The 56,349-nt window shown below is 71.2% G+C and carries 51 protein-coding genes and 1 pseudogene (1 of these 52 only partly in view); 23 read left to right on the top strand and 29 right to left on the bottom strand.

Features of this window, described 5'->3' with window-relative positions; all coding sequences use genetic code 11:
- From J2Z30_RS20870 to J2Z30_RS20840, 7 genes are all read right to left on the bottom strand, one after another.
- Positions 1–625 carry the 5' portion of an aldo/keto reductase gene (locus J2Z30_RS20870; protein ID WP_044566960.1) on the bottom strand. 185 nt of this gene lie to the left of the window's left edge, so only the first 625 of its 810 coding nucleotides appear in the window; its start codon is at positions 623–625; the stop codon falls past the left edge of the window.
- Positions 626–662: 37 nt separating this feature from the next.
- Positions 663–1,709, bottom strand: coding sequence for a M24 family metallopeptidase (locus tag J2Z30_RS49745; protein WP_044566962.1), 1,047 nt, complete (start codon positions 1,707–1,709; stop codon positions 663–665).
- A 34-nt stretch (positions 1,710–1,743) separates the two neighbouring features.
- The gene (locus J2Z30_RS20860; protein WP_044566964.1) at positions 1,744–3,072 is read right to left on the bottom strand and encodes an MFS transporter; all 1,329 of its coding nucleotides are present in this window, start codon (positions 3,070–3,072) and stop codon (positions 1,744–1,746) included.
- A 208-nt stretch (positions 3,073–3,280) separates the two neighbouring features.
- Complete coding sequence (locus tag J2Z30_RS20855; RefSeq protein WP_209468768.1) at positions 3,281–4,510, bottom strand: aminotransferase class I/II-fold pyridoxal phosphate-dependent enzyme; 1,230 nt, start codon at positions 4,508–4,510, stop codon at positions 3,281–3,283.
- Between the two features lie 69 nt (positions 4,511–4,579).
- A complete protein-coding gene (locus tag J2Z30_RS20850) occupies positions 4,580–5,551 on the bottom strand; it encodes a 5-oxoprolinase subunit C family protein (protein WP_044566967.1) in 972 nt (323 codons plus the stop codon).
- Positions 5,544–6,254: a 5-oxoprolinase subunit B family protein gene (locus tag J2Z30_RS20845; RefSeq protein ID WP_044580723.1), complete on the bottom strand. Its 711-nt coding sequence runs from the start codon at positions 6,252–6,254 to the stop codon at positions 5,544–5,546. Before J2Z30_RS20845 ends, J2Z30_RS20850 begins: the two co-directional genes overlap by 8 nt.
- Positions 6,255–6,265: 11 nt before the next feature.
- Entirely contained in the window at positions 6,266–7,045 is a 780-nt protein-coding gene (locus J2Z30_RS20840) for a LamB/YcsF family protein (protein WP_044566970.1), read from the bottom strand.
- A gap of 513 nt (positions 7,046–7,558) precedes the next feature.
- On the opposite strand from J2Z30_RS20840, the gene J2Z30_RS20835 reads away from it, so the two are divergent.
- Complete coding sequence (locus J2Z30_RS20835) at positions 7,559–8,758, top strand: S8 family peptidase (RefSeq protein ID WP_044566972.1); 1,200 nt, start codon at positions 7,559–7,561, stop codon at positions 8,756–8,758.
- A 245-nt stretch (positions 8,759–9,003) separates the two neighbouring features.
- Entirely contained in the window at positions 9,004–10,428 is a 1,425-nt protein-coding gene (locus J2Z30_RS20830) for a PLP-dependent cysteine synthase family protein (RefSeq protein ID WP_044566973.1), read from the top strand.
- A gap of 243 nt (positions 10,429–10,671) precedes the next feature.
- Here the strand turns inward: J2Z30_RS20830 and J2Z30_RS20825 are convergent, their stop codons facing one another.
- Entirely contained in the window at positions 10,672–11,082 is a 411-nt protein-coding gene (locus J2Z30_RS20825; RefSeq protein ID WP_044566975.1) for a DUF4395 domain-containing protein, read from the bottom strand.
- A 209-nt stretch (positions 11,083–11,291) separates the two neighbouring features.
- Between J2Z30_RS20825 and J2Z30_RS20820 the strand changes: the two genes are divergently transcribed.
- Complete coding sequence (locus J2Z30_RS20820; protein WP_044566977.1) at positions 11,292–11,726, top strand: TlpA family protein disulfide reductase; 435 nt, start codon at positions 11,292–11,294, stop codon at positions 11,724–11,726.
- A 118-nt stretch (positions 11,727–11,844) separates the two neighbouring features.
- On the opposite strand, the gene J2Z30_RS20815 is transcribed toward J2Z30_RS20820, so the two are convergent.
- The 11 genes from J2Z30_RS20815 to J2Z30_RS20765 all read right to left on the bottom strand — a co-directional run bounded on the left by J2Z30_RS20815 (position 11,845) and on the right by J2Z30_RS20765 (position 25,318).
- Positions 11,845–13,206 (bottom strand): NtaA/DmoA family FMN-dependent monooxygenase, encoded by a 1,362-nt coding sequence (locus J2Z30_RS20815; RefSeq protein ID WP_044566978.1) that lies wholly within the window; start codon positions 13,204–13,206, stop codon positions 11,845–11,847.
- Positions 13,203–14,321, bottom strand: coding sequence for an LLM class flavin-dependent oxidoreductase (locus J2Z30_RS20810; protein ID WP_209468767.1), 1,119 nt, complete (start codon positions 14,319–14,321; stop codon positions 13,203–13,205). Before J2Z30_RS20810 ends, J2Z30_RS20815 begins: the two co-directional genes overlap by 4 nt.
- Positions 14,314–15,351, bottom strand: a complete 1,038-nt coding sequence (locus J2Z30_RS20805; RefSeq protein WP_044566981.1) for an aldo/keto reductase — start codon at positions 15,349–15,351, stop codon at positions 14,314–14,316. Before J2Z30_RS20805 ends, J2Z30_RS20810 begins: the two co-directional genes overlap by 8 nt.
- Positions 15,352–15,412: 61 nt before the next feature.
- Positions 15,413–16,684, bottom strand: a complete 1,272-nt coding sequence (locus tag J2Z30_RS20800) for an acyl-CoA dehydrogenase family protein (RefSeq protein WP_078956408.1) — start codon at positions 16,682–16,684, stop codon at positions 15,413–15,415.
- A complete protein-coding gene (locus J2Z30_RS20795) occupies positions 16,681–17,613 on the bottom strand; it encodes an LLM class oxidoreductase (protein ID WP_044566983.1) in 933 nt (310 codons plus the stop codon). Before J2Z30_RS20795 ends, J2Z30_RS20800 begins: the two co-directional genes overlap by 4 nt.
- 21 nt (positions 17,614–17,634) lie before the next feature.
- Positions 17,635–18,879, bottom strand: a complete 1,245-nt coding sequence (locus J2Z30_RS20790; RefSeq protein ID WP_044566984.1) for an LLM class flavin-dependent oxidoreductase — start codon at positions 18,877–18,879, stop codon at positions 17,635–17,637.
- The gene (locus tag J2Z30_RS20785; protein WP_044566985.1) at positions 18,876–20,081 is read right to left on the bottom strand and encodes an acyl-CoA dehydrogenase family protein; all 1,206 of its coding nucleotides are present in this window, start codon (positions 20,079–20,081) and stop codon (positions 18,876–18,878) included. The genes J2Z30_RS20790 and J2Z30_RS20785 overlap by 4 nt, the downstream gene beginning before the upstream one ends.
- Positions 20,082–20,097: 16 nt before the next feature.
- A complete protein-coding gene (locus J2Z30_RS20780) occupies positions 20,098–21,756 on the bottom strand; it encodes a dipeptide ABC transporter ATP-binding protein (protein ID WP_044566986.1) in 1,659 nt (552 codons plus the stop codon).
- Positions 21,753–22,652, bottom strand: a complete 900-nt coding sequence (locus J2Z30_RS20775) for an ABC transporter permease (RefSeq protein ID WP_052701130.1) — start codon at positions 22,650–22,652, stop codon at positions 21,753–21,755. Before J2Z30_RS20775 ends, J2Z30_RS20780 begins: the two co-directional genes overlap by 4 nt.
- The gene (locus tag J2Z30_RS20770; protein ID WP_044566987.1) at positions 22,649–23,689 is read right to left on the bottom strand and encodes an ABC transporter permease; all 1,041 of its coding nucleotides are present in this window, start codon (positions 23,687–23,689) and stop codon (positions 22,649–22,651) included. Before J2Z30_RS20770 ends, J2Z30_RS20775 begins: the two co-directional genes overlap by 4 nt.
- 3 nt (positions 23,690–23,692) lie before the next feature.
- Positions 23,693–25,318, bottom strand: a complete 1,626-nt coding sequence (locus J2Z30_RS20765) for an ABC transporter substrate-binding protein (protein ID WP_044566989.1) — start codon at positions 25,316–25,318, stop codon at positions 23,693–23,695.
- 684 nt (positions 25,319–26,002) lie between these two features.
- On the opposite strand from J2Z30_RS20765, the gene J2Z30_RS20760 reads away from it, so the two are divergent.
- Positions 26,003–27,076: an LLM class flavin-dependent oxidoreductase gene (locus J2Z30_RS20760; RefSeq protein ID WP_044566990.1), complete on the top strand. Its 1,074-nt coding sequence runs from the start codon at positions 26,003–26,005 to the stop codon at positions 27,074–27,076.
- 129 nt (positions 27,077–27,205) lie between these two features.
- Here J2Z30_RS20760 and J2Z30_RS20755 read toward each other — a convergent pair.
- From J2Z30_RS20755 to J2Z30_RS20735, 6 genes and pseudogenes are all read right to left on the bottom strand, one after another.
- Positions 27,206–27,931: pseudogene (locus J2Z30_RS20755) on the bottom strand (LLM class flavin-dependent oxidoreductase).
- 106 nt (positions 27,932–28,037) lie between these two features.
- Complete coding sequence (locus J2Z30_RS20750) at positions 28,038–29,414, bottom strand: NtaA/DmoA family FMN-dependent monooxygenase (RefSeq protein WP_044566991.1); 1,377 nt, start codon at positions 29,412–29,414, stop codon at positions 28,038–28,040.
- A 19-nt stretch (positions 29,415–29,433) separates the two neighbouring features.
- A complete protein-coding gene (locus J2Z30_RS20745; RefSeq protein WP_044566993.1) occupies positions 29,434–30,642 on the bottom strand; it encodes an LLM class flavin-dependent oxidoreductase in 1,209 nt (402 codons plus the stop codon).
- Positions 30,643–30,720: 78 nt separating this feature from the next.
- Positions 30,721–30,828 (bottom strand): putative leader peptide, encoded by a 108-nt coding sequence (locus J2Z30_RS51715; protein WP_372453288.1) that lies wholly within the window; start codon positions 30,826–30,828, stop codon positions 30,721–30,723.
- Positions 30,829–31,469: 641 nt separating this feature from the next.
- Entirely contained in the window at positions 31,470–32,021 is a 552-nt protein-coding gene (locus tag J2Z30_RS20740) for a GNAT family N-acetyltransferase (protein WP_044566994.1), read from the bottom strand.
- Positions 32,018–32,398: a hypothetical protein gene (locus J2Z30_RS20735; RefSeq protein ID WP_044566996.1), complete on the bottom strand. Its 381-nt coding sequence runs from the start codon at positions 32,396–32,398 to the stop codon at positions 32,018–32,020. The genes J2Z30_RS20740 and J2Z30_RS20735 overlap by 4 nt, the downstream gene beginning before the upstream one ends.
- Positions 32,399–33,235: 837 nt before the next feature.
- On the opposite strand from J2Z30_RS20735, the gene J2Z30_RS20730 reads away from it, so the two are divergent.
- The 8 genes from J2Z30_RS20730 to J2Z30_RS20695 all read left to right on the top strand — a co-directional run bounded on the left by J2Z30_RS20730 (position 33,236) and on the right by J2Z30_RS20695 (position 41,992).
- Positions 33,236–34,339, top strand: a complete 1,104-nt coding sequence (locus J2Z30_RS20730; protein ID WP_044566997.1) for a methionine ABC transporter ATP-binding protein — start codon at positions 33,236–33,238, stop codon at positions 34,337–34,339.
- Positions 34,336–34,995, top strand: a complete 660-nt coding sequence (locus J2Z30_RS20725; protein WP_044566999.1) for a methionine ABC transporter permease — start codon at positions 34,336–34,338, stop codon at positions 34,993–34,995. Before J2Z30_RS20730 ends, J2Z30_RS20725 begins: the two co-directional genes overlap by 4 nt.
- Positions 34,996–35,074: 79 nt before the next feature.
- Positions 35,075–35,980, top strand: coding sequence for a MetQ/NlpA family ABC transporter substrate-binding protein (locus J2Z30_RS20720; protein WP_052701131.1), 906 nt, complete (start codon positions 35,075–35,077; stop codon positions 35,978–35,980).
- A complete protein-coding gene (locus tag J2Z30_RS20715) occupies positions 35,977–37,341 on the top strand; it encodes an LLM class flavin-dependent oxidoreductase (protein WP_044567001.1) in 1,365 nt (454 codons plus the stop codon). The genes J2Z30_RS20720 and J2Z30_RS20715 overlap by 4 nt, the downstream gene beginning before the upstream one ends.
- Positions 37,338–38,684, top strand: coding sequence for an NtaA/DmoA family FMN-dependent monooxygenase (locus J2Z30_RS20710; RefSeq protein ID WP_044567002.1), 1,347 nt, complete (start codon positions 37,338–37,340; stop codon positions 38,682–38,684). The genes J2Z30_RS20715 and J2Z30_RS20710 overlap by 4 nt, the downstream gene beginning before the upstream one ends.
- Complete coding sequence (locus J2Z30_RS20705) at positions 38,681–39,775, top strand: acyl-CoA dehydrogenase family protein (RefSeq protein WP_078956411.1); 1,095 nt, start codon at positions 38,681–38,683, stop codon at positions 39,773–39,775. The genes J2Z30_RS20710 and J2Z30_RS20705 overlap by 4 nt, the downstream gene beginning before the upstream one ends.
- 136 nt (positions 39,776–39,911) lie before the next feature.
- Positions 39,912–40,835, top strand: a complete 924-nt coding sequence (locus J2Z30_RS20700) for an LLM class F420-dependent oxidoreductase (RefSeq protein WP_044567003.1) — start codon at positions 39,912–39,914, stop codon at positions 40,833–40,835.
- Between the two features lie 110 nt (positions 40,836–40,945).
- The gene (locus tag J2Z30_RS20695) at positions 40,946–41,992 is read left to right on the top strand and encodes an aldo/keto reductase (RefSeq protein WP_044567004.1); all 1,047 of its coding nucleotides are present in this window, start codon (positions 40,946–40,948) and stop codon (positions 41,990–41,992) included.
- Between the two features lie 87 nt (positions 41,993–42,079).
- Here the strand turns inward: J2Z30_RS20695 and J2Z30_RS20690 are convergent, their stop codons facing one another.
- From J2Z30_RS20690 to J2Z30_RS20675, 4 genes are all read right to left on the bottom strand, one after another.
- Positions 42,080–42,874: an ABC transporter ATP-binding protein gene (locus J2Z30_RS20690; protein WP_044567006.1), complete on the bottom strand. Its 795-nt coding sequence runs from the start codon at positions 42,872–42,874 to the stop codon at positions 42,080–42,082.
- Positions 42,850–43,716 carry an ABC transporter permease gene (locus J2Z30_RS20685; protein ID WP_044567007.1) on the bottom strand — a complete coding sequence of 289 codons (867 nt, stop codon included), beginning with the start codon at positions 43,714–43,716 and terminating at the stop codon, positions 42,850–42,852. Before J2Z30_RS20685 ends, J2Z30_RS20690 begins: the two co-directional genes overlap by 25 nt.
- A complete protein-coding gene (locus J2Z30_RS20680) occupies positions 43,713–44,774 on the bottom strand; it encodes an ABC transporter substrate-binding protein (protein ID WP_044567009.1) in 1,062 nt (353 codons plus the stop codon). Before J2Z30_RS20680 ends, J2Z30_RS20685 begins: the two co-directional genes overlap by 4 nt.
- Positions 44,775–45,071: 297 nt before the next feature.
- On the bottom strand, positions 45,072–45,971 hold the full coding sequence (locus J2Z30_RS20675; RefSeq protein ID WP_044567011.1) for a LysR family transcriptional regulator: 900 nt from the start codon (positions 45,969–45,971) through the stop codon (positions 45,072–45,074).
- Positions 45,972–46,068: 97 nt separating this feature from the next.
- On the opposite strand from J2Z30_RS20675, the gene J2Z30_RS20670 reads away from it, so the two are divergent.
- The 11 genes from J2Z30_RS20670 (at position 46,069) to ssuE (ending at position 56,214) form a co-directional block, all read left to right on the top strand.
- The gene (locus tag J2Z30_RS20670) at positions 46,069–46,230 is read left to right on the top strand and encodes a hypothetical protein (RefSeq protein ID WP_209468765.1); all 162 of its coding nucleotides are present in this window, start codon (positions 46,069–46,071) and stop codon (positions 46,228–46,230) included.
- Positions 46,231–46,421: 191 nt separating this feature from the next.
- Positions 46,422–47,156 (top strand): alpha/beta hydrolase, encoded by a 735-nt coding sequence (locus tag J2Z30_RS20665; protein WP_044567014.1) that lies wholly within the window; start codon positions 46,422–46,424, stop codon positions 47,154–47,156.
- Positions 47,153–48,004 (top strand): sulfurtransferase, encoded by an 852-nt coding sequence (locus J2Z30_RS20660; protein WP_063790838.1) that lies wholly within the window; start codon positions 47,153–47,155, stop codon positions 48,002–48,004. Before J2Z30_RS20665 ends, J2Z30_RS20660 begins: the two co-directional genes overlap by 4 nt.
- A 51-nt stretch (positions 48,005–48,055) precedes the next feature.
- Complete coding sequence (locus J2Z30_RS20655) at positions 48,056–48,979, top strand: ABC transporter permease (protein WP_044567016.1); 924 nt, start codon at positions 48,056–48,058, stop codon at positions 48,977–48,979.
- Positions 48,976–49,722 carry an ABC transporter ATP-binding protein gene (locus J2Z30_RS20650; protein ID WP_044567019.1) on the top strand — a complete coding sequence of 249 codons (747 nt, stop codon included), beginning with the start codon at positions 48,976–48,978 and terminating at the stop codon, positions 49,720–49,722. Before J2Z30_RS20655 ends, J2Z30_RS20650 begins: the two co-directional genes overlap by 4 nt.
- Positions 49,719–50,729: an ABC transporter substrate-binding protein gene (locus J2Z30_RS20645; RefSeq protein WP_044567021.1), complete on the top strand. Its 1,011-nt coding sequence runs from the start codon at positions 49,719–49,721 to the stop codon at positions 50,727–50,729. The genes J2Z30_RS20650 and J2Z30_RS20645 overlap by 4 nt, the downstream gene beginning before the upstream one ends.
- An 8-nt stretch (positions 50,730–50,737) precedes the next feature.
- Positions 50,738–51,838 carry an LLM class flavin-dependent oxidoreductase gene (locus J2Z30_RS20640; RefSeq protein WP_044567023.1) on the top strand — a complete coding sequence of 367 codons (1,101 nt, stop codon included), beginning with the start codon at positions 50,738–50,740 and terminating at the stop codon, positions 51,836–51,838.
- A gap of 33 nt (positions 51,839–51,871) precedes the next feature.
- Positions 51,872–52,930, top strand: a complete 1,059-nt coding sequence (locus J2Z30_RS20635) for an ABC transporter substrate-binding protein (protein ID WP_044567026.1) — start codon at positions 51,872–51,874, stop codon at positions 52,928–52,930.
- On the top strand, positions 52,927–54,102 hold the full coding sequence (locus J2Z30_RS20630) for an acyl-CoA dehydrogenase family protein (protein ID WP_245388254.1): 1,176 nt from the start codon (positions 52,927–52,929) through the stop codon (positions 54,100–54,102). The genes J2Z30_RS20635 and J2Z30_RS20630 overlap by 4 nt, the downstream gene beginning before the upstream one ends.
- Positions 54,099–55,538: an FAD-binding oxidoreductase gene (locus tag J2Z30_RS20625; RefSeq protein WP_078956412.1), complete on the top strand. Its 1,440-nt coding sequence runs from the start codon at positions 54,099–54,101 to the stop codon at positions 55,536–55,538. Before J2Z30_RS20630 ends, J2Z30_RS20625 begins: the two co-directional genes overlap by 4 nt.
- A gap of 118 nt (positions 55,539–55,656) precedes the next feature.
- Positions 55,657–56,214 (top strand): NADPH-dependent FMN reductase, encoded by a 558-nt coding sequence (gene ssuE, locus J2Z30_RS20620; RefSeq protein WP_044567027.1) that lies wholly within the window; start codon positions 55,657–55,659, stop codon positions 56,212–56,214.
- Positions 56,215–56,349: the final 135 nt, after the last annotated feature.

The raw sequence follows: 56,349 nt of genomic DNA, 5'->3' as shown, positions 1-56,349 counted from the left end.
CGACATCGGCCAGCACCGGGTGGTCCAGATCGGTGCCGCGCAGCGGGCTGTGCGCGCTGAGCAGCACATCGCGTCGGCGCATCGCCTCGGCGAATTCCGGGTCGTGGTTCCCGGGCCCCCACCGCACCTGGTTGACGGCCGGGTACTCCCCCGTCGCCTCGTGCAGCGCGTCGATGAGCTCGACCGGGTAATTGCTCACGCCGATGGCCCGTACGAGGCCCTCGTCGCGGGCGCGGATGAACTCGCGCCAGCTGGTGACGCCCGGGTACCCGCCGGGCGGCCAGTGGATCAGCCACAGGTCGAGGTAGTCGCAGCCCAGCGCGGCCAGGCTCTCCTCCAGTGTCAGCCGTTCCCTGCCGACCTGGTCGGGCGGCATCTTGGTGGTCACGAACAGCTCGGACCTGGGCAGGCTCGTCGTCGCGAGGGCCGTTCCGACGGCGGCCTCGTTGCGGTAGCGCGTGGCGGTGTCGACCAGTCGGTAGCCGACCGAGAAGGCGGTCAGCACCGCCTCGGTGGCCTGGTCGCCGCGCAGCGGATGGGTGCCGAAGCCGAGCAGCGGCATGGTGCGGCCGCCCGCGTCGGCCGTGGGCACCCGGCCCGCTCCCGACGGCAGGGATGTGTCCATGAACGTTCTCCTCATGCGGTCGTGGCCGGTGGCCGGGTCAGTGGAGTTCGACGAGCCGCAGCGGCGTCCGCGCCTGCGGCTCCGCGCCCGAGTCGGTCAGCACGACGGTCTCCGCCAGCTCGACCGCGCCACGGCCCGGCACCGTGACCTCCGTCCGTACGCCGAGCACCATGCCGGGCTCGGCGGTCACCTCGCTGTCCCGCGGCAGTGGCAGCGACGCCCCGCCGCCGCGCAGCGCGACGATCCGGCAGGCCGCGGCGTGCTCACCCGCCTCGCGGTCGAACGCCTCGCGGCCGTCGCGGAGCGGAGCACCCGGCCGCAGCGCCGCCAGCAGCGAGGCCGTCGCGGCGGCACACGCGGCGCCCGCGGCGCGCAGCGGGCCGTCGGGCTCGCCGAGTACGGCGGTCGCGGCGGCGTATCCGGCGACCCCTTCCAGCAGCGGGTGCAGGACGAAACGGACCGGTGTCCCGGCCGTCAGCCGGGCGGTGCCGGGGTCGTGGCCGCGGACGGTCACCAGGTCCGAGCCGGCGGCCCGGCCGGTCATGCCGTACGGGTCGTACCACCCCAGCAGGCCACCGGCGCGGCGGATCGAGCGGTCGACGTTGCCCGACAGCTCCCGTACGTCCATGCCGACGTGCAGATGGTCCATGACCGCCGTATAGCCGACGGCGGCGAGGTCGGCGGCCGCGGCGACCGCGGCGAGCTCACCGGGCTCACCGGGCTCACCGCTCGCCAGTTCGGTGAAGACCAGGTCGGCGGCGGGTCGCAGCCGTACTCCCGCTTGGCTGACCTGTCCGAACACCTCCCACGGCAGATCGGCTTCCGCGCCGACCACGCCGCCCGCCACGCCGCCCGCGCGCAGTACGGCCGTGATCGCGGTGGGGAGATCACCGGCCGCGCTCGTCACCGTGCCCTCGGTGGTGAGCAGGACGGCGGTCCCGTCGGCGAGGCCGGGCGTCCGTCCCAGCGCATACCGGCGCCCTCCGGGCGAGGTCAGCACCAGGGCCGCGAAGCCCGCCTTGTCCAGCTGTTCGCTGAGCCGGTCCAGTCCGGTTCCGGCCTGGTGGGTGGCAGCAGTCGGCACGGGACCACCGTCCTTTCGGATGTGCGGGTGAGGGTCAGCGCTTGAGCGGTTCGAAGGCCGTCTCGTGGATGCGCAGCGCGGCGACCCCGGCGACGGCGGAGGTGAGGACGAGGTAGATCGCCGGGATCCAGGTGCTGCCGGTCGCGGCGATGAGGCCCGCGACGAGCAGTGGGGCGGCGCCGCCGAAGATCGCGGTACCGAGGTTGTAGCCGACGCCGTACGCCACGGTACGTACGCGGGTGGGGAACAGTTCGGCGAGCGTCACCTGCATCACGCCGTTGGTGCCGGCGAAACACAGGGACATGAGCACCGCGCCGACCGTCGCCGTGGCGAAGGATCCCCGCGTCAGCAGCCAGTAACAAGGGAAGCCGATGACGACCATGGTGAACGCCGAGGTGCTGAGCATCCTCTTGCGGCCCACCCGGTCGGACAGCCGTCCGGCGTAGAGCACGGCGAACGTGCCGACGGCCAGCATGATGGCCGTGACGAGCAGGCCCTCCAGGGCCGAGAAGTGCATCTCGTCCTTCATGAACGACGGCATGTAGATGAACAGGATGAAGTAACCGGAGCTGTTGAGCAGCGGCAGCACGATCGTCGTCCCCATCGCGCGGCGGGTCTCGCGGGAGGCGAGGGCTTCCCGGAGCGGACTGCCGGTCACCCGGCCCTCTTCCTCGGCCTCGGCGAACTCGGGCGACTCGTCGGCCATGCGCCGGATGATCAGGCCCACCACGCCGAGCGGCAGGGCGAGGAGGAACGGCAGCCGCCAGCCCCACGTCTCCATGGACGAGGAGCTGAGCACCGCGGTGAGCAGGGCGGCGAACAGGGTGCCGAGCAGCATCGCGATGAACGTGGCGGCGTTGGCGTAGCTGACCACCCGCCCCCGGCGCCCCTCCCCGGCGTGTTCGGCGAGGAACGAGTTGCCGTTGCCTGGCTCGCCGCCCATCGCGAAGCCCTGGATGAAACGCAGCAGCACCAGGGCGATCGGTGCCCAGACGCCCGCGACGGCGTAGCTCGGCAGGAAGCCGACCAGGGCGGTGGACAGGCTCATCATGGTGATGAGCACCAGCAGTACCCGCTTGCGGCCTATCCGGTCGCCCCACGACCCTGCCACCGCGGCGCCCAGTGGGCGGAAGAAGAAGGGAATGGCGAAGGCGAGGAATGTCAGCAGGACACTCGTGGTGGGGGCGTCGCTGGGGAAGAACACGACCGCGAGAGTCCCGGCCACGAAGCCGTAGACCGCGTTGTCGTAGAGTTCGATGAAGACGCCGACGAGGCCACCGATGATCGATGCTTTCGTCGCTTTCGGCGTGTTGTCCGTGGCGACCCTCTGCACACGCGGCGGGGCTTGGGAAACCTTGTTCACGAGGACTACCTTTCTCAAGGGTGACGCCGTCGTCACCGGAAGGCTGACACCGGTCGACCGCCGGATCGAGGAACTGTGGCCAGCCATGTTTCCTCGGCAGTGCTGGAATACATACATGGGCGCCGGATCCAGCTCCGTTTCCTCTTCCGCCATCAAGGAAACTTATCGCTGTCGGCCCACGGGTGGGACGCGTGCCGGTGCGATTTCTTCAGCGGCGCAGCAGGGATACCGAATGGGCGAGTCCGGCGACGGCCTCTCGAATGGTGTCGGAGGACAATGCGAAGCTGGCCCGGAAATGGCCGGGGAAGCCGTAGGAGTCCCCCGTGATCACCACCACCCCGGAGGTCTCCAGGAAGTGTTCCGCGAGTTCGGCGTCGGACGCGAGCGTCACCCCCGACGGCGTCACGGCCCCCATGAGGGCGGAGGCGTCGGTCCATACGTAGAAGCCGCCCTGAGGGACGGTCGGGCGCAACCCGTCGATCTCCCCGAGTCCGGCCACGAGCAGGTCCCGGCGTTCGGTGTAGATCCGCACCGTGCGGTCGATGAACTCCCGGCCGCCGTCGAGCGCGGCGACCGCGGCCGCCTGGCTCACCGACGACGGGCAGGACGAACTCTGCGACTGGAGCGTGCCGATCGCCCCGCACAAGGACGCCGCCCCGGCACCGTAGCCGATGCGCCAGCCGGTCATGGCGTACGCCTTGGACACTCCGTTGACCAGGAAGACGCGCTCCCGCAGGTCGGGAGCGACGGTGACCGCGCTGGGCACCGGCCGGGCACCGAAGTTGATCTCGTCGTAGATCTCGTCGCACAGCACCGAGACATGCGGATGGGCACGGAGGACGTCCGCGAGCCCGCGCAGTTCCTCCTCGCCGTACACCGCGCCGGTCGGGTTGTTCGGCGTGTTCAGCACGACCCATTTCGTCCGGTCGGTGATGGCCTCGCGCAGCCTGCCCGGGGTGAGCTTGTACCCTTCCGCCGCCGTGGTGCCCACGATCACGGGCCGCCCGCCGTTCACCGTGACCATGTCCGGATAGGACACCCAGTACGGTGCCGGCACGATCACCTCGTCGCCCTCGTCGAGAGTGGCCACGAACGCCAGGAAGATCAGCTGCTTGGCGCCACCGCCCAGGCACATCTCCTCGGCGCCGTAGGACTGCCCGGTCTTCCGGCGCAGCCGAGAGATGATCGCCTTCCGCAGGGCGGGCGTACCGTTGGCCGAGGTGTATTTCGTCTCTCCCGCGCGAATGGCCGCGATCGCCGCGTCCTTCACATGGTCCGGCGTATCGAAATCGGGCTCGCCGATCGTGAGCGGAAGAACCTCTCGGCCCGCCGCCTGAAAGGCGCGCACGCGGTCCGCGACGCGGGAACTCGGTGATTCCTTGACCCGCGACATCCGCTCGGCCAGCACGGGCATCCGTAGCGTTTCGAACAAAGTCATCCTCATTCTCCTCCGGCGGTGCGGTAAGAAGGTGCGGTAAGAAGGTGGGTGGGAAGCGGATGTGAAGTGTCAGGAAAGTGCCGCGAAAGCGGTTCGCGCGCGGAGCGCGATCCGGTCCAGGAGCCGCCGTCGCTCCAGGTAGGCGGCGGTGGCGGCGGCCGCGGTCGTCCGGCGGAAGCGGATCTCCTGGCCGGGCCTGAGCTGCGCCGCGACATCCTGGGCTCGTGAGGTGAGCACCGCGAGCACCGGGTATCCCGCGGTGATCCCACGGCCGCGCATCAGGACGAGCAGCTCGTCGCCCGCCGGGGCCTCGACGGCCCCGACCGGCACGCCGCGCGACAGCACCTCCCCGGGGGCCGGTCGCCGCGGTACGTATCCGGCCACGCGAAGACCGACGTGGTTGATGCGCGGAGTGACCGTGTACCGGGAGTCGAACAGCCGCTGGAGCCCGGAGCCGAACTCCACGGCGTCCGGCCCGTCGATGACGTCCAGCACTCCGGGCACCCGGCCGATGTCCCGGGGGATCCCGAAGTCGAAGACGGTGGCCCCGAAGCGCCGGTTCACCAGTGGTGGATGGGAACGGAACAGGGACAGGGACGCACCCGAGGTGACGGAGGTGCCGAACCCGATCATCGAGTCCGGCGCACAACTGCCCATCAGCCGCGGCACGTCGAACGACCCGTGCACGGCGACGTAGGCACGCAGACCCGCGTCGGAGACGCCGACCCGCACCGTCTCCCCCGCCCGCACCGAAAGCGGTGTCCACGCCGGATGCGGCCGGCCGTCGACAGCGGGTTCGGACGGGGCCCCGGTGACGGCCATCAGGACGTCGTGGCTGGGGCGGAGGGTGAGGCCGAAACCGGTGGTCTCGATGAGCGGGTCCGTGGGCGCGTTGCCGACCAGGGCGTTCGCGGCACGCGCCGCGAACTGGTCGAGCGCCCCGTTGACCGCCAGTCCGCGCGAGGGGCCGCGGGTGCGGCCGAGATCGGTGACCACACCCGCCGTCGCGGACTCGGCGTACAGCTCGGGCCGGTCAGTCATCGTGGCGGTGACGCATCGGGGTGCCGAGAAGGCCGTCGTAGCCGGCCTGGTCGACCGGGAGGAACCGCACCCTGTCGCCGGGCCGGTACGGCACGACGGCCTCGGCGTCGGTCCTCAGGATGTCCAGCGGGGTACGGCCGATCTGCCGCCAGCCGCTGGGCGCGGCAACGGGACCGATGACCAGCTGGCGGCCCGCGACGGAGATCGCGCCAGGCGGCACACGCAGCCGGGGAGTGGCGAGCCGGGGGACGGGGACCGGGAAATCCGGTCCGTCCGTCATGGCCGACGCGGCGGGACCGCCCAGACACCGGATGAGATGCTCCTTCGCGCAGACGAGTTCGATGACCCTCGCCACCGGCTCACCGATCACGTCGGCCACCCATCCGAGGTCGGGGCCGGCGGCCCCGCCGAACAGCACCGGTACGTCGATGACACCGGAGCGGACCGGCTCGTCCTGCTCGGGCAGGGTCTCCCAGACGCCGATGTGCGACGCGATCGCCTCAGCCGTCGTGTGGTACGGGTCGAACTCCACGAGCACCGCGTCATACGTCGGGACGGCGGACACCGTGGGCTGAACCGCGCCGCGGTTCAGCCATCCCGCGAGCCGGTGCACCGCCTTCCACACGTCGTCGGTGTCGGTGCCGACCACGGTGACACGCAGCGTGGAGTCGCCGCACGGCGAGACCTCGATCTTGGTTGCCATCCCGGTGCCCGTCACGCCGCCCGGACACCCAGCACCTCGTCCAGCGGCGCCAGCCGGACTCCGGCGGCCCGCAGTTCGTCCCGGATGCGCGAGGCGAGCTCCAATGCCGCGGGGCCGTCGCCGTGCAACTGTACGCAGTCGGTCCGGACGGGTATGTCCACCCCGTTCCGGCTGGTGATCAGCCCCTCGGTCACCATCCGGACGGTCCGGTGGGTGACTTCGTCCGGGTCGTGGAGTACGGCGTCGGGCTCCGACCGCGACACCAGCGTGCCGTCGTCCTCGTAGGCCCGGTCGGCGATGCCCACCATGGCCATCCGCAGGCCGCGTTCGCGCGCCACGGCCGCCATCTCGCCCTCCTGCATCAGGATGGCCAGGGACGGGTCGAACGCCTCGACCGCGTCGGCGACGGCCTCGGCGTAGTCCCGCCGGGTCACCACGAGGTTGCCGAGGCGCCCGTGCGGTGCCAGGTGGTTGACGCGGGTGCCGTGTGCGCGGGTGAACGCGGACAGCGCACCGAGCTGGTACAGGACGTCCGTGCGCACCTCGTCCGGGGTCAGGTCCATCGCCCGGCGCCCGAAACCCACCAGGTCGGGGAAGCTCGGATGGGCGCCGACGCCGACGCCGCGCTCCACACAGGCGCGTACGGTCGCGTCCATCACCCGCGGATCCCCCGCGTGGAAACCGCATGCCACGTTCGCGGAGGTCAGCAGTTTCAGCAGTTCGGCGTCGTTGCCCATGGTGTAGGACCCGAAACTCTCTCCGAGATCGGCGACGAGATCGACGACAGGCACAGTGAGGCTCCTTTCCCGCCGGGGACGGGGCGGCGTCCGAACCACGTCCGGCGCTCGTGTGAACGGGTCCGGTATGGACCGTGTCCAGCTGAGACGCTAGATCCGCCACGGCCCGGGAAGAAGGGCACATCAGAAAGGCCCATGGCCGCATAGCGGATACCGATGGGACCGCGCACGGGGTCTTGACACCTCCGGCGGGCGGGCGCGTCGGGTGTGCTTCAGCGGCCACGGGCAGCCACCGGGGACGTGTGGTGGCCGTCCCACCCGGCTCCGCCGGACGCGACGCGGTGTGTACGGATGATTGCGGGAATGCGACCGCCCGCGACGGCACATGACGCACCGCTACGTGTGCGTGTCGTGTTGATGTCAGCCCTTGCCGCCCGCACACGGCCCGGCGAATCCTCGACGAGCCGGAAGCGTGACCATGCGCTCCCCGCGAACCGCGCAAGGCCCACAACCAGCAGAGCGCGCACGCACCACAGCGCGCCACCGACCGAGGAGGACTCCCTCGCGATGGCAGTGATGCGTACCACCAAGCGGCGGATCGCCGCGGGAATCGCCGCCGCGGCGGCCATCGGAGCAGCCACCGTGCTCCCCGCCCACGCCGCCCCGGCCGAAGGCAGGGTCCTGAACACCGGAGCCGCGGAAGCGGTCCCGGGCAGCTACATCGTCACCCTGAAGAAGACGGCCGACTTCAAGGCCTCCTCCGCCCGGGGCAAGGACCTCATATCCGGGTACGGCGGCGAGGTGAAGCGGACCTTCACCGCGGCGCTGAACGGCTACGCGGCGAAGCTCGAGCACACCGAGGCCAGGAGACTCGCCGCCGATCCGGCGGTCGCCTCCGTCGAGCAGGACCAGAAGGTCCACGCCGACGCGACCCAGACCGACGCGCCCTGGGGCCTGGACCGGGTCGACCAGTCCAACCTGCCCCTGAGCGGCACGTACACCTACCCCGACAGCGCCGGCAGCGGCGTGACCGTCTACGTCCTCGACACCGGTGTGCGGATCACCCACGCGCAGATCAGTGGCCGGGCCTCGTACGGCTACGACTTCGTGGACAACGACACCACGGCACAGGACGGCTACGGCCACGGCACACACGTCGCCACGACCGTCGCCGGAACCACCTACGGCGTGGCCAAGAAGGCGAAGATCGTGGCGGTCCGGGTGCTCGGCAATGACGGGTCCGGCACCACGGCCGGTGTCATCGCGGGTGTGGACTGGATCACCGCCAACCACTCCGGACCGTCCGTCGCCAACGTGTCGCTCGGCGGCGGTGCCAGTACCTCCCTCGACAGCGCGGTGACCAAGTCGATCGCGTCCGGGGTGACCTACTCCATCGCGGCCGGCAATTCCAACGCCAACGCCGCGAACTACTCCCCCGCACGGGTGCCGACCGCCCTCACCGTCGGCGCCACCACCAACACCGACGCGCGGGCAAGCTACTCCAACTACGGCTCGACCGTGGACCTCTTCGCCCCTGGGTCGGACATCACGGCCGGCTGGAACACCTCCGACACCGCCACCTACACGGGCTCCGGGACCTCCTTCGCCGCCCCGCACGTCTCGGGCGCCGCGGCGATCTACCTCTCGGGCCACACCACCGCGTCCCCGTCCGAGGTGGGGAGCGCGCTGGTGGACGGGGCCACGTCGGGGGCGCTCTCCGGCATCGGTTCGGGCTCGCCCAACAAGCTGCTCAAGATCGTGCAGTGACGCCCTGACCGGCGCACCGGACCTCCGCTGATCACACCCGCCGCCCGCCGGGTCCCACCCGGCGGGCGGCACTCCGCCGTCCGGCGGTGCGACACTGTCCACGCGGATCGGCCGTGCCGCCGGGGACGCGGCTCGCCACGGACGCGTGTCGCCACGCAAGTGCCGCCGCGGGAGGTGACGAAACAGACCAGACTGTCGACTGACCGATATCCACGGCCCGCGCAGGGCCACACTCAGGCGGAGCCATGACTCTTCACGAATCCCTGCTCGACGCTGTCGGCGACACCCCGCTGGTCAGACTCACGAGGATCGCCTCCGGGGTGCCCGCCCCCGTCTACGCCAAGGTGGAGTTCTTCAACCCCGCCGGCAGCGTCAAGGACCGGGCGGCGCTGGGCATGGTCCTGGCGGCGGAGGAGTCGGGGGCACTGGCGCCCGGCGGCGTCATCGTCGAGGGGACCTCCGGCAACACCGGGATGGCGCTGGCCATGATCGCCGCTCAGCGGGGCTACCGGTCGATCGTCGTCGTCCCGGACCGTACGAGCCCCGAGAAGATCAAGACGCTCAGGGCATACGGCGCCGAGGTGGTCGTCACCACGGGGGCGCTCCCGCGTGAACATCCGGAACACGTTCGCAACGTCGCCGCGCGCCTGGCGGCGCGGACACCTGGCGCCTGGTACGCCAACCAGTACGACAACCCCGCCAATCCGCAGGCCCACCGGACCACGACCGGCCCCGAGATCTGGGCCGAGACCGGCGGCCGGGTCACCCACTTCGTCGTCGGCGTCGGCACGGGCGGAACGGTCACCGGGACCGGCGGCTTCCTCAAAGAGGCCAGCGGCGGGCAGGTCCGCGTGATCGGCGCCGATCCGCTGACGTCCACGTACTCCGGCGGCGACGGAAGTCCGTACTACGTGGAGAGCATCGGCCACTACCTCCACCCGCAGACCGCGGAGGACGAGTACCCGGAGTCGTACGACCAGTCCGTGGTGGACCGCTTCGAGCGGATCGGGGACCGTGAGTCGATCACGATGGTACGCAGACTGGCCCGCGAGGAGGGCATCCTCGCGGGCGGCTCGGCGGGCACCGCGGTGGCCGCGGCGCTGCGGGTGGCCGCCACCCTCACCCCGGACGACCTGGTGGTGGTCCTGCTCCCGGACTCGGGCCGGGGATATCTGTCGAAATACTTCGACGACGACTGGCTGCGGCGCTTCGGCTTCCTGGAGGACCTCCCGGGAACGCCGACCGTCGCCGACGCCCTCGGCGACCGCCCGGCCCCCCTCACCGCCCTTCCCTCCACGGCCACCGTGGCCGACGCGCTCACCACCGCCGGAGCGCTCGTCCCGGTGCGTCTCCCCCGCTCCGGTGACAACGCGACAACCGATGTGTCCGAGGTCATCGGCGCCGTCCGGCCCGATACGCTCCGCGCCCTGGTGGCCAGGGACCCCTCGGCATCCGCCGCCCCGCTCCACGACCATCTCCTCCCCTCGCCCCCGGCCGTGGGCATCGGCGAACCCGCCGACGAGGCCGCCGCCCGACTCGCCCCGGGCACCGGCGCCGCCTGGGTCCTCATCGACGGCCGCGTGTCCGGCACCATCACCCACGACGCCCTGCGGCAGACCACCGGCCAGGCCGCACACGATCGCAATGGGGCGGCAACACAACGCTGTTGACGAGCCCGCCGAGGAGTCCCGGCAGATCCGGGCAGCCCAGCTGCGCTGGCAGGTCGTCTTCCGCCGTGCCCCGCGTGATTCCCGTACGGCTTCGGCCACCCGACCGCGGTGAAGGATTCCGCCCATCCGCTGGGCTATCCGTACAACGTCCAACGGACCGGCAAGGCCGGCACCTGGCACATCGGCGGGCTGTGGCGGCAGCCGGGCGGGGCGGTTTCGGCCGGGCGACCTGAGAACACGTGGTCAGGCGCTCCGGACGCGGCGGATGAGCAGATACATCTCGCAACCGAGGCAGTAGCCGAAAGCCGCGTTGAGGAAGGCCGCGGCGAGGGCGAGCCCGGCCGCGGCCATGCCCAGCCAGTGAACGCCGGCGAGGTAGCCGACGGTGCCGACCAGGCTGAAGCCGAGGCCGACGCCCTGTGCGAAACGGGGCGGCCGGGCGTCCTCCAGCTCAGCGGGCGGACGGAGTCCGGGCCGAACGGCCACTCGGTACAGCCAGCCGTACGGGGAGTACCGCAAGCCGGCGAACGCACCGAGCGCGAAGACCACGGTCTGCGCGGCGAGCAGGGCACCGCTGCCAGTGATCAGTACCGCGGACAGGACGAGTGTGGTGAGCACGGCGGCGAACCGCGGGCCGCGCGGGTCGATCTGCATGGGGAGGACTCCGGGAGGAGGGAGGACGGCGATGACCGGTGCGGATGTCAGCGACAGCGGGAGGCCGTGGCCCGGCAGAGGTCGACCACACGACGGCTGGTCAGCCGCGGCGAACGGGAGGAGTCCATGGCGGTCATGCTAGTGGAACGGTGTCGACGGGACGATGGCCGGTTGCCCGGGAAGGGGCCCGGTGGATGCAGACTGGTGGCATGACCGGGTTGATGGTGTGTGCCGCGGCGCTCCTTCTGGCGAGCGCCTTCGGAGTCGTGCGTGCGACGCGCGGCGGAAGACTTCGGCCGCGGCCGCGGGATGGCGCGGTGCGCCTGTCGGCGGTGGAGCTCGGGGCCGAGTTGGGGGGCCGGGCCACGCTGGTCCAGTTCTCCACCGCCTTCTGCCGGCCCTGCCGGGCGACACGGCGGTTGCTGGCGGAGATCGCCGGGACGATGCCGGGTACGGCGCATGTGGAGATCGACGCGGAGGACCGGCTCGAGCTGGTCAAGCGGCTGGGAATCCTGCGGACGCCGACCGTGCTAGTGCTCGACCGGGCCGGCCGGATCGTCGGCAGGGCATCCGGACAGCCCCGGCGCACGGAGGTGATGGCGGCCATCGGCGAGGCGACCGGGGCCACCGCCGCCTCGCCGTAATCAAGCCGAGGGACCCCGCCGGGGCGCGCCAACGGTGGTGCCGTGGCCACGGTTCGCGGTAGCCGCCACGTCCCTCGGAGCGGTCGGCACCAGGTGCGGATGGCTTGTTCTGTTGCGGTCACATGAACGAACCTTCGATCCATCGCATCCGACTTCGCGGCCAACCGGCTGTTCCACCCGGCCGTGGGAGCCCGAAGCGTTCACGGAGTGTGCCGTCGGGATACTCCTTCCGGAAGAGTCCGCGTGCCCGCAAAATCGGGACCACCAAGCGCGTGAAGTTCTCGAAGTCCACGGCGGTGTCGGCCGGCATGATGGTGAACCCGTCAGCCGTGCCCCCGCGGAACCAGTCTTCGAGGTCGTCGGCGACCTGTGTCGCGGAGCCGACCAGGAGCCGATGGCCCGCTCCACCGGCCGAGCGGTGGACCAGTTCCCGCGGTGTGCGGGGGCGCTCGGCGATCAGGGCACGCGTCGACTCGTTGAAGCCGATGGAGAACGCCCCTTCCGCCGGAGTGTCCGGGAGGTCGTCGATCGTGATGGTGTCGTCGGGCCCGAACCTGCCCGCGGGCAGACCGAGACCGGTGACCACGGCCGCGGCGAGCCGCTTCAGCGGGAGCGTTCCGTACAGTTCCCGCTCCCGGCGCCGGGCCTCGTCCTCGGTCTCGGACACGAGGACGACCACGCCGAGTGAGACCTTGACGTCGTCCGGGTGGCGCCCGGCCGCCGTGGCGCGCCGGCGGATGTCATCGCGGAAGGCGACCGCCTTCGGCTGGGTCTGCGCCACGGTGAAGACGACATCTGCGAAGTCACCCGCGAGCCTCAGCCCGCCTTCCGAGCCTCCGGCCTGGACGATCACGGGTCGTCCCTGTGGTCCGGCGGGTACGGGCAGTGGGCCGCGAACCGAGAAGAACTCGCCGTGGTGGTCGATGGGGTGGATCAGCTTCGGGTCGGCGTATCTGCCGTTTGTCTTGTCGCCGGTGATGGCTCCCGGCTCCCACGCGTCCCACAACCGGGTGACGGCGTCCAGGAATTCATGGGCCCGGCGGTATCGCGTCGGTTTGTCCGGGTGGTCGTCCAGCCCGAAGTTCGCCGCGGCGGCGGTGGTTCCGGTGGTCACGATGTTGACCGCGGCGCGCCCCTTGCTCACATGATCCAGCGCGTTGAAGCGGCGCGCGAGGTTGTAGGGCGAGTTGTACGTCGTGGAGCTGGTGATGACGAAGCCGAGACGGTCCGTGCTCCCGGACAGGTGGGTCAGCAGGATCAGCGGGTCCAGCCCGGTATCCGGTGCGTGCTCGATACCGGCTCCGAGAGCTGGACCGTCTCCGAGGAAGACCGCGTCGATCGTGGCATCCTCGGCGGCTTCGGCGAGCCGCCTGAAATGACCGACGTCCAAGTAGGCGAACGGATCGGCGTGCGGCAGTCGCCACGCCTGCCGGAAGTGTCCAGGAGTCAGGAGTGAGAGGTTGAGGTGAAAGCCGGTCACGGCCGCGGGGCTCCCCTCCGGGGGATCGGTGGTTCGGACACGGTGGCGCGCGGCTCCTGGAGCGGATGCCATCCGAGCAGCGGTGCGACCTCCCGGGCGGTGGCGGTGAGCAGCCGGATGTGCTCGTCGAACTCCGGCACGCCGGGGACGAAGCTCACGAGCAGATCGGTGGCTCCGGCAAGGGACGGATCGGCGGCGAGCGACTCGGCGACCGCACCGGCCGGTCCGAACAGCGATCGGTCGCGTTCGAGGTATTCCTCGACGCTGAGCTCGACGTCGTCGCGGCGCCTCGATCCCCATGACTGCCAGCGGCGTACACCGGGGGCGACGGCGCGGAGGGCACCGGCGCTGTCGGGGTGCGGATAGACCGCGCGCGAGACCTGGACGCGCGGTTCGTACCCGGCCTCGGCCGCGGCTCGGCGGTACGAGGCGACGATATCCGCTTGCTGCCCGGTGCTCTGTCGACCGGCCCAGTCGCCGGCCCGGGAGAGCTGCAACCCGTCGCCAGTCCTGGCGGCCGCGATCGCCGCGTCGACGGCCCGTACGGGGTCGCTCGTGGTCGCCTGCCACAGCCGCCGCCGCACTCCGGTGTCCGGTGGGTGAAGCACTTCCCCGGCGGTGTTGACCGGACGCCCCTCCAGGACCTCGTGGAGTTTCGCCACGTTCCGGTCGAAGAGTGCCTGCTTGTCATCGAGGCTGCGGCCGAACGCCTCCCAGGCCGTGGGGAACGGCCCCGAGCCGATGCCCAGTTCGACCCGTCCGCCGCTGAGCTCGTCGAGCACGGCCGCGTCCTCGGCGACCACCAGGGGATCGGCCAGCGGCAGGACGAACACACCGGTACCGAGCCGGATGCGGCTGGTGTGCTCGGCGATCGCGGCCAGCAGGACCAGTGGGGCGGAGACATGTTCGTTGCCCTGGCGGAAGTGGCGGTGGATCACCCAGCCCGAGTCGTAGCCGAGTCGCTCGGCGGCGACGAACAGGTCGATGGCCTGGCGGTAGGCCGCGGCGGGGGCTAGGTCCGAGTCGAGGTGGAGCAGGAAGCAGAGCCGGAAGGGGCGGCCGTCCGCCACCCCGGCTCCGACCGCCCCGGCCCGCTCGGGGGTCCGCTCAGACACGGACACCGGTCCCGTGGACGCCGTGCCGGTCGATGAGCGCGAGCTCCTCATCGGTCAGCGGCGGGAAGTCCAGCGCTTGGGTGTTGTGGTCCAGCTGCCAGGTCGAACTCGCGCCGATGAGCGCGCTGGTCACCTGCGGCTGCCGCAGCACCCATTGCAGTGCGAGCTGCGCCAGTGACTGTCCGCGTCCCCGGGCGATCTCGTCGAGGGCCGTGGCTCGTTCGCGGTAGGTGTCGTCGATGTCATCGGCCGACAGGAAGGCGCTGTTCTGGGCGCGGGCGTTGGGAGGGATCACGCCGTCGAGGTACTTGTTGGTCAGCAGTCCCTGGGCCAGCGGGCTGTAGACGACGAGGCCGAAGCCGTCCTCGGCGGCCAGCTTGAGCAGACCGTTGATCTCCGGGCGGCGATCGAAGATCGAATACCGTGGCTGGTGCACCAGCAGGGGAACCCCCGCCCGGCGGAGCAACTCGGCCGCCTCATGGGCGCGCTCCGGGGTGTAGTTGGAGAGTCCGGCGTACAGCGCCTTCCCGGACCGGACCGCGGTGACCAGGGCGCCGACCGTCTCCTCCAGCGGAGTGGCGAGGTCGGGGCTGTGGCTGTAGAAGATGTCGACGTAATCGGTGCCGAGGTCACGCAGGCTGTGGTCGAGCGAGGTCAGCAGCGACTTGCGCGAGCCCCCCTTGTGGTAGGGGCTCGGGCCGATCGGGTTGCCGGCCTTGGTCGACAGAATGAGCTCGTCCCGATAGGGGGCGAGGTCCCTCCTCAGCACCGTGCCGAAGAACTTCTCCGCGGCGCGGTGCGGGGGGCCGTAGCGGTTGGCGTTGTCGAAGTGGGTGATCCCGAGGTCGAAGGCGTGCAGCACGATCTCGCGCTGGGTTTCGTAGGGGAAGTCGGCCCCGAACTTCTGCCAGAGGCCGAAGGAGAAGGCGGGCAGGTCGAGGCCCGAGTTCCCGGTGCGGCGGTACTCCTGCCCGGTGTAGCGGTCGTCCGCCGCGTGGTGAGTGGTTTCGAAGGGTCCGGAGGCCGGCATGAATGGGTGTCCTTTCGCGGACGTCGGAGGACGTGGCAGCGGTTGCGGGCCGGGCGTGCTCTCAGAAGAGCCCGGTGGTCGGTGGTTCCTCACCGGCGAGGTGGTAGGCACCGACCACGGCGGCCTTCCAGTCCCGGGGATTGTGGTTGGCGACGGTCCGGGCGTTGCGCCAGTGCCGGTCGAAGGCGTACTCCCGGTCGGTCGCGGAGCCTCCGCCCACGTCGAAGAGCAGCTCCCCCGCCTTGAGAGCCGACTCGACGGCGAGGTACTGCGCCTGGGCGACGGCGATGGCCGCGGTGGCACCGGCCGCGCGGACCTCGTGGTCCGGGGTGTGCCGGACCTGCTCCAGGGTCTCGGCCGCGAGGACGACGGAGGACCGGGCAGCGTGTGCGCGGGCGGAGATCTGGCCCACGACATGCCGGACGTACGGGTCGTCGATGCTCGTGTCCGCCGTGCTGTGTTTGATCGGACGAGCCTTCTTCCGCCCGAACCAGATCGCATCGTCGAGCGCGGCGGCGGCGATACCGGCCTGGATCGAGGCCAGGTACAGCTGCGCGAACGACCCCAGCCACGGATTGCGCAGCTTCGCCTTGTCCGTGCGGACGAGTTCGTCGTCGGTGACGCGGACGTCGGTCAGCCGGGTGGTTCCGCTGGCCGTGAGGCGCTGGCCGACGGCGTCGAAGTCGTCGAGCAGTTCGACGCCTTCCCGATCGGTGGGAACGGTGAACTGGACGATGTCGCCGTCGTCGGCTACCGCTGTGCCACCGAACCAGTCCGCGTAGAGACCGCCGGTGCTGTAGTACTTGGTGCCGTTCAGCACGTAGCCCGCGCCGTCGCCGCGGATGGTGGTGGCCACCGAGCCACTCGCGCCACCGCTTCGTTCGTTGCCGGTACCGGCGAAGAGGTCACCGCGTCGGAGCCGCTCGAGCGAACGCTCCCGCTGGGGCAGGTCGTGGCGCGTGGTGACGTGGTTGGCCGTCAGGAAGCTCGACCGGAACGCCTGGGCGACGCCTGAGTCGGCACGGGCCAGGTCGATGACCACCTCGGCGATGTCACGGACCGTGCCGCCCGCACCACCGTCCTCCGCCGGAACGCCGATCAGCAGCAGCCGTGCCTCGGCGAGCGCACGTACCTGCCCGAACGGATAGTTCCGGGTGCCTTCACGGCGGCGGGCGGTCGCGGCCAGCTCCGCCAGGACCGGAGCGATCGCGGTGCGGATGCCCGCGACGGTCGGCGGAGCGGCCCGCTCGGTGGCCTGGTCGGTGGCCCGCTCTGTGGCGTGGTCGGCGTCGTGGTCGGCGTCGTGGTCGGCGTCGTGGAGCGTCCAGGTCATGAACCGGCTCCGATCGGTTCGGGCAGGCCGAGGGCGGCGCGCAGAGTCGCTCCGCCGGAGAGCCCGAGGCGTGGCACGAGTGCTCGCACCACAGCGAGCAGCCGGTCGTGGTCCCCCGTCGGGGCGAGCTCCAGCCCGTCGAAGCCGTACCGCTCGACCCAGTCGGCCAACTGGGCGGCGGTCCGCTCCGCGGGGGTGTCATCCGCCGGCAGTTCGACCCTGCCGAGCACCGCGATGTCCCCGCGCCGTCGGCCGACGCGGTCGAACGCCTCGGCCAGCCGCGCGGTCACCTCTGACGCCCTGGCCCGGGAGATGACGACGGCATCGGCCAGGGCCACGACATCGGCCCAGTCCAGATCGTCGCGAGCGTCGGCGACAAGCACCGGCCGATCCTGCGGCGAGGACGGTCCGTCGAGTGGCCCCGCCACTCGGTAGAAACGGCCCTCGTGGTCGATCGACGTGATGAGAGTGTCCTCCGCGAAGACGCCGGTGGCCTGGTCGCCGAGCAACGCCGCGGCGGGAAAGCTCTCCCACAGGCCGGTGAGGACGCCCGCGTATTCGGCCCAGCGCCGGTGCCGCGCCGTGGCCGAACGGTCGGGCGCTGTGGCCTCACTGACCTCGTCACCGTCTCCCGCTCGCAGGGCCAGGCCGGAGCGGCCCGCGGTGGCCCGGTCCAGCGACAGCACCCGGCGGGCGAGGTTGTACGGCGCGTTGTGCGTCGTCGGGGCATCGACGATCCAGTGGGACTCGGGGAAACGGCCGGCGAGGTGAGCGGCGACCACCGTGGGGTCGAGTACGTCATCCGGACCGCCGTCGAGAAGGCGCACCGCGGTCACGCCCGTATCGCGGGCGGCCGCGACGATCCCGGTCGCGTCGGCGACGGAGAGGATGGACCCGACCGCGAGGTCGAGGACGATGGTTCTGGTCATGTGGTGTTCTGCTCCCCTTGCCTAGCGGGCGGCCTCGGGCACGGCGGACCCGCGGGACGGCCGCGGTCGGCCCGGCGTCTCGAGGCCCAGATGGCCCCGCAACGTGGTGTCGTCGTACTCATGGCGGAAGAGACCACGGCGCCGGAGTTCTGGGATCACGTGATCGACAAAGTCATCGAACCCGGACGGCAGCACATCGGGCATGACGTTGAAGCCATCCGCCGCGCCCTCCTGGAACCACAGCTGGATGTCGTCGGCGACCTGCTCCGGAGTGCCGACCACGATCCGGTGGCCGCCACCGCCGCTCAGTTTGCGCAGCAGCCGGCCGAGCGTGGGATTCTCCTTGTCGATGATGGCTTTCACGACCCGGTAGAAGGTCTGCGAGCCACCGGCCCGGTCCGGCTCGACCAGCAGCTCGCGCGGGATGGGTTCATCGTCCGGCAGTCCCTCCAGGGAGAAGCCGAGCTGACCCGCGAGGCGTTGGCGTGCGTAGGCGTCGGGAAGGATCTCGTCGAGCGTCTCGCGCCGTCTCCGGGCCTCCTCCTCGGTGCTGCCGAGTACGGTCGAGAGGCCGGGCAGGACGACGACGTCCTGGGGACGGCGTCCGAACTCCAGTGCCCCCGCGCGGATCTCGTCACGGAACGCGCGGGCATGGTCGATGTCCTGGTCCGCGGAGAAGATCACTTCACCGACGCGCGAGGCCAGGCGGCGTCCGTCACTGGATCCACCGGCCTGCACGACGACGGGGCGTCCCTGCGGAGAGACGAAGGTCCGCCGGTCCGCCCACTGGGCGATGACCTGGTGGGTGAATTCCGCCGCCCGTCGATACCTCTGCGCGTGCTCGGGCTCGCCGGTCCGTCCGAAGTTGCGTGCGGCGGCGGCGCCGGCGGTGGTGACGACGTTCCATCCGACCCGGCCACCGCTGAGGTAATCCAGGTCGCCCACCCGGCGGGCGAGTTCGATCGGGTCGTTGTAGCTCGACGAGAGCGTCCCGATCAGTCCGATGCGCTCGGTCCGGGCGGCGATCCGCGCCAGTACGGTGGTCGGTTCCAGGTTGTTGCCGGGCCGGTGGCGGACGAGAGGCTCGAGGACCGGGCCGTCGGCCAGGAACACCGCGTCGAGCTTCGCCGCCTCCGCCTTCTTCGCGATCCTGGTGTAGTGCTCGATCGTGTAACTCGCCCGCCCGTCGGTCCCGGGGAAGCGCCACGAACCGCCGAAGACACCGGCGTTGAGGATATTGACGTTGATGTGCAAGGGGCGGGTCACTGTTGCTGTCCCTCCTGGGAACGCCGACCGCGGTCGTACGACGACTGCGGGGCGACACCGTTGACGACGAACGCGCCGATGACTCTTGGCTTGTATATGACCGGGTTGTGTGAGGCGAGGGTGCGGGCGTTGCGCCAGTGCCGGTCGAGGCGGGCACTCTCCCGGACCGCTGACGAGCCGCCCGCGTTGAAGGCGATGGTCGCGGCGTCGAGAACCGCCTCGATGATGGCGACCTGCGCGGCCGACACATCGATGTAGTTGGCGGTATACGCCTCCCGCGAGCCGTCCCGGTCGGCTGTCTCAAGGCCTTCGGCGACCGTCCCGAGCAGGGAGTCCACCGTGAGGGCGCGGGTGTGGAGGCGACCGACGACGCCCAGCACCTCGGGGTCCTCGGTGGCCTGTTCGGACAGTGCGTGCAGGCTGGTGCGGGTGCGGGACCTCACCACGGAGACCGTCTCGTCGACCAGGCTGCGGGTGATACCGGCGAGGTTTGCCAGGTGTACGAGCTGCACGAACGACGGGAGGGAGCGCAGGTTCTCCTTGAACCCTCCCAGTTCCCCGTTCTCCTCGACGGGGACGCCGTCGAATACGGTCGTACCGCTTCCGGTGAGACGCTGCCCGATCCCGTCCCAGTCCTCGGCGTGGGTGACGCCGGGATGCCGCGCGGGAACCACGGCGAACCAGCGGTTGCCGTCGTCGTCCGCGACCGCGACGCGGATGTGGTCGGCGAACAGAGAGCCGGTGGAGTAGAACTTGGTCCCGCTGACCACCTTGCGGCCGTCCACCTCATGGACGCGTGTCGAAATGCCGAAGTCCGGGCTGCTGCCCGCCGCCTCGGACTGGGCGTTGCCGAACACGGCGCCCTCCGCGATCTTGCGGAGCCAGTAGTCGCCGACGTCGGGATCGTCCGCGTGCCGCAAAATCTCCACCGCGGTGAAGTGGCCCCGCAGGATCTGCGGAATGTTGGAGTCGGCCTTGCCTGCCTCGGCCAGCAGGCGGAACAGGGTGGGCAGGTCGACGCCGAAGCCGCCCTGCGCGATCGGCACGCGCAGACGGCCGAATCCGGCGTCAGCCAGTTCGCGCACGAACTCGTACGGGTGCTTGCGGGACTGGTCGCGGACACCGGCCTCCGCTTCCAGCCGCTCGAAGATCCTGCGGAACTCGGCCACGGCCTCTTCCAGCGCGTGGGACGGGTCGGTCATGGGGCTCCTTCGTGGATCAGCGGCCGGCCAGCTGTCGGCCGGCCATGGCACCGAGCAGTTGAGCGGTGTAAGGGGAGGCGGGGCTCTCGAAGACCTGGGCGATCTCTCCCTGTTCCACGATCCTGCCGCGCCGCATCACCGCGACCCGGACGGAGATCGCCCGCACGACGGCCAGGTCGTGCGAGATGAAGACATACGTCAGGCCGAGCTCGCTCTGCAGCTTGACCAGCAGCTCGAGGATCTGGGCCTGAACGGAGACATCGAGCGCCGAGATCGGCTCGTCGAGTACCACGACCTTCGGCTCCAGTACGAGTGCCCGCGCGATCGCTACCCGCTGACGCTGTCCCCCGGACAACTCGCGGGGGTGACGGTGGAGGAACGAGGCCGGCAACGACGCCGCCTCCAGCGCGGCGACCACCCGGTCACGGTTCTCCTGTCGGCGACGCCGAGCGGAACCCGCCGGCTGGAAGGACCGCAGCGGCTCCTCGACCACCGAGAGGACGTCGAATCGCGGGTCGAAGGAGGCGTACGGATTCTGGAAGACGATCTGGACGTCGCGTCGCAATGGGCGGAACGCCTTGGTGTTCAGGGTGCCGACCTCGGTTCCGAGCAGCGAGACCCGGCCCGCCGTCGCCTGTGTGAGGCCGGTGAGGACGCGTGCCGTCGTCGACTTGCCGCTGCCGGACTCTCCGACGATCGAGAAGGTCCGGCCGCGTCCCACGGTGAAGGAGATGTCGTCGACCGCGGTGTGTCCCTCGTAGCGCTTGCTCAGGTTCCTCACCTCGACCGCGGGCTCGGGGTCCCCGGAGGGAGTTCCGCCGGACCTGTCCGTGACGAAGCTCAGCCGTGCGGGCACGTTGTCCAGCAGGTGCCTGCTGTACTCGTCCTGTGGGTTCTGGACGAACGCCGCCGTGGGCGCGAGTTCGGCCAACCGTCCATCGCGCAGCACACCCACGAGATCGGAACGGTCCGCGGCCACACCGAGGTCGTGGGTGATCAGCACCACGGAGGTGCCGCCGCGGCGGCGCAGGTCATCGATGAGATCGAGCACCTGGGCCTGGACGGTCGCGTCCAGGCCGGAGGTCGGCTCGTCGGCGACGATCACATCGGGCTCGACGGCCACGGCGGCCGCGATCAGCACTCGTTGCCGCATACCGCCTGACAGCTCGTGGGGAAACTGCCGATAGCGCCGCTCGACGTCGTCGAAACCCACCAGCTCGAAGAGTTCGTGGACCCTTTGCCGCCGCGCCTCGGTGTCGAGGCTGGTGTGCAGGCGTAGGACGTCCTCGACCTGCGGGCCCACGCGACGGACCGGATCGAGGGAGACCGTGGGATCCTGCGGGATCAGGCTGATCGCGCGCCCCCGGAGCCCCCGCAGCCGACCACCGGACAGGTCGCTGATGGTGCGCCCCCGATATCTGACCGAGCCGCCGAGCAGTCGGCCGTTGGTGGGCAGCAGTCCCAGGATGGCGTGTCCGATCGTGGACTTGCCGGAGCCGGACTCACCGACGAGAGCGAGGACTTGGCCCGGTTCGAGTTCGAACGAGATGTGCTCGACAGCCGTCTTGGTACCGCGCCCGGCCTGATAGCCGACACTCAGATCCTCCACGGCCAGGACCGGCCCGGACGGTGCGGTGATGTCCCGGGCGACCCGCGGTGTCACGTCACTGCTCATCGCTTCTGCCTCTCTGCGAAGTGGCGGGCGAGGCGGTTGCCGGCCAGCACGACCGCGGCGACGGTCAGTGCCGGGTAGACCACCAGGTAGGGCTCGCTCGCCATGAAGTTGCGGCCATCGGCGACCAGACGGCCCCACTCCGGGCTCGGCGGCTGCGCACCGAGCCCGAGAAAGCTCAGTGAGGCGATCCAGATGATCGCGATGCCGAACTGGATGGTGACCAGCGACAGCGTCGGCCCCAGCGAGTTGGGGACCACATGGCGCAGCAGGACCGTCGACGAGCGGGCGCCGCTCGCGACCGCCGCCTCCACATACTGGCTCGCCTTGGCACGCAGCACCTCGGAGCGGATGAGCCGCGCGAACGCCGCCGACGATGTGAGGCCGACAGCGGCGGCCGCCTGCAAGATCCCGTAGCCGAGGACGACCACGATGGTGATGGCCAGCAGGAAACCCGGAATGGACAGCACGACGTCGATCAGTCGCATCACGATCGCGTCGATCCAGCGGCCGAACCAGCCGGCGAGGGCGCCGAAGACCGAGCCCACCGCGACACCCAGAGCCACGGCCACCACCGAGCCCGACAGTGACGCGCGGGCGCCGTGGACGACACGGGTGTACTGGTCGCGGCCGAGCCGGTCGGTGCCGAACCAGTGCGCGCTCGACGGCGGCAGCAGCTTGTCGGTCGCCCCGATCGCCGTCGGGTCGGAGTGGGCGAACCATCCGGGGACCAGCGCCCAGAGAACCGCCACCACGAGGACCGCTCCCGCCACCACGACCGACCAGTGACGGATGGGCCACAGCAGTATCGTGAGGGTACGGCCTCGCGGCGCCTTCCCGGGCTGCCCGGTCTGCCGCACTTCGACCGGCGGCGTCGGGTTCTCGATGGTCGTTGTCATCGTGCCGCCACCTCTTCCGGGAGCCGGGGAGACATCGCCTCGTCCACGCCGGGCCCGGTCGGCGTGCTCCCCGTCGAGCGTTTGGTCCTCTTCGAGCGCGCGGCGAGAATGTCGGCCCGGATGCGCGGATCAATGAGCGGGTGGACCACGTCCACCACGAGATTGACCAGGACGTAGCCCGCGGTGGCGACCAGCACCACGCCCTGGACGACGGGCAGGTCCTGAGTGTTGACGGCGTTGAGGGTGATCTGGCCGATGCCGTTCCGCGCGAACACCGCTTCGGTGACCACCGAACCGGCGATCAGCTCACCCACGGCCAGGCCCAGCATGGTGAGCACCGGCAAGGACGAGTTCCTCAGGACGCCGCGTCCGAAGATGTACCGCTCCCCGGCTCCCCTTGCATGGAGCACATGCACGAAGGGCTGTCGCCGGGTCGCCGCGATCGAGGCGCTGAACACCTGGGACAGCGGTGCCGAGATCATGACGCCCAGGGTGACCGCGGGCCCCACCAGGGCCAGGAAGGTTCCGTCGTCGACCGCGGGGATCAGGTGCAGCTGGAACGAGAAGTAGTAGAGGATCAGGATTCCGATCACAAAGCTCGGCACCGAGGCGGCCAGGGCCGGGAAGGACCGCAGAAGAGTCCGCAGCCAGTTCCACCGTGCATAGCTCCCGCCGACTCCCACCCCGGCGGCGATGACCGCTCCGAGGACAAAACCGAGAGCCGTCAGCCGCAGGGTGCCGGGCAACGCGTCACCGAGCAGATCCGATACCTTCACCCCGCTGCTCAGCGAGTACCCGAGGTTCCCGTGGAGCAGGGCGTCCAGCGCGCGGACGTACTGGACCACCACCGGATGGTCGAGCCCGTAGAACGCCTTGAGGAGCTTGCCGTCCTCCGGCGTCAACTGGTTCTGCGGATTGTTGATCAAATTGGAGATCGCGTTGCCCGGCAACGCGGTGAGCAGGATGAAAGCCAGTGTGTAGGCCGCCCAGAGAACCAGGACGGTGTGCATCAGGCGCTTGAGGACGTAGCGGGCCATGAGTCAGGACAACCAGGTGTTGTAGAACTGCGACCGGGCCACGGCCTCGGTCTGGAAGTCCTGGACGTTCGACCGCAGGCCGAAGACCTGCGTCTCGTCGTACAGCGGAATGGCGAGGGCGTTTTTGAGGACATAGTCCTGGACGGCCTTGATGTCCGCCGTACGCTTCGTCTGGTCGAACTCGGCGACCTGGGCCTGGAGCAGCTTGTTCAGTTCGGGGAGCTGGGTGTACGTCGCGTTGGTCAGGTCGCTGTGCCACTCGGAGCGGAGCACATCAGGCTCGGCGCGGGAGAGCTGGCCCTGGGCGAAGACGGTGTTCTTGCCGATCTCCGCCTCGTACTGACTCATCGACGGGCTCTTGAGTTTCACCTCGGCCCCCACCTTCTTCCACTGCGACTGCAGCACTTCCACCACGGCTTGGGAAACCTGGTAGTACGGCGTGACATAGAGCGTGAACGAGAGCCGCTTGCCGTTCTTCCTCCGGATTCCGTCGGATCCGGACTTCCAGCCGGCCGCCTCCAGAAGCCGCTTGGCCTTGGCAGGGTCGTATGTCAGATACGGGCTGCCGTCCGGCGCCTTCGGCGTGCCGTGGACGAGGATGCTCTTGGCGACCCCGTAACTGGGCGAGAGCGCGATGTCGTTGATTTCCTTTCGGTCGGTCGCCGCCTGGAGCGCGCGCCGCACCTCGAGGTTCCGGGTGGGGGCGTTCGCCGCCAGGGAGATGTGGAGTTGGTTGCTCTCACCCTGCGCCGGGAATGCCTTGACCTGACCGCCGAAGCCTTTGACCGTTTCCTCGTCATCGGGCGCGATATTGCGCACGACGTCGGCTTGTTGCGACTGCAGGGCGCCCACGGCGGTGCTCTGCTCCGGCACCGTCGTGTATCGGATTTCCGACAGATACGCCTTGCCCTGGTGCTTGAAGCCCTTCGGCGCCCAGTCATAGTCGTCGCGGCGCTTGAGCGCCACGTTGGTCGTGCCATTGCCGCCGGCGACGACAAACGGGCCCGATCCGATCAGGCTGGTGAGCTTGCCCTTGTCGTTCCAGTTCTTCTTGAGATACGACTCGGCCAGAATGCCGGTCCGGTAGATCGAGAGGACCTGGAGGAATCCGGCATTGGGCTTCGACAGCCTGACCTGGACGGTCCGCGGGTCGACAGCTTTCGTGCCGACGTAGTTCGCGAAGAACTCGTCCGGTGCCACGCCGAGTTTCTTGTCCCCGAAGGCGTGCTGGTCGAGGTTGTGCTTGACCACCTTGGCGTCCAGCCTGCTGCCATCGCTGAACGTCACACCGGAGCGGATCTTGAATGTGTACTTCAGATGGTCCGGGCTGACCGTCCAGCTCTCGGCGAGCCACGGCTCGATCTTCCCGGTCTTCGGATTCTGCCACGTCAGCCGGTCGGCGAGGTTCGTGGTCACGTTGCTGTTCGACCACAAGGTGTTCGTTATCTGCCAGGCCTTGTAGTTCACCGGGTCGTAGAACTTCAGTGTGCCGCCGTACTGTGGCTTCCCCGCGTCACCCGACGAGTTCGCGGTGTTCTGGGTGCCGCCGCTGCAGGCCGAGAGCAGCAGGACCGCTGTCGCCAGGGCGGCGCCGTGGGGCGAAAGCGCCCGGCGTTGGGAGAGCTTCATGGCAGCGGGATTTCCTTCCAGGAACATGGTGTTGATGGGCGCTGCCGGACAAGAGCGGACGCGGAGGTCCACATGAACTCGAGACGGCGACAAGCCCGATCAGAACAGAGACTGGGCAGCACACTTCTCTTCGACTGTGCCCTCAGGTGAAAGGGATGGCAGGCCACATCGGGGCGAAATCCGCATCTCGGTGAACGAGATGGGTGAAAAATCGGGAATCAAACTCCCGGGCGGGCGCAAACGGCCCGGCCCATCAACACCGCGCGCTGCAAACCCGGAGCAGGTCGACGCAGCGTTCGCTGGTCAGCAGCGGATCCGAAACCATGGGCAGAGATTCCGTGATGGCCCGCCACCCTGTCAACCACGTCTTGTCATACGGACGGGTAAACCGCCGCGGGGCCACGGCCGTCCTCATCGCAGCTGACGACGTCGGGCCGGGGCCCAGGGGACACATTGACATTCTCAACACGCACACCGAGACTCGATCACATGTGTGAGGTCCTGCTCCTTACGAGCGAGCGTTGTGTCGACCTCCTCCGCGTGTCCAGCGCGCAGTGTTGATCCCGCATCCATTCCCCTCCACTGCGCCGCCACTCAGCCAGACACGAACCAACTGGCCCGACCCGCCATGACCGTCCTGGCTCGTGTCGTGCCGACACCGGGCAAGCAGCGATCGGAAGCATCATGAGCCTGGAATTTCTCTGGTACATACCCAACACCGTCGAACCGGGCCACCGCGGCGACGACACGACATCGGGCTGGGGGTCCATCGAGTACTCGACCGACCTTGCCCGATCGGCAGAGGGTCACGGCTGGAGCGGGGCCCTGCTCGGCACCGGATGGGGACGCCCGGACACCTTCACCGTCGCCACGGCGCTGGCCGCCCGGACCACGACGTTCAAACCCTTGATCGCGATCCGTCCCGGCTACTGGCACCCGGCGAACTTCGCCAGTGCGGCGGCCACGCTCGACCAGCTCAGCCGGGGACGCGTCCTCGTCAACATCGTCAGCGGGCTGGACAACCCGGCCGCCTACGGCGACACCAATATCGAACCCCCGCAACGGTACGCCCGCACGCAGGAGTTCCTGCACCTCGTGCGGCGTCTGTGGACCGAGGAGGACGTCACCTTCCACGGCGAGCACTTCCAGGTCACCGGCTCAACCGTCGCGCCACGCCCGTACCCGACCGGCGGGAGGACACATCCGACGCTCTACTTCGGCGGCGCGTCCCCGGCCGCCGAGCGGGTGTCGGCGGCCGAGGCCGATGTCCAGCTGTTCTGGGGTGAACCACTCGACGGGATCGCCGAACGCGTCGACCGGCTCAAGACGCTGAGCGAGCAGGTGGGCCGACGGCACAAGCCACTGGAGTTCGGGCTGCGGATCACGACACTGGTGCGCGACACCACCGAGGAGGCATGGCATGCCGCCGAGGAGAAGGTGGCGAAGATGGCATCCGCCGCCGGTGAGACCACGTGGACGGGGAATCGCAGGACGGCGGTCGGACAACAGCGGCTCTTCGACCTCGCCCAGCGCGGAGAGGTGCTCGACACGTGCCTGTACACCACCCCGGGCAAGTTCGGCGCTGGCGGAGCGGGGACCACCTGGCTGGTCGGCTCCGCCGACGACGTCGCCCGCGCACTGCACGGCTACCGCAAGCTCGGCATCACCCACTTCGTCCTGTCCGACACCCCCTACAAGCAGGAGATCGGCCGGATCGGTGACCAACTGCTTCCCCTGCTGCGCGATTCCGCCCCGTAACCGGCCTGCCGGACAGCCGTTGGTCCATCTCTCGGTGGCGTTCACCCTGAACCACCCCGCCCCAGGACCCGTCTTCCACCTACCAGACACCGGTGCGCTTCCGCCGTCCGTATCCGTCTCGGTCTCGGCTCAGCGGCGTCGCCACTCCTCGGCGAGCAGTTCATAGGAGCGCACCCGGTCGGCGTGGCGGTGGGTGATGGTGGTGATGAGCGGCTCGTCCGCGCCGGTGGCCTCCTGGAGTCCGCGTCGGACCAGTGTTGGGCGCGGGCCTGTTCGGGGCCGGGGAAGGGAATGGCGCCCTCGGCCGAACGCGGCGCGGTACGCCTCGGTGGCCTCCAGGACGGTGGCCGGGCTGACGTGGTAGTCGGCGGCGAAGCGCAGACCGCCCCGGCCCGCGACCTGGGCGCTCCGCCCGCCGCTGCTGCCGAGGATCCACACCTGCACATCGGCGCCTTCGCCGGGGATCGCGTGTGCTTCGACGCCCTCGGCGGAGCGGTAGTCGCCGCGCAGGAGCGCGAGGATGTCGACGGGCAGGCCGTTCGGGGTGCGTCCGTCGATGACGGGGGTCGTGGTGGGCGGTGCGTCGACGGTGGACAGGGCGGTGCGATGGCCCAGCTGTACGGCCCCGGAGCCGAGGCGGATCGTGGAGGTGGCGGAGGCGGTCGAGGCCAGGACGACGGCGGGCGAGGTCCCGGCCACGCCCGGGTTGAGGTGGTGTTCGGCGAACCAGTAGCGGGCGTAGCCGAACCGCTCCGTCCGCTGGACGAGGTCGACGCTGTTGCGCAGCGCCTCGGCGGCGGTGGAGCCGGAGGAGATGGGCACGACGTCGAGGACTGCGAGGGGGATGCCGGACATGGTCGGGGTTCTCCTCAGCGGTCGGCGGGTGTCCCGGCGCCGAGCACGGCGCGGGCGGGGCCGTGGCCGTATGCCTCCCAGCGGCTGAGGGTGATGGCCAGGAACTTCATGACGCGACCCGGTCCTGGTGCGACTCGGTGCCGGGGTGGGCCAGACCGAGATGGTCGCGCAGGGTCGTGCCCTCGTACTCGGTGCGGAACACACCGCGCTCCTGCAGCAGCGGGACGACGGTGTCCGCGAAGACGTCCAGCCCGCCGGGGGTGATGTGCGGTACCAGGATGAAGCCGTCACTGGCATCGGCCTGGACGAAGGAGTTGATGATCTCGGCGACCGTGGCCGGGGAGCCGATGAAGGACTGGCGGCTACCGGTCTCGATGACCAGGTCACGGATGGACCACTTGTTCGCCGCCGCCAGCTCCCGCCACTCCCGGGCGACGGCCAGCGGATCGCGGTACATCCGCACCTGGGCGCGGCCGCGGGCGATGGTGTGCTCACCGGTGTCGGGGTCGATGTCGGGCAGCGGGCCGTCCGGGTCGTACGAGGACAGGTCCCGGTTCCAGACGAACTCCAGGTGTTTGATCGCGGTGGCGCCGCTGACCTGTTGGCGGCGAACCTCGTGGGCCAGCTCCCGCGCCTCGGCGTCGGTGTCGCCGAGGACGAAGGTGGCCGCGGGCAGGATCAGCAGCTGGTCGTGGGTGCGGCCGTGGCGGGCGAGGCGGCCTTTGACGTCCGTGTAGAACGCCTGCCCCTCCTTCAAGGTGCTGTACCGGCTGAAGATGGCGTCGGCGCCGGCCGCGGCGAACTCCCGGCCTTCCTCGGAGTCACCGGCCTGGAAGATCACCGGGCGGCCCTGCGGGCTGCGCGGGACGTTGAACTGCCCGGCGATGTCGAAGTGCTGTCCCTGATGGGCGAAGGCACCGGCCCGCGCGTCGTCGAGGAAGGTGCCGGATGCCTGGTCGGCGACGATCTCGTCGCCCCGCCAGGAGTCGAACAGCTCGGTGGCGGTGGCCAGGAACTCCTTGGCCCGGGAATACCGTTCGTCCTGCGGGAGGAAGCCGCCGCGGCGGAAGTTCTCCCCGGTGAAGGCGTCCCACGAGGTCACGACGTTCCACGCGGCGCGCCCGCCCGACAGGTGGTCGAGGCTGGCGAACTGGCGGGCCACCTCGTAGGGCTCGTTGAAGGTGGAGTTGATGGTGCCGGTCAGGCCGAGGCGGTCGGTGACGGCGGCGAGCGCGGACAGGACGGTGAAGGTGTCCGGCCGCCCCACCACGTCCAAGTCGTAGATTTCGCCGCCCTGTTCGCGCAGCCGCAGCCCTTCGGCGAGGAACAGGAAGTCGAACTTGGCGCGCTCGGCGGTCCGCGCGAAGTGTGCGAACGAGCTGAACTCGATATGGCTGCCCGCCGCCGGATCACTCCACACCGTGGTGTTGTTGACGCCGGGGAAGTGGGCCGCCAGGTGGATCTGCTTGAGCGGTGTACTCATGGTCGGTGGTCCCTCCGGCTCAGACGGTGGCGTAGCGGTTGGCGGGGCGGGCGAGGCCCAGCAGCCCGCGCAGGGTGTCGGCCTCGTAGGACCGGCGGAAGGCGCCGCGGCGCTGGAGTTCGGGCACCAGGCCGCGGGTGATCGCCTCGAGGTCGTGGCCGATCACACCGGGGCGCAGCCGGAAGCCCGACAGTCCGGTCGGCTGCCAGCTCAGAAGCAGCTCCGCGAGCTGTGCGGGGGTGCCGGTGAACACCTTGGCGTCGCTGGTGTACGGGCGGCCCGCGAGGGCGTCCAGGCGCTCCAGGCGGGCGGCCGCGGCACCGGGTTCGTCGTCGAGGAACACCACCAGGTCGCCGAAGACGTGCAAGGGCTCCTCCGCGCGTCCCGCCGCGGCCTGGGCGGCGCGGATCTCGGCGACGGTGGCGCGGGCCTGGTCCGTGTCGTGCGGGGTGATGTAGCCGATGTCGGTGGAGGTCGCCACCAGCCGGTAGGGCACGCTCTGATGGGCCAGCGCGCTGACGACCGGCTGTCCCTGAGGTGGCCTGGGGGTGATCGAGGGGCCCTTGACGCTGAAGTGCCTGCCCGCGAAGTCGATGTAGTGCAGCTTGTCGCGGTCGATGAAGCGGCCGGTGGCGACGTCCCGGATCTCGGCGTCGTCCTCCCAGCTGTCCCAGAGGCGGCGTACCACCTCGATGTAGTCGGCGGCTTCCTCGAAGAGCTCGGCGGTCAGCTCCCGGACCACCGGGGTGTCCAGATCCCCGGGGCCGAAGCGGGGAATGGCGCGGCGGCCGATGTGTTCCGCCTCGTGGCTCCGCCTGGACACCCGGATCCGCAGCCCGGCGCGGCCGGTGCTGACGTAGTCCAGCGTGGCGATCGCCTTGGAAATGTGGAACGGCTCGGTGTGGGTGGCGACGACGGTCGGCACCAGCCCGATGTGCCGGGTCAGCGGTGCGACCCGGGAGGCGATGAGCACCGCGTCCAGCCGCCCGCGCACCTGGTCGGTGCGGCCGTCGGGCTCGGTCCGGTGCGAGGACTGGAGCGAGAGCCCGTCCTCGAAGGTCACGAAGTCGAGCAGACCGCGCTCGGCCTCGGTGACGACATCGGTCCAGTACGCCGGGTCGAACAGCTCCCGGGGCCGGGCCTGCGGCTCGCGCCATGCGGCCGGATGCCAGCCCGCCCCGTCGAGGGCGACGGCGAGATGCAGAGGGGTGGATGAGGACTCGGACACGAAGGGTGCCTCCCTGGTCGGCCATGGGTCATCACCGCACCCCATCGGGAGGGCGCGGTGTCCTTGGAGGTGATCAGGTCAGCGGCGACAGAGCGCGCCGGCCACGCGCAGCAGGTCGATGTGGTGCCGGGAGTACAGGCGGACACCCTCGCCGAGGGCCGGAGTCGGCGCGGGCGGACAGGTCATCGGCCGCGACACCATCGCCTCCCGTTCCCGTGTCCGACGGGCCTTCGGGCCCTGGCTGATATCTCGGAACGCTACGTGAGGCCGGTGACCTCACGCAATCGTCAACTCGGACGGGGCCGCGGCATATTCCCCGACGCCCATGGGCAACCCGACAAAAGTGTGGGCGACCCCGCTGACGCGCGGCACCCCGATGACGGGATCGGTGGAGATGTTCCGGACTGACGACACGCGGGCATGGGCCCGTCGGCATTCGCGCCCGACGCACCCGCTCCGTCCTCGCTCCCTGACCAGGCGGCTGCACATCGACCTGCTGCGGATCTCCAGCTCCTACAGCCCAGCAGGCCCTCAGCGCCTCTGATCGCGACCGTTCGGAGGGCGCGGCCATCGTTTCAGGGGCCCGGGGCGCATTCAGCCACCGGCCCCATCCACCATCCAGCCCCGGGCGTCGAGCCGCCCGGGGCCCCGCCATGACGAACGCGTTCTGCCGCGTGGAGCGGTGCGGGTCGAAGCACTGCGGCTCGGTGGTGACACCTCAGGTCAGCGAGGTACCGGAGGCCGAGGTGCGGGATCCGGCGCCGGAGGGGGCACACCCGGCGGCCAGGAGCAGCGGGGCGATCAGGAGGGCGGCGAGACGCCGGGGGTCACGCGCGGCTCCCCCGCTCCGCACGCCCGGTGGCGGGCAGCCACTTGGCGAAGCAGACGCTGTACGGGTCGCGGGAGTAGGGCGGATAGGGCGGGATGCGGTACCAGCCCTCGCGTGCGTAGAGGGCGGCGGCCTCCGGCTGCCGGACACCCGTCTGCAGCATCAGCTCCGCGACGCCCCGTTCGGCCGCGGACGCCTCGACGGCGGCCAGGGCCGCCGCGGCCAGCCCGCGGCCACGGTGGTCGGCACGGACGAAGACGCGCTTGACCTCCCACCGGTCGCCGGGCAGCGCGCGCAGCGAGGCGGTGGCGACGGGTTCGCCCGAGCCGGTGAAGGCGATCCAGGTGACGGCTATCTCATCGGCGGTGGGCGGGGGCGGCAGATGCGGACGCGGCTCGAAGACGGCATAGCGGGGCTTGATCTCCGCGTCCATCAGCGCCCGCAGCTCGGCGGCCGCCGGGTCGTTCCAGCCCAGCGCCACCCAGCGGACGGGCCCGTCCGGGGCGAACGCGGGGGCGGGTACGGCGGCGGGGGTGGGCGTATGGGTCATCGGGCCGTCTCCGGGTTCGGTGCCTCGGCCAGCCGGCCGACCGCCGTGGCCACGTCGTGCTCGGCCACCGCCCCGATGCCGAGGCGGATGCGCCCCGGAGAGCCGGTGCCGCCGGGCAGGGCCCGGGTCCGGCGTCCGTACAGCGCCCGCGCGTCGGCGGTGACGCGGTCGAACAGGCCGGGTGTGGTCAGCAGCCGGGTGGCGATGGTCTGCGTGAAGGTCGAGAAGTGCTGATCCTGGTTGGCGCGGGGTCGCGTCACCGCCGGGAGCAGCCATGGCGGGCCGACGATCCGGCCGAGGCGCAGACCGGGCCCGAGGGTCTTGGCGAAGCTGTTGACGCGGATCACCCGGTCGCTGTCGGTGCTGAGCCGGGGCACGTGGTCGCCGGAGTACCGCAGTTCGCGTAGACCCGATCCGCCACGGCGATCCCTTCGTGGCGGCCGATCCACTCGCGCAGCTCCGGTGTCCCCTCCACACCGGAGTACTGGAGCGCATCGGCCGCGAGGCCGCCGAGTACGTCGGCGGCGGCCTCGGCCAGTTCCTTGACCGGCAGCGCTTCGGCGGCGGGAGAGGGCCATGAAGTGTGTCTCCGATGAGCAAGGGGGGGTTGGGTGGGTGGCCGGAGCGCCTGTGGCCCGTGCCGTCGCCCGATCCGCTCCCCTCCTGGTACATCCGTCGTCCACTCCCTCGGACCAGTGGCGCGAAGGTCTCGGCGAGGCGAGTTGACGCGCCGTCATGCCCCACGGCGCACAGGAGTGCGGCCCCGTACGGGCAGACGGATCACACGCGGGGAAACAGATGGGAGAGGGCGCCCCGGCGGGCAGCCGTCAATGCCTCAACAACACTGCGCGCTCACCACTCGACCGAGGTCGACGTGATGGCGGTACACCAGAAGCGTGGAGGCCATGGGCGCCACCCAACACCGGCGTTCGCGTACTGGTCAAGCAGCGACCAGCATGCGGAACGGTGGACGGCCGCCGGGCACACCGCACATCTCACCATGCGGTCCGCTGTTGACCTGGGCCAACGGGAATGTGAGCATCCCATCCCATGTCGCGGACCCTCTTCTGCACGCGCCGCCGCACGGTCGATCACATGGTGATCACCAGTGCCGCCTGTTTCTCTCACTGACCTCATTCCCGCTCGGGGCCGGCCCGTCTCCTTCCTTTGGCGCGCCCGCCCGCACCCTCCCAGAGCGTCGAGGAGTACACACGGTGATCCGTGTAGAGAAACTGCACAAGACCTTCGGCACCGGTACCCGTGCGCGGCCGGTGCTCCATGAAGTCGACCTGAACATCGCACAGGGCACCATCGGCGCCGTCGTCGGCCCCAGTGGCGCGGGGAAGAGCACTCTGGCCCGCTGCGTGAATCTGCTCGAACGCCCCACGTCCGGACGGGTATGGGTGGCCGGAACCGATGTGACGGACCTTCCGGAACGTGACCTCCGCCACGCGCGGCGGGCCATCGGAACCGTCTTCCAGTCGGCCAATCTGCTGCGCCGGCGCACGGCGGCGCAGAACGTCGCGATGCCACTGCGCTATCTCGGCGTGACCGCGCGGGAGGAGAAGCGCCGCGTCGCCGAACTGCTGGAGCGGGTCGGCCTCACGGACCGCGCCGACGACTACCCCGCCCAGCTCTCCGGTGGCCAGCGCCAACGCGTGGGCATCGCACGGGCGTTGGCGCTGCGGCCCAAGGTGCTGCTGTCCGACGAGGCCACCTCCGGTCTCGACCCGGCCGCCACCCGGTCCGTCCTCGCCCTGCTGCGCGAGCTGCGCACCGACCTGGATCTGGCCATCCTCCTGATCACCCATGAGATGGAGGTGGTCCGCGAAGTGGCGGACACCGCCGCCCTGCTGCGCGAGGGGCGCGTCGCCGAGTCGGGCCCCGTCCACCAGCTGGTGGCCGATCCGCACTCCGCGCTGGGCAACGCGCTCCTTCCCGACCGGCCGGTCTCCTGGGACCGGCCGGGGCTCGGTACGTGGCGGCTCACCTACCAGGGGCACGCGGTGCCCACGGACTGGCTGACGCGGCTCGGTGCGGACCACGGGCTCGATGTCCATCTGCTGTCCGCGACGGTGGAGGAGATCGCCGGGCGGGCCGCGGGCCGTGCGACCATCGCGGTCGGCCACGACCGGGCGGACGAGCTGACCGCGGCCCTGGACGGCTGGGGCATCCACGCCGAACCACTGCCCGAACCACTGCCCGAATCGCTGCCCGGACCACTGCCCCCGGACCACAGTGCCCGCGCCGAAGAACCGGCAGCCTCCGAACCGGCGTCCGAGGCGGCCGCGGAGACGGCCGCGGAGACGGTCGTATGAGCACCGACCTCGACAAGCTGTGGCCGCTGCTCTTCCCCGCGATCGGGCAGACCCTCCAGATGGTCGCCGCCGTCATGGTCATCGTCGTCGCCGTGGGCACCCCGGTGGGCGTGGTGCTCCACAACTCCTCGCCCGGCGCGCTGTTTCCGCACCGGGCACTGCGGGCCACGCTGAGCTGGGTGGTCAACCTGGGCCGTTCGCTGCCGTTTCTGATCCTGATGGCCGCGATCATTCCGTTCACCCGGTACGTGGCGGGCACGACCATCGGGGTGTCCGCGGCGATCGTGCCGATGTCGCTCGCGGGCATCCCCTACTTCGCGCGGCTGGTGGAAACGGCCCTGCGGGAGGTGGACCGCGAGGCCACCGAGGCGGGGCGCGCCGCGGGCGGCTCACGCCTTCAGGTGATCGTGTCCGTACAGCTGGCGGAGGCGCTGCCCGCCCTCGTGGGAAGCCTGACCATCGCGATCGTCGGCATGCTGGAATTCTCCGCCATCGCCGGGACCATCGGCGCCGGTGGCATCGGCTATCTGGCCATCAGCTACGGCTACGAGCGCTTCGACACGACGGTCATGACCGCCACGATCGTCACGCTCATCGTCATGGTGCAGGTGATCCAGTTCACCGGCGACCGCATCGTGCGCCGCCTCGCCCACTGAGGTCGCTGAGGCCACTGAGGTCGCTGAGGCCACTGCGCCCGCCGCACCCCGAACCTCCTCATCCCACCGGGGAACACCCATGCCTTTCGTCCATGACCACGGCTTCGAACTGAAGTCCAGACTGCCCCGCCGCATCGCCATCACGGCCGCGCTCAGCGCCGTCGCCCTCGCCGTCGGCTCACTGGCCGCCGCACGGGTGGGCGGCGAGGACCATCCGCCCCTGGGGAAGACCCTGAAGGTCGGCTACAACCAGGGCAGCATTCCGCAGAGCGCCATCGTGAAGTACATCGCCGACAAGGTCGACCGGGACCACGGCATCACGGTCGAGCCGTACCCCGTCAACGACGCCAACCAGGTCAATGGCTCGACCGCGGACGGCAAGCTCGCCGCGAACATCACCCAGCACGCCGAGTGGCTCAAGGTCATCGTGGCCAACGAGGGCTATGAGGCCAGGGCCGTCCAGCCCATCTTCACCCAGGCGTTCGCCCTCTACTCGCAGAAGTACGGCAGCGTGCGCGAACTGCCGCACGGCGCGCGGATCACCCTGCCCAACGACCCGGCGAACCAGACCCAGGCGCTGCTGACCCTCCAGAAGGTCGGGCTCATCAAGCTCAAGAAGGATGTGGACCCGCTCACCGCACAGCTGGGCGACATCGCCGAGAACCCGCGCGACTTCCACTGGCACGAGGTGTCCCTGGACGCCATCGCCCGCTCCCTCCCGGATGTCGACGCCGCCATCAACTACGCCTACAAGTTCCGGGTCGCCAAGATCCCGGTCAAGCAGCGCATCCTGCTGCCCCCGGCCGACGAACGCTTCGCCATCCAGCTCGTCGTCGGCGACGCCTACGCCGACGACCCCGCCATCACACGGCTCAAGGCCGCGTTCGCCGACCCGCGGGTGGCCCGGTTCATCAGACACGACCTCGACGTGGAAACACAGCCCGCCAAGATCCCCGCCGACCAGCGTCAGCGAGCCGCCCCATGACCCTCTCGCCCGGCAGGCGACACCTGCACCTCAACGTCAACATCTTCCAGTCAGGGATCTTCGCGGGTGCGTGGCGCGCCCCCGACGGCGACCCGCGCGCCGCCTTCTCCCTCGGCCACTACATCACCACCGCCCGCGTCGCCGAGGCCGCGAAGCTCGACGCCGTCTTCCTCGCCGACACCCCCGTCCTCACCCCCGACATCGCCCACCGCCCCGAATACGCGCTGGAACCCACCGTGATCCTGGCCGGGATCGCGGCCCACACCAGCCGTATCGGCCTGATCGCCACCGCCTCCACCAGCTACAACGAGCCCTACAACATCGCCCGCCGGTTCGCCGCGCTGGACCACCTCAGCCGGGGCCGCGCCGGGTTCAACGCGGTGACCACGACCGGTCCCGCCGCCGCCCGCAACTTCGGTCTCGACCAGGCGCCCGCCCACCGGGACCGCTACCGGCGCGCCGCCGAGTTCGTCGGCGTCCTCGGCGAACTGTGGGACAGCTGGGACGACGACGCGCTCATCGGGGACGACGCGCGCGGTGTGTTCGCCGACCCGGCCCGTATCCACGCCATCGACCACCAGGGCGAGTTCTTCCGCGTCCGGGGGCCGCTGAACACCCCGCGATCGCCGCAGGGCCGCCCCGTCCTCGTCCAGGCGGGCGGCTCTCCCGACGGCATCGAACTCGCCGCCGCGCACGCCGAGGCCGTCTTCAGCGCCGCCCAGACCCTGGACGAGGGCAAGGCGTACTACCGCGCCGTCAAGTCCCGCGCCGCCGCGCTCGGCCGTGACCCCGACGGGATCGTGGTGCTGCCCGGACTGTCCACGGTGGTCGCCGCCACCCGCGACGAGGCGCTGGAGCGGCTGAACGGCCTCCAGGACCTCATTCCGCTCCGCTACGGCCTGGACCGGCTGGCCGCCCTGCTCGGCATCGACGCCGACGCCCTCGACCCGGACGCGGAACTGCCGTGGGACCTCATCGGCCCCGCCGAGAACGTCCAGGGGCCGCAGACCTTCTTCACGGTCACCACCGAGCTGGCCCGGCGCGAGCGACTGACCGCCCGACAACTGATCCGGCGGCTCGGCGGCGGACTCGGACACCGTGTCGTCGCGGGCGGCCCGGCCGACATCGCCGACACCATCGAGGAGTGGTTCACCTCAGGAGCGGCCGACGGCTTCAACCTGATGCCCGATGTGCTCCCCAGCGGCCTCGCGGCCTTCGCCGAACACGTCATCCCCGAGCTGCGCCGCCGGGGGCTGTTCCGGGACGACTACGCGGGCACCACGCTGCGCGACCACTTCGGCCTGGCCCGGCCCCCGGTCGCCCGGTACGCACCCGACACGGCGGAGGTGCCGGTCCGATGACCCGCCGGCTCAGTCTGCTGGTGAACATCACCGGCGTCGGAAACCACCCCGGGGCCTGGACCCTGCCCGGCCGGGCCCCGGACGCCTACGTCGACCCGGACCACCATCTGCGGGTGGCCCGTACCGCCGAGCGCGGCGCCCTCGACGGGGTGTTCCTCGCCGACATCCCCGCCCTCCACGGCGACGTCGGCCACGGCCCCGGGCAGGCCCTGGAACCCTCGATGCTGCTGACCTACCTCGCCGCCGCCACCGAGCGCCTCGGGGTCGTCCTCACCGGGTCCACCACCTTCAACGAGCCCTACAACCTCGCCCGCCGGGTCCTCTCACTCGACCACGCGTCGCGGGGGCGCGCCGGATGGAACGCGGTCGCCACCTTCTTCCCCGAGGCGGCGCGGAACTTCGGTCTCGACACCGTGCTCGACCCCGGCACCCGCTACCGCAGGGCGGAGGAGTTCATCGGCCTGGTGCACCGGCTGTGGGATTCCTGGGAGGACGGCGCGCTCGTCGCGGACACCGACGGCGCGCGCTTCGCCGACCCCGACCGGATTCACTCCGCCCAGCACAGCGGCGAGTTCTTCGAGGTCGCCGGGGCGCTCAACGTGCCGCGCTCCCCACAGGGCCGCCCGGTGACGGTGCAGGCCGGGGCCTCGCCACAGGGCGTGGCCCTCGCGGGACGCTTCGCCGAGGCCGTCTACACCCCGCTGCTCGACCGCGAGGGGGCGCGTGACTACCGCGCCCGGCTCGCCGGACAGGCGCGGCGGTACGGACGCGATGTGTCCGGCATCCGGCTGCTGCCCGGCCTGACCCCGGTGATCGGCGGCACCGAGGCGGAGGCCCGCGCGCGCTTCGCCGAGCTGGAGGCGGGCGTACACGAGGACGCGCGGCAGCTCGCCCGGGTGGCCCGTACGCTCGGCCTCGACCCCGCCACCACCGACCCCGAAGTGCCGCTGACCGAGGCCCAGTTGTCGGGACCGCCGCCGGACCGGCTGCCCACCGGGTTCTTCCGTGCCCATGCCGAGATCGCCCGTCGTGAGGGACTCTCCCTGGCCGGGCTCGCCGCCCGCACCATCGGCGGCCACCGGTCGGTCGTCGGCACCCCCGAACGGATCGCGGACGACATCACCGGCTGGTGGTCGGCCGGTCTGGTGGACGGCTTCACCCTGCTGCCCGACGCGCTGCCCGACGGCCTGGACGCCTTCGTCGACCACGTCGTGCCGATCCTGCGGGAACGCGGCGTGTTCCGCCAGGGCTACACGGGCACCACCCTCCGCGATCACCTGGGGCTCCCGGTACCGGCACCGTCATACGAGCCTTCCGGGCAGAAGGGGGCCACGGCCCGATGAGGTCCATGGACGCGGTGCGGGCGAGTGCCGTCGGAGCTCTGCGGGTCCCGGTGGCGTACGGCGGCCCGGGGGCGAGCCTCGTGGACCTCTTCCGGACCGTCATCGATCTCGCGGAGGCGGACTCCAACGTGGCACAGGCGCTCCGGCCGCACTTCGGTTTCCTCGAGAAGCTCATCAGCGACGGCGGGAAGGAGGACCGCGAGCGGTGGTTCGCGGCGGCGCTGGCGGGCGAGCTCTTCGGCAACGCCACCGGGGAGACCACCGCCAAGCACCCCGGCGACATCCACACCGCGCTGGTGCTCGACGGCGACCGCTACCGGCTGAGCGGCACGAAGTGCTACAGCACCGGCAGCCTGTTCGCCGACTGGGTGGTCATCGCCGCGAGGAACCACCTCGACCAGCGGGTCCGCGTGGTACTCCCGCACGGCCGCCCCGGGCTTCGGCTGATCGACGACTGGGACGGCATGGGCCGGCGCATGACGGCGAGCGGCACCACGGAGCTGGACGACGTGGCGGTGTACCCGCACGAGGTCGTCGTGGACGGGGCCGTGGGGGTGCGCCGGACCCATCTCGGCGCGTATCACCAGCTCTTCCTCGCCGCCGTGGAGACCGGCATCGCCAAGAACGCGGTGCGCGACGCGGTCGGCCACGCCCGCGACCGGGCCCGCGCGGTCCGCCACAGCGGCGTCGACCACGCGGTCCAGGACCCGTTCGTGCAGCACACCGTGGGCGAGATGGCGGCGCTCGGGTATGGTGCCGAGGCCACCGTGCTGCGCGCGGCCGCCGCCGTCGACCGCGCCCTCGCCGGCCCCCACGGCGACGACGGCGTGGCGGGCGGTGAACCGGCGCTCGCCGAGACGGCCACCGAGGTGGCGCAGGCGCAGGTGGTGGCCGCCCAGGCGGCCCTGCGGGCGGCGGAGCGGCTGTACGACGTGGGCGGAGCCTCGGCCACCCGGCGCGAGTTCAACTTCGACCGCCACTGGCGCAACGCCCGTACCCTGGTCAGCCACAATCCGATCGCCCACAAGGCACGTGTGGTGGGCGACTACCTCCTCAACGCCGAACCGCCGCCGCTGACGGGGTTCTTCTGAGCCCCCGAGTCCCGGCCGCCGATGACCAGGGACGGTACGCCACCGTGGCGCACGCGCCGCGGAGAAGAACACCGCCGACACACAGCCGTCACATCCGAATGGGCATGTGCGGTCGACCCCGGGAGTTCACCCAGACATGACTGTAGGAGTCGCACTCACCGCGGCGGACGCGGACAACCAGATCGATGCCACCGTGCGCCTCGCCAGGGAGGCCTCGGCCGCCGGGCTGCGGTCCGCCTGGTTCGGGCAGACCTTCGGCGCCGACTCGCCCCAGCTCGCGGCCATCGTCGGGCGCGAAGTACCGGATCTGCACGTGGGCACATCCGCCATCCCGGTCTTCGGACGTCACCCGTTGCTCGTCTCCAGCCAGGCCCAGACGGCACAGGCGGCCACGCACGGCCGATACCACCTGGGGCTCGCACTCGGCACCAAGCTCCTGACCGAGGCGGGCTTCGGCATCCCCTTCGAGAGGCCCATCGCCCGGCTGCGTGAATTCCTCACCGCGCTACGGCAGTTGACCGAGACCGGCGCCGCCGACTTCCACGGCGAACTGCTGACCGCGACCACGCCGATCCCCGCCCGCGTGCCGGGTGCCGGGACCGGAGTACCGCTGCTCGTCGCCGCGATGGGCCCGCAGGCGCTGCGGGCCAGCGGGGAGCTGGCCGACGGCATCCTGCCGTACCTCGCCGGGCCCCGGGCCCTGGCCGAGCACATCGTCCCCGCCGTCACCGCGGCGGCGGAGGCCGCCGGCCATCCCGCGCCCCGCATCGTGGCGCTCGTACACGGTGTGGTCACCGACGATGCCGACGCGGTACGCGAGACGGTGGCCGAACAGCTCGCGTTCTACGAACAGATCCCCTCCTACGCACGGGTCATCGGACTCTCCGGCGGCACCCGGGCCGTCGATGTGTCCGTGATCGGCGATGAGAAAACCGTCGCCGCCGAGGTGCGGCGCTACCGGGACGCCGGGGCTACGGAGGTGGTGTTCTCGGGGACGGAGGCCGCCGGTGAGGCCGCCCGGCGCCGCACCTGGGCGCTCCTGGGGGAACTCGCGGGCTGAGCACCCCCAGGGTTCACCCACTGACCCGCACCCCTCCCCTGTCCTCCCTGACGTCCCGGACCGAACGTCCCGGACCGAACATCCCGAAAGAGAAGGAAGACACCGAAGAGATGACCACGTACCGCACCCTCGGCCGTACCGGCGTGAAGGTCAGCCCCCTGACCCTCGGCGCGATGAACTTCGGCGCCTGGGCCAACCGTGACCACGACGACGCCGTCAAGATCATTCACCAGGCCCTCGACGCGGGCATCAACGTCATCGACACGGCCGACGTGTACTCCCAGGGCGAGAACGAGGAGATCGTCGGCAAGGCGCTGGTGGACGGCCGCCGCGACGATGTGTTCCTCGCGACCAAGTTCCACGGCCGGATCGGTGACAACCCGAACCACCAGGGCAACTCACGCCGCTGGATCCACCGGGCCGTCGAGGACAGCCTGCGCCGCCTGGGCACCGACCACATCGACCTTTACCAGGTCCACCGGCCCGACCCCGCCACCGACTTCGAGGAGACGCTCGGCGCACTCGACGACCTCGTACGGCAGGGCAAGATCCGCTACTTCGGCACCACGACCTTCGAGCCGCACCAGATCGTCGAGGGCCAGTGGATCGCCGAGCGCCTGCGCCGCCAGCGTCCCGTCACCGAGCAGCCCCCGTACTCCATCCTGGCGCGGGCGGCGGAGCGGGCGGTGCTGCCCGTCGCCGAGCGGTACGGGCTGGGTGTCCTGCCGTGGAGCCCGCTGGCCGGTGGCTGGCTGTCCGGTCGCTACCGCAAGGGGGACACGGCACACGCCGTGTCCAGCCGTCTGGAGCGCCAGCCGCACCGGCACGATCCGGAGCTGGTGGCCAACCAGCGCAAGCGCGAGGCGGCGGAGCAGCTCGCCGAGCTGGCCGACGAGGCGGGCCTGTCGCTGATCCATCTGTCGCTGGCGTTCGTGCTGGAGCACCCGGCCGTGTCGACGGTGATCATCGGCCCGCGCACCCAGGAGCACCTGGTGAGCCAGCTCGGCGCCGTCGACGTCCGTCTCTCGCGGGACGTGCTCGACCGGATCGACGAGATCGTGCCGCCCGGCACCACGATCAGCCCCGCCGACGAGGGCTATCAGCCCCCGTCGCTCACCGACCCGGCCACCCGCCGCCGCCCGGCCGCACGAGACTGACGCTGAGCGGCGACCAGGGCTCAGCGGTCAGCGCAGAAGGTGGCCGGAGGCACGCAGCACGTACACGGCCACCTTCTTGCCGAAAGGTCAGTCGTGGGGCGCGTAGCGGCTCTCCGGGCCGTCGTCCTCCCGCCCGGTGAGCGCGTCCACGCCCAGCCGGGCGAGCAGTCGCTCGCGCAGCGCGGCGTACTCGGCACCGGCCGGCCGACGCGGCGCGGGAACCTCCACGGCGAGGTCGGCGGCGATCCGGCCCCCGTCCAGGACCACGATCCGGTCGGCGAGCGCGACGGCCTCGTCCACGTCGTGCGTGACCAGCAGCACGGCGGGACGGTGCCGCTCGTACAGGCGAGCCAGAAGAGCGTGCATACGGGTCCTGGTGAGCGCGTCGAGCGCGCCGAACGGCTCGTCCGCGAGGAGCAGTTCGGGCTCGCGCACCAGGGAGCGGGCCAGCGAGACCCGCTGCTGTTCACCGCCCGACAGCTCCACCGGCCAGGCGTCCTCCCGCCCGGCCAGACCCACCTCGGCGAGCGCGGTGCGCGCCCGCTCCTCGGCGTCCGCGCCCGTGAGGCCGAGTGCCACGTTGGCCAGCACCCGTTTCCACGGCAGAAGCCTGGCGTCCTGGAAGACGACCGACACATGGGCGGGCGCGCTCAGTACGCCTTCGCCACCGGCGTCGTGGTCGACTCCGGCGAGCGCCCGCAGTACGGTGCTCTTGCCGGAGCCGCTGCGGCCGAGCATGGCCACGAACTCCCCGGCGCGCAGGCTCAGATCGAGCCCGTCCAGCACCCTGCGCCCGCCGAAGGCCCGTACGAGCCCCTCGATGCGAACGGCCGCCCCGGCCTCCGGGGCGGTGACCGTCAGCCCGCCAGTGTGCGTCGCCATGACAGGACCTTCCTCTCCACGAGCCGTACCAGTCCGTCGGAGAGCAGCCCGAGAAGTCCGTAGACGACGAGACCGACGATGATGATGTCGGTCTGCCCGTATGTCCGCGCCAGCCCCATCATGTAGCCGATCCCGCTGGTGGCGTTGACCTGTTCGACGACGGCCAGCGCCAGCCACGCCGCGGTCACGGCGAAACGCATCCCGAGGAGGAAGCCGGGCAGTGCGCCCGGCAGCACGATGTGCAGCAGGAAGCGCGGGCGGCTCAGCCCCAGCGTCTCGGCGAGCTCGACGTACCGGCTGTCGATGGTGCGCAGTCCGTTGTGGGTGTGGATGTAGACCGGGACGAAGGCACCGAGGGCGATCGTGATGACCTTCATGGACTCCCCGATGCCGAACCACAGGATCAGCAGCGGGATGAGCGCGAGCGAGGGGATGCCCCGCTTGATCTGCACCGGACCGTCGATAACCCCCTCGCCGAGCCTGCTGAGCCCCGCGATCAGCGCCAGCAAGAGCCCGGCGGCCGTGCCGTACGCCAGACCGGACAGGGCTCGCTCGGTGGAGGTCCACACATTGGACTGGAGCCTGCCGTCCGCGATGAGGTCGCCCGCCGTGGTCACCACCGTCCAGGGGGCGGACAGGTTGCGCGCGTCGATGAGGCCGGTGGCCGAGCCGGCCGACCAGACCGCGAGCAGCAGGAGGGGGCCGAGGGCCCGGCCGTACGGGATGGGCCGACCGGGACCGAGCCGCCGGCGCGCAACGCGGCGCCCGGCGTTCCCCGCGGCCGGGGCCGCCTTCGTGGTCTCGGCGAGCGACAGCCGCCCGCCCGGGACGTCCGTGCTCATCGCGGCCGCCGCGCTTCCGCGACCGCGTCGGCGGCGACCGGCTCGTACCGGCGGTCGAAGAGGATTCCCGCGTCGAACCTCTTCTGGTCCGTCTCCTTCGCCAGCAGGTCGACGGTCTTCTGCTGCCGCGCGATGGCCGGCGTCCAGTCGGCGGGGATGTCCGGATGGCCGTTCTGCTTGACCAGGTACTCACCGTCCGCGCGGGTGAGGCCCTGGTCCTTGACGTAGTAGCCGTCGATCCACTGCTTCGGGTGCCGGTCGACCCAGACCTCCGACCGCGCCCAGAACCTGATGAACTCCCTGATCGCGGCCGCTTTCTGCGGATCGCTGACGGCGTCGGTCAGTGCCCACAGATGTGCCGGATCGTCACGCAGGCCGTGCTGGATGGTCTTCCCGCCGTCCTTGCCGTATTTCGCGGGAAAACGCTTGATGTTGACGCTTCCGAGGGGCGCTACGTCCACCTGGCGGCTGCCGAGCGCGGTCGGGTACACATCCCCCGTGCTGGGCAGCTCGACCAACTGCACATCGTTCTTGGTGAGCCCCGCCTTGGCCAGGATCCGCAGCACGAGCGCCCCCTGGGCCTGCCCCGGGCTGTAGGCGATCTTCTTGCCGCGCAGGTCCGCCAGGGTGTCGACGTCCGCCCCGGGAGCGATTCCGAGCTCGTAGACGGGGTGCCGCAACGGATCCTTGCGGAATTCCGTCGCCACGAGCTTCGTATCGAGACCGGTCCAGTGGGCGTGTATCGACGGGATCTCCGCCGCCGAACACAGATCCAGGGAATGCGCGCGGAAGGCCTCGGAGCACTGCGGACCGCCACTGATATTGGCCCACTTGACCTTGAAGGGCAGCTTGTCGATCTGCCCCGAGAGCTTCAGCGCCACCTGAGTGTCCGGCGCACCGACCGTAATCGACGTATTCGCCTTCACCTTCTCCGGAATCTTGATGTGGGCGACGTTCTTGCTGTCGGCGGCGGTCGACGAGGTGGTGTTGTCTGCGCAGCTGACCAGCAGCGAGGCGCAGGTCAGAGCGGTCAGGACGAGCGGCGCGAGCCTGGGCATACACGTTCCCGGGTGCAAGGCGTACGGCATCGGAGCGTACGGAAGTGAACTGATGTCGCGGGGGGGGTGGAATTCGTCACGTGTGAGGGGTGTTCATTGCTGGATTTCAGCCATGCTGCTGGATTTCAGCTACACAGTGCGACGGCGATACGCATCAGATCGACAGGGCGCCGCTGCGTGAACCGCGGAGAGATCGGCATGCCGCTGAAGCTACCCACGACGTCAAGAAAGGGTCAAGCACGCGTTCGTATTTCCGGAAGGCGGCAATGACTACTTCGTACGGCTGCCATGTTCGCGTTACATGACCACGGACGGAGTCCCCGCGGTGTCCGTTTCGCGGAAGCCGAGGAGGGCTCGTACCGCCTCGATGGTGGCTTCGGTCAGGGAGGGGTCGCAGCCGCCGCGGGCTCGGGCACTGAGGCGGACCGGGGGAACGGCGGGGAGGTCGTGGCGTGGCGCGAGGCCATCAGGGTACGGACCGCCGGGGACGGCGAGCAGGGCGGCGCCGAGCCCGGCGCGGGCCGCGTCCAGCACCCCCGCGAGGTATCCGGCCTCGGCGACCACGGTGGCGGCCGTGTGATGGGCGGCGAGTGCGGTCAGGGCGCGGCGGCGGATCACGCAGGGATCGCTGATGGCCACCAGGGGCAAGGGGGCGGGTGCGGCGGGTGGTTCCCAGCCGGGAGCGGCGTACCAGCGCAGGGGGAGTTCACCCACCGGGGTGCCCGGGGCGGACGCCGCCTCGGTGACGTAGACGGCGAGGTCGAGTTCACCGCGTGCGACGGCATCCGTCAGCCGCGCCGAGCGGTCGATGCGCACCCGGACCTCGGCGCCGGGCCGGGTGTCGCGTACGGCCGCGGTCAGGACGGGCAGGATCTGGTCGGCGCCGTGCTCGGTGGCGCCGATGATGACGGGTGCCGCGTCGGCCGGGTCCTCCCCCATGAGCCGACGGAGGGCCGCGTCGTGTGCGCCGACGATCTGCTGGGCCTCTTCCAGCAGTCGGGTGCCGTGGGGGGTGAACCGGGTCTTCCGGCCGTCACGTTCGACGATGGGGCGTCCTAGGGACTTCTCCAGCCGCCGGATGTGCTGACTGACGGTGGACTGGCTGAGGGCGAGTGCGCCGGCAGCGCGGTGGAAGCCTCCGTAGTCGGCGACGGCAATGAGACTGCGCAACGCCACGATGTCCAATACCGGTCGCATGTGCGCAGGCTAGCAACCGATCGATCGGAAATCACGATCGATTTTGATGGCAAATCATCGTTGGACGGCCGGCTCCGGCCTCGTGCATCCTGAGGTCATGCCGCGTACAGCGTTCGTGGCGGTCCTCGGGCCGCGCACCCACCGCACCGGATCCGGGCCGTCGGCCGCCGGACCGGCGGTGTGCCGTGCCACCGGCGCCCGGCTGACCCGGCGGCGCGTCGTCGACTTCGGCCGCACCGGCGCCATGCGCTGTCGCTGACTCAACCCATTCCCGGCGGACTCGCCGTCGCCGCTCGATCGCCGCCGCGGGTTCGTCCCTCCGCGCTTCCCCGCCGGCAGGCGCTTCCCGCCTGCGTCTCTTCCTTTCTCCTCCGCACCTCCGCACCCGCACGGCCGCTCCATCCCGCTTGTGCGTGCGGGCGGGCACCGCTGTCGATGAATCGAGTTCTCATGTCCTCTGCTCAGCCTGTCCACGCCTGGGACGAACCGGCGGGAATCGCCCCGCGCGGCACCCTCGTACTCCTCCCCGGGCGGGGTGAACACGGCGGTGTGTACGAGCGGTTCGGCCGCCGGATCTCCGCCGACGGCTATCGCGTCCGCGCCCTGGGGGACGCCTCCTCCGCCCCGGAGGCCGTCGCCGAGGCGGCCACCAAGCTGTTGCGCGACGAAACGCTCCCGGGCCCCCGCGTGCTGGTCGGATCCGACACTGGGGCCTCCCACGCCGCGCGGCTCGCCGCCCTCGACGCCTCCGGGCCGGCCGCGCTGATCCTCGCCGGGCTGCCGGCCGGGCCGCGCCCCGCCGAAACGGCCGCTCGGGACTGGGAGGAGGAGCTGGAGCTGCGCACCGCCTGCCCCACACACCGGGGCAGGCTGACCGCCGACCCCGCGTTCCGGCGCGGCGCCCTGGCGGGCCCGCCGACGCTGGAGTCGCCCACGCCGGCGGGGATCTCCGTTCCCGTGCTCGGGCTGCACGGTGCCGAGGACACCGTCAGCCCGCTCGGTGCGGTCCGCCGCGTGTTCCGCGAGCTGCCCGGCGCGGAGCTGGTGAGTCTGGCCGGTACCCGGCACGACGTCCTCAACGACGTGACGCACCGCACCGCCGCCGCCACGGTGGTCCTCTTCCTGGAGCGACTGCGGCTGGGCCCCGGCCTGACGCCCATCGCCGTGCCGGAGGCCCTCGCGTGACCGCCCCCGTCCTCACCACTCCGGCCGAGCTGTACTCCCGGCTGTTCCACGGCGGTCCGGCGCCCGTCGTCCTGGACGTACGGTGGCGGCTCGGCGATCCGCACGGCCATGAGCACTACCGCGCCGGGCACATCCCGGGCGCGTGCCACGTCGACCTCGACGCCGAACTCTCCGCCGCGCCCACTCCGGCCGACGGCCGCCATCCACTGCCGGACCCCGCCACCTTGCAGCGGTCCGCGCGCCGTTGGGGACTCACCGCCGACCGGCCGGTGGTGGTGTACGACGACAGCGGCAACACCGCCGCCGCTCGCGCCTGGTGGCTGCTGCGCTGGGCCGGGGTGGAACGGGTCTCCCTGCTGGACGGGGCGCTGGCCGCGTGGCGCGCGGCCGGACTGCCGGTCGAAACGGGCGAGCCCGCCCCGCCGGCCGAGGGGAATGTCGTCCTCGCCCCGGGGCAGCTGCCGGTGCTGGACGCCGACGCGGCGGCCGAGGTGGCCCGTACGGGCGTCCTGCTGGACGCGCGGGCGGCCGAGCGGTACCGGGGCGAGACCGAACCGGTCGATCCGCGCGCCGGGCACATCCCCGGCGCCCGGTCCGCCCCGACGGGCGACAACCTGGCACCGGACGGCACGTTCCACAGCGTGGAGGAGCTCGCGCGGCGTTTCACCGCGCTGGGCGCCGACGGCACGACAGAGGTCGGTGTCTACTGCGGCAGCGGCGTCACGGCCGCCCACACGGTCGCGGCCCTGGCCCGCGTCGGCGTCACGGCCGCGCTCTACCCGGGCTCCTGGTCCGCCTGGTCCGCCGACACCGCCCGCCCCGCGGCCATGGGTGCGGCGGCGGGCTGATCCACCGCCCGCACACCTCCTGTGAACACTTCCCGACCGAGAGGCCGCACCATGCCCTCCCCGCACTCCTCCGTGTCCGGGGCCTCACCGCCCCCGCGCACGTCCGCACCACCACCCCCCGGTGCGGCGAAGGACCCGACGCCGCCCGTCAAACCCGCCGCGGCGCGGACATCCCGCCCCACCGCCCCGCGCGCCCGGCCCCGCCTCCGGGTCCCGCGCGGGGTGCGCCGGGCCTCCGGGCCGGTCGGTCTGCTGCTGCTCTGGTTCCTGGCCGCCGCGACGGGCGTGCTCCCCGAGACCGTGCTGGCCTCCCCCGTGGACGTCGTGCGGCGCGGTGCGGACCTCATCGGCACCGGTGAGCTGCCGCAGGCCATCGCCGCCTCCGGCCGGCGAGCGGCCCTCGGCTTTCTCATCGGCGCGGCCGTGGCGCTCACCCTGTCGCTCACCGCCGGTCTGTTCCGGCTGGGCGAGGACGTCATCGACGCGTCCATGGGCATGTTCCGCGCGATTCCCTGGGTGGGCCTGATCCCGTTGTTCATCGTCTGGTTCGGCATCGACGAGACACCGAAGATCGCGCTGGTGGCGCTCGGCGTCACCTACCCGCTGTACTTCAACATCTACGGCGGCATCCGCTCCGCCGACGCACAGCTGATCGAGGCCGGGCGGATGGTGGGCCTGGGCCGTATCGGACTGATCCGGTACGTGATCCTGCCGTCCGCGCTGCCCGGTGCGCTGGTGGGGCTGCGGTACGCGCTGTCCACCGCGTGGCTGGCCCTGGTCTTCGCCGAGCAGGTCAACGCGGACGCCGGTATCGGCTATCTGATGAGCAACGCCCAGCAGTACTTCCAGACGGACGTGATCGTCCTGTGCCTGGCCGTGTACGCGGTGCTGGGGCTGCTGTGCGACTTCGCGGTGCGGCTGCTGTCCCGGCGGCTGCTGGACTGGCGGGCCTCGTTCGACGGGGAGGGAGCATGACCGCGGTGAACGGCACGAACAGTGTGGAGGTCCGCGGACTGACCCGCGCCTTCGGCGACAAGACCGTGCTCGACGGGCTCGACATCACCATCCGTGCGGGCGAGTTCGTGGCGCTGCTCGGCCAGAGCGGCTGCGGAAAGTCGACGCTGCTGAGGATTCTCGCCGGGCTGGACAGCGAGACCGAGGGCGAGGTGGAGGTACCGCGGCGGCGCTCGGTGGCCTTCCAGTCGCCACGGCTGATGCCGTGGCTGCGGGTGTGGCACAACGTCGTGCTCGGTCTGCCGGGCGGGGACCGCGCGCTCGCCGGGCGCTATCTGGCCGAGGTCGGCATCGAGGAGTACGCGGGCGCCTGGCCGCGGACGCTTTCCGGCGGCCAGGCCCAGCGCGTCTCCCTGGCCCGCGCGCTGGTGCACGAACCCGAACTGCTGCTGCTCGACGAGCCGTTCGGCGCGCTCGACGCGCTGACCCGCGGCAAGGCGCAGCGGCTGGTGGCCGATCTTTGGCAGCGGCACGGCTGCTCGATCCTGCTGGTCACGCACGACGTCGAGGAGGCGCTGCTGCTGGCCGACCGGGTGCTGGTGATGGACGACGGGCGCATCGCCTACGAGGCGGAGGTGGGCCTCGACCGCCCGCGCGACCTCGGCTCCCCCGACTTCGTGGCGTTGCGCGGCGAACTCCTGCGACGGCTGGGCGTCGACGACGCCTCGGCCCTTTCGCACCATCGTGAAGAGGTGACCACATGAATCGCTCGCACACCCGGAGCCGCGGGGCCACGGCCGCGGCGCGCGCCCTCGGCGCCGCGCTGTCGCTCACCGCCCTCCTCGCCACCAGCGCGTGCGCGGGCGACAGCCGGGCGGCGTCCGAGACCGATCCGTCGAAGGTGACACTGACCCTGGGCGACCAGGCCAAGAACCTGAAGACGCTGTTCGAAGCCTCCGGCGCCCTCGAGGGAACGCCGTACAAGGTGAAGTGGGCCGAGTTCGAGGGTGCCGCACCGCTGTTCCAAGCCGTGCAGGCCGGGGCCGCCGACACCTCGTACGCCGCCGATCTGCCCACGCTCCAGGCACTCGCCGGCGGAGTACGCGTCAAGGCCGTCGGAGCGCTGCACAACGACGGCACCCACACCGGGATCGTGGTCCGGAAGAACTCCCCCGTGAAGAGCGTCAAGGACCTCAAGGGGAAGAAGGTCGTCGTCTCCTCGGCCAAGGGGTCCATCGCCGAGTATCTGCTGGCGCACGCGTTGAAGCAGGCGGGGCTGAGCTACTCGGACGTCCATGTGCAGTATCTGCTGCCCACCGACGCCCAGGCCGCCTTCACCTCCGGCAAGGTCGAGGTCTGGGCCACGTTCGGCGTGTACAAGACGGTGGCCGAGCAGCACGGCGGCCGTCTCCTGATCAACGGGGCGAACGGGCGGGTGAGCGGCTACGGCTTCGTCGGGGCCTCCGAGGAGGCCCTTCAGGTCCCGGCGAAGAAGAAGGCCATCACCGACTACCTGCGCCGCCTCGACAAGGCGCTGGCCTGGTCCCGCCGGCACCCCGCGGAATACGCCAAGGCCATCCAGCACAACAACGGAGCCTCGGCCACGGTCGCCAAGGCCCTGGTCGACCAGTCCAACAGCGAGCTGCTGCCGGTGAGCGAGCCGGTGATCCGGTCCGTGCAGAAGGTCGGCGACACGATGCACGGCATCGGTGTGCTCACCCCCAGCCCGACCCTCGCCGACCACGTCGACACCAGCCTCGTCAAGGAGTGACCGCAGCCATGCCCGTGGAGTTCATCAGCGCCGTCCACCCCAACCCCGCCACCGAGGGCGACCCCACCGCGGGTTCCGGAATCGATGTGGACTATGCCCGCCGATACGCCCGAGCCCTGGACGACGGAGGCTTCGACTACACCCTGGTCACCTACCACTCGGCCGCCCCGGACGCGCTGCAGCTGGCCCAGTTCGTCGCCCATCACACCGAGCGCATCAAACCGGTCCTCGCCCACCGCCCCGGGGTGGTCTTCCCCACCCACGCGGCCCGCGCGCTGGCCACGCTGGACCAGATCAGCGCCGGACGGCTGGTGGTGCACATCATCTCCGGCGGCAACGACGAGGAGCAGCACCGCGAGGGCGACTATCTGAGCAAGAGCGAGCGGTACGCCCGCTCGGACGAGTACATCCGGATCCTGCGCGGAGTGTGGGAGGCCGACGGGCCGATCTCCCATGAGGGCCCCTACTACCGCTTCGAGGGCTTCCGCTCCGATGTCACCCCGTACCACGGCACCATCCCCATCTCGGTGGGCGGTTCCTCCGAGGACGCCTACCGGGTGGGCGGGCAGCAGGGCGACATCTTCGGACTGTGGGGCGAACCGCTGAAGGAGACCGCCGAGCAGATCGCCTCGGTGAACGCGTACGCGGACGCCGCGGGCCGGCCCCGGCCACGCATCTGGGTGTCCTTCCGGCCGATCATCGCCCCCACCGACGAGCTGGCCTGGGAGAAGGCCCACCGCACTCTTGGCGCGGTCAAGGCCAACCACGCCGAGCGGGCCAAGCGCCGCCACTACCCGGCGGTCGGCCGGGGCACCCCGGCCAACGTCGGATCACAGCGGCTGCTGGCCGTCGCCGAGCGCGGCGAGGTGCACGACCGCTGCCTGTGGACCGCGCCCGCCGCGGCCACCAATGCCGCCGGTGCCTCCACGGCGCTGGTCGGCTCCCCGGAGACGGTCGCCAAGGCGCTGCTCGACTACGTCGACATCGGCTGCGAGCTGCTGTCCATCCGCGGCTACGACCCGCTCAACGACGCCATCGACTACGGGCGTCAGGTACTGCCGCTGGTCCGTCAGGAGCTGGCGCACCGCGCCGCCACCTCGGCCGCCTGACACCCGGCCGCCGTCTCCTTTCCCGTTCTCCTCATGAAAGGCACCATCCGAATGCCCAGGCCACCGGCCCGCTCCCGCTTCCGGCGCGCCCGCGCCCGTACCGCTCTCGCCGCCGTCGTGGCGCTGACCGCCGGTGCGCTGAGCGCCTGTGGCGGCACCGCGGGAGCGGACGGGGACGGGAAGGGATCCTCCGTCACCCTCCGGGTCGGGGCGACCGGCTGGAAGGAGGAGGAGGCCCTGCTGAAGTTCGCGCACCTGGACGACACTCCGTACCAGGTGAAGTGGAGCCTGTTCCAGGGCGGCGACAGGCAACTGGAGGCGGTGCGCGCCGGTGCGCTGGACGTGGCGAGTTCCAGCGAGATCCCGCCGGTCTTCGCAGCGGCCGACGGAAAGCCGAACTTCAAGGTCGTGGCCGTGAGGCGCGGCAACACCCTCAACCAGGAGGTCGTGGCCCCCAAGGGGTCCTCGATCACCTCGATCTCGCAGCTGCGGGGCAAGAGGGTCGGCTACGTCAAGAACACCACCGCCCACTACTTCCTCTACGAACTGCTGAAGCGGGCCGGGCTCGGCTGGGACGACATCGAGGCCGCCCCGCTCGATCCCGACAAGGGGATCGCCGCGCTGAACGGCGGTTCCATCGACGCGTTCGCCGGATACGGCAACGCGGTCATCACCGCCCATCAGCGGGGCGCCCGCACCATCGGTTCCGGCAAGGACATCCTCTCCGGCAACTTCCTGTGGACGGCCTCGGACGACACCCTCGGCGGCGCGGCCGAGCGCCGAGCGCTGGCGGATCTGCTGGCCCGTATCGACAAGGCGTTCGCCTATGTGCGCGACGGGCGCCGAGAGGAGTACGCGAAGCTCATGGCCGCCGCCACCCACCAGCCGGTGGACCAGGCGCTGGAGGAGTTCACGGCGGGAGAGGCCCAGCGCAGGACCGGGATACGGCCGGTGAGCGCCGGGGCCACCGCCTCCGAGCAGAAGGTCGCCGACGCCTTCGGTGACCTCGGGGCAGTGCGGCGGAAGCTGACGGTGAGCGAATTCTGGAGCGACCGTCTGACCCCGCGACTGCGTACGGAACTCGCCTCATGACCATCGGCTTTTCGCTTCCCGCCCCGGACCTGACCTCGCTGTCCTCCGTGACGCGACGGCTCGCCACCACCGCGGCCGGGTACGACCGCGACGGCACGTTTCCGGCCGAGGGGATCCGCACCGCCCACGAGGCCGGACTGCTCACCGCCACCGTCGGCGAGCGGTACGGGGGCCCCGCACTCGGGGTGGCGGACACCGCGCGCATCCTGCACGCGCTCGGCGAAGGCGATCCGTCGGTGGCGCTGATCGCCGCCATGAGCCTCTCCGTCCACCGCCGCCAGGCCGTGCGGCCGCACTGGCCGGAAGAGCTCTACGGGCAGGTGCTGGCCGACGCCGCTTCGCGGCCGGTGCTGCTCAACCACATCCGTGTCGAACCCGAACTCGGCTCGCCCGCGCGGGGAGGGCTGCCCGCGACGGTGGCCCGCCGCACGGCGCACGGCTGGGCACTCAGCGGCCACAAGCGCTTCGCGACCGGTGTGGAAGGGCTGGACTGGCTGCTGGTCTGGGCCACCACGGACGAGCCCACGCCGCGGGTCGGCACCTTCCTGGTGCCCGGCACCGCGCCCGGAATCGAGATCACTCACCGCTGGAACCATCTGGGGCTGCGCGCCAGCGGAAGCCATGACATCGCGCTGCACGACGTCGAGATTCCCCAAGGCAACGTCATCGACCTGGCCGAGTACGGCGCCGCGGCGGAGCAGGACAACCGCGCGGGCGCGGCCCTCCACCTGCCGCTGGCCGCCCTCTACCTGGGCGTGGCGCGGGCCGCCCAGGGTCATGTCCACCGCTTCGCCCATGAGCGGATCCCCGCCAACCTCGGCCATCCGGTGGCCCGTACCGAGCGCTTCCGGCGCGTGGCCGGTGAGATCGCGCTGCGGCTGGACTCCGCCGAACACCTGGTGTTCACGGGTGCGGAGCGGGTCGACGCGGCCGACGGCTCGTACACCCCCGAACACGCGCTGGGCGCCCGTGTCCTGGCGGACCGGCATGCCACCGAGGCGGTCGCCCTGGGGTTGCGGCTGCTGGGGAATCCGGGGCTGTCCCGCGACAACCCCCTGGAGCGCCACTTCCGGGACGTCCAGTGCGCCCCGGTACACGCCCCGCAGGAAGACACGGCGCTGCTCGCCATCGGCACGGCCGCGCTCGGCACACGAAGTGAGAGGCCGACATGACCGTCCCGCTGTCCGATGCGGATACGGCCGACCGCACCGACTCCGCATCCGCGCACGCCACCGATACGGGTACCGCCGCCGCGCTGCTGGCGGCGCTGCGCCGCGACCTGCCCGACGGGACACTGGGCACCGGCCCCGAGGCCACCGGCCCGTATGCCACCGACCGATCCGGAAGCCGCCCGGCGGGCCTTCCGCTCGCGGTCGTCCACGCCACGCACACCGAGCATGTCCAGACGGCACTGCGGCACGCGCACGTCCTGCGGGTGCCGGTCGTGCCGCGCGGGGCGGGGACGGGTCTTTCCGGCGGGGCGAGCGCGGGCGCGGACAGTGTGGTCCTCGACCTGTCACGCATGAACCGCGTCCTGGAGCTGAGCCCCGAGGAGCAGATCGCCGTCGTCGAGCCGGGGGTCATCACGGCCGACCTGGACCGTGCGGCGGGAGAGTTCGGGCTGCGCTACGCGCCCGACCCGGCGAGCGCGGCGATCTCGACCGTCGGCGGGAACATCGCGACCAACGCGGGCGGGCTCCGCTGCGCCAAGTACGGGGTGACCAGGGACGCCGTCCTGGGCCTTGACGCGCTGCTGGCGGACGGGACGTCGATACGGACCGGCCGGCGCACCGTCAAGGGCGTCACCGGCTATGACCTGACGGGCCTGCTCACCGGCTCCGAGGGCACCCTGGGTGTGATCACTGCCGCGACCGTACGGCTGCGCCCGGTGCCGGAGGAGACCGTCACGGTCGCCGCGTACTTCGCCACCTTCGCCGAAGGGGCCGAGGCCGTCTCCGCGCTCACCGCCGCCCGGATCGAGCCCGCCATGGCCGAACTGCTCGACGGCCCGGTGCTGGGCGCGGTGGACGACGCCCAGGGCACGGATCTGCGGTCGCGCGGCGGCGCCCTGCTGCTCTTGCAGTGCGACGGGCGGGGTGCGGCCGCCGAGGCCGACGCGGCCGTACGGCAGCTGCGCGGACGGGCCGACTCGGTCGAGGTCACCGAGGATCCGGCCGAGGCGGATCGGCTGCTCGCGGCCCGTCGGCTCGCCCTGCCCTCGCTGGAGCGGCTGGGCCGTCCGCTGATCGAGGACATCGCCGTCCCCAGGAACCAACTGGCGGCCGCCGTAAGGGAGATCGACGCCGCGGCGGACCGGCACGGGGTGCGGATCTTCACCTTCGCCCATGCCGCCGACGGCAACCTCCACCCCATTCTCGTCCTCGACCCGGCCCTCCCCGCCGTCCCGGACGCCGCCTGGCGGGCGGCGGGCGACATCTTCACGGCCGCGCTCCGCCTCGGTGGCACGCTCACCGGCGAACACGGCGTGGGCACCCTCAAGCGCCGCTGGCTCGGCGACGAGCTCGGCCCGGACCAGCACGCGCTCCAGCGTCGCCTCAAAGCGGCCTTCGATCCGCACGGCATCCTCAACCCGGGCAAGGCGCTATGAGATCAGCCGGGGCCGGGGCCGTCGTGCCGATGACCGGCACCGGTCCTTGTGTCCCCTCCCCCCTCTTCCCCTTCGTTTCCGCTCCTTCCGTACCGACGTCTTCGAGGTGAACCCCGCCATGCCCACCATCCTCTCCATCTCCGGCAGCCCCTCCCCCACCTCCCGCACCGCCCGGCTCCTGCGCAGCCTGGACTCCCGGCTCACCGCCCAGGGACACCAGGTGATCCCACTGGACGTCCGTACGCTTCCGGCCGAGGCCCTGCTGCACGCGGACTTCGGGCATCCGGAGATCGTGCGCGCCACGGAGCTCGTCACCCGGGCCGACGGTGTGGTCATCGGCACCCCGGTCTACAAGGCCGCGTATTCGGGACTGCTGAAGTCGTTGCTCGACCTCCTGCCCCAGTTCGCGCTGGAGGGCAAGACCGTGCTGCCGCTGGCGACCGGCGGCAGCACCGCGCATGTGCTGGCCATCGACTACGGGCTGCGCCCCGTGCTCGCCTCCATGGGCCCCGCGCACATCACACCGGGCTGGTTCGTGCTGGACAAGCACATCGAGGTGGGGAAGGACGGGGGCGTGGTGGTGGACCCCACCACGCGGGAGGCGCTCGAACGGCTCGTCGACCAGTTCTCGGCGGCGCTGAGCGGCCCGTACTCGGCGGGCGTGGTCGCCGCGTGACCGCGGGCCGGGGTTCCTCCACCGTCGCGGGGGGGGGGGCCGGGGGGGGGGGGGGCCCGCCCCGCGCCCCCCGGGGGCCCCCCCCCCCCCCGCCGCGGGGGGGGGGGGGGGTGGCGGGGGCCGCGCGCGTCGGGC

Origin of the sequence: Streptomyces iranensis, from assembly GCF_017874715.1 — a bacterium.
Taxonomy (GTDB): Bacteria; Actinomycetota; Actinomycetes; order Streptomycetales; family Streptomycetaceae; genus Streptomyces; species Streptomyces iranensis.
The sequence above is the reverse complement of the archived record's forward strand: the minus strand, read 5'-3'. Positions and strand labels throughout refer to the sequence as shown.

Excerpts from the sequence above, each read along its gene's own strand:
- J2Z30_RS20855 (WP_209468768.1), bottom strand. The coding sequence starts at position 4,510 with ATGACTTTGTTCGAAACGCTACGGATGCCCGTGCTGGCCGAGCGGATG.
- J2Z30_RS20850 (WP_044566967.1), bottom strand. The coding sequence starts at position 5,551 with ATGACTGACCGGCCCGAGCTGTACGCCGAGTCCGCGACGGCGGGTGTG.
- J2Z30_RS20845 (WP_044580723.1), bottom strand. The coding sequence starts at position 6,254 with ATGGCAACCAAGATCGAGGTCTCGCCGTGCGGCGACTCCACGCTGCGT.
- J2Z30_RS20835 (WP_044566972.1), top strand. The coding sequence starts at position 7,559 with ATGGCAGTGATGCGTACCACCAAGCGGCGGATCGCCGCGGGAATCGCC.
- J2Z30_RS20830 (WP_044566973.1), top strand. The coding sequence starts at position 9,004 with ATGACTCTTCACGAATCCCTGCTCGACGCTGTCGGCGACACCCCGCTG.
- J2Z30_RS20825 (WP_044566975.1), bottom strand. The coding sequence starts at position 11,082 with ATGCAGATCGACCCGCGCGGCCCGCGGTTCGCCGCCGTGCTCACCACA.
- J2Z30_RS20820 (WP_044566977.1), top strand. The coding sequence starts at position 11,292 with ATGACCGGGTTGATGGTGTGTGCCGCGGCGCTCCTTCTGGCGAGCGCC.
- J2Z30_RS20805 (WP_044566981.1), bottom strand. The coding sequence starts at position 15,351 with ATGCCGGCCTCCGGACCCTTCGAAACCACTCACCACGCGGCGGACGAC.
- J2Z30_RS20800 (WP_078956408.1), bottom strand. The coding sequence starts at position 16,684 with ATGACCTGGACGCTCCACGACGCCGACCACGACGCCGACCACGACGCC.
- J2Z30_RS20795 (WP_044566983.1), bottom strand. The coding sequence starts at position 17,613 with ATGACCAGAACCATCGTCCTCGACCTCGCGGTCGGGTCCATCCTCTCC.
- J2Z30_RS20785 (WP_044566985.1), bottom strand. The coding sequence starts at position 20,081 with ATGACCGACCCGTCCCACGCGCTGGAAGAGGCCGTGGCCGAGTTCCGC.
- J2Z30_RS20780 (WP_044566986.1), bottom strand. The coding sequence starts at position 21,756 with ATGAGCAGTGACGTGACACCGCGGGTCGCCCGGGACATCACCGCACCG.
- J2Z30_RS20775 (WP_052701130.1), bottom strand. The coding sequence starts at position 22,652 with ATGACAACGACCATCGAGAACCCGACGCCGCCGGTCGAAGTGCGGCAG.
- J2Z30_RS20770 (WP_044566987.1), bottom strand. The coding sequence starts at position 23,689 with ATGGCCCGCTACGTCCTCAAGCGCCTGATGCACACCGTCCTGGTTCTC.
- J2Z30_RS20765 (WP_044566989.1), bottom strand. The coding sequence starts at position 25,318 with ATGAAGCTCTCCCAACGCCGGGCGCTTTCGCCCCACGGCGCCGCCCTG.
- J2Z30_RS20760 (WP_044566990.1), top strand. The coding sequence starts at position 26,003 with ATGAGCCTGGAATTTCTCTGGTACATACCCAACACCGTCGAACCGGGC.
- J2Z30_RS20750 (WP_044566991.1), bottom strand. The coding sequence starts at position 29,414 with ATGAGTACACCGCTCAAGCAGATCCACCTGGCGGCCCACTTCCCCGGC.
- J2Z30_RS51715 (WP_372453288.1), bottom strand. The coding sequence starts at position 30,828 with ATGACCTGTCCGCCCGCGCCGACTCCGGCCCTCGGCGAGGGTGTCCGC.
- J2Z30_RS20740 (WP_044566994.1), bottom strand. The coding sequence starts at position 32,021 with ATGACCCATACGCCCACCCCCGCCGCCGTACCCGCCCCCGCGTTCGCC.
- J2Z30_RS20725 (WP_044566999.1), top strand. The coding sequence starts at position 34,336 with ATGAGCACCGACCTCGACAAGCTGTGGCCGCTGCTCTTCCCCGCGATC.
- J2Z30_RS20720 (WP_052701131.1), top strand. The coding sequence starts at position 35,075 with ATGCCTTTCGTCCATGACCACGGCTTCGAACTGAAGTCCAGACTGCCC.
- J2Z30_RS20715 (WP_044567001.1), top strand. The coding sequence starts at position 35,977 with ATGACCCTCTCGCCCGGCAGGCGACACCTGCACCTCAACGTCAACATC.
- J2Z30_RS20710 (WP_044567002.1), top strand. The coding sequence starts at position 37,338 with ATGACCCGCCGGCTCAGTCTGCTGGTGAACATCACCGGCGTCGGAAAC.
- J2Z30_RS20705 (WP_078956411.1), top strand. The coding sequence starts at position 38,681 with ATGAGGTCCATGGACGCGGTGCGGGCGAGTGCCGTCGGAGCTCTGCGG.
- J2Z30_RS20700 (WP_044567003.1), top strand. The coding sequence starts at position 39,912 with ATGACTGTAGGAGTCGCACTCACCGCGGCGGACGCGGACAACCAGATC.
- J2Z30_RS20695 (WP_044567004.1), top strand. The coding sequence starts at position 40,946 with ATGACCACGTACCGCACCCTCGGCCGTACCGGCGTGAAGGTCAGCCCC.
- J2Z30_RS20690 (WP_044567006.1), bottom strand. The coding sequence starts at position 42,874 with ATGGCGACGCACACTGGCGGGCTGACGGTCACCGCCCCGGAGGCCGGG.
- J2Z30_RS20685 (WP_044567007.1), bottom strand. The coding sequence starts at position 43,716 with ATGAGCACGGACGTCCCGGGCGGGCGGCTGTCGCTCGCCGAGACCACG.
- J2Z30_RS20680 (WP_044567009.1), bottom strand. The coding sequence starts at position 44,774 with ATGCCCAGGCTCGCGCCGCTCGTCCTGACCGCTCTGACCTGCGCCTCG.
- J2Z30_RS20675 (WP_044567011.1), bottom strand. The coding sequence starts at position 45,971 with ATGCGACCGGTATTGGACATCGTGGCGTTGCGCAGTCTCATTGCCGTC.
- J2Z30_RS20670 (WP_209468765.1), top strand. The coding sequence starts at position 46,069 with ATGCCGCGTACAGCGTTCGTGGCGGTCCTCGGGCCGCGCACCCACCGC.
- J2Z30_RS20665 (WP_044567014.1), top strand. The coding sequence starts at position 46,422 with ATGTCCTCTGCTCAGCCTGTCCACGCCTGGGACGAACCGGCGGGAATC.
- J2Z30_RS20655 (WP_044567016.1), top strand. The coding sequence starts at position 48,056 with ATGCCCTCCCCGCACTCCTCCGTGTCCGGGGCCTCACCGCCCCCGCGC.
- J2Z30_RS20650 (WP_044567019.1), top strand. The coding sequence starts at position 48,976 with ATGACCGCGGTGAACGGCACGAACAGTGTGGAGGTCCGCGGACTGACC.
- J2Z30_RS20645 (WP_044567021.1), top strand. The coding sequence starts at position 49,719 with ATGAATCGCTCGCACACCCGGAGCCGCGGGGCCACGGCCGCGGCGCGC.
- J2Z30_RS20640 (WP_044567023.1), top strand. The coding sequence starts at position 50,738 with ATGCCCGTGGAGTTCATCAGCGCCGTCCACCCCAACCCCGCCACCGAG.
- J2Z30_RS20635 (WP_044567026.1), top strand. The coding sequence starts at position 51,872 with ATGAAAGGCACCATCCGAATGCCCAGGCCACCGGCCCGCTCCCGCTTC.
- J2Z30_RS20630 (WP_245388254.1), top strand. The coding sequence starts at position 52,927 with ATGACCATCGGCTTTTCGCTTCCCGCCCCGGACCTGACCTCGCTGTCC.
- J2Z30_RS20625 (WP_078956412.1), top strand. The coding sequence starts at position 54,099 with ATGACCGTCCCGCTGTCCGATGCGGATACGGCCGACCGCACCGACTCC.
- ssuE (WP_044567027.1), top strand. The coding sequence starts at position 55,657 with ATGCCCACCATCCTCTCCATCTCCGGCAGCCCCTCCCCCACCTCCCGC.